51 protein-coding genes (2 of these 51 only partly in view) are annotated in these 57,671 nt (G+C 44.1%); 16 read left to right on the top strand and 35 right to left on the bottom strand.

Going from position 1 to position 57,671, the window contains the following annotated elements; translation table 11 throughout:
• The 4 genes from FK220_RS06085 to FK220_RS06070 all read right to left on the bottom strand — a co-directional run.
• On the bottom strand, positions 1–555 hold the 5' end (the start) of the coding sequence (locus FK220_RS06085) for a PD-(D/E)XK nuclease family protein (protein WP_152573363.1). It extends 2,193 nt beyond the left edge of the window; the window shows 555 of its 2,748 coding nt (coding positions 1–555); the start codon lies at positions 553–555; its stop codon lies off the left edge, out of view.
• 67 nt (positions 556–622) lie between these two features.
• A complete protein-coding gene (locus FK220_RS06080; RefSeq protein ID WP_152573362.1) occupies positions 623–1,963 on the bottom strand; it encodes an OmpA family protein in 1,341 nt (446 codons plus the stop codon).
• A gap of 113 nt (positions 1,964–2,076) precedes the next feature.
• Positions 2,077–3,270, bottom strand: coding sequence for a glycine C-acetyltransferase (gene kbl / locus FK220_RS06075; RefSeq protein ID WP_152573361.1), 1,194 nt, complete (start codon positions 3,268–3,270; stop codon positions 2,077–2,079).
• Positions 3,271–3,279: 9 nt separating this feature from the next.
• Entirely contained in the window at positions 3,280–6,420 is a 3,141-nt protein-coding gene (locus FK220_RS06070) for a UvrD-helicase domain-containing protein (RefSeq protein WP_152573360.1), read from the bottom strand.
• A 277-nt stretch (positions 6,421–6,697) separates the two neighbouring features.
• Here FK220_RS06070 and FK220_RS06065 point away from each other — a divergent pair, with 277 nt between their 5' ends.
• Complete coding sequence (locus FK220_RS06065) at positions 6,698–7,306, top strand: superoxide dismutase (protein ID WP_152573359.1); 609 nt, start codon at positions 6,698–6,700, stop codon at positions 7,304–7,306.
• A 1,152-nt stretch (positions 7,307–8,458) separates the two neighbouring features.
• Here the strand turns inward: FK220_RS06065 and FK220_RS06060 are convergent.
• The 4 genes from FK220_RS06060 to purN all read right to left on the bottom strand — a co-directional run bounded on the left by FK220_RS06060 (position 8,459) and on the right by purN (position 12,765).
• Positions 8,459–10,357 (bottom strand): amidophosphoribosyltransferase, encoded by a 1,899-nt coding sequence (locus FK220_RS06060; RefSeq protein WP_152573358.1) that lies wholly within the window; start codon positions 10,355–10,357, stop codon positions 8,459–8,461.
• 141 nt (positions 10,358–10,498) lie between these two features.
• Positions 10,499–11,425, bottom strand: a complete 927-nt coding sequence (locus FK220_RS06055) for a PfkB family carbohydrate kinase (protein ID WP_152573357.1) — start codon at positions 11,423–11,425, stop codon at positions 10,499–10,501.
• 120 nt (positions 11,426–11,545) lie between these two features.
• Entirely contained in the window at positions 11,546–12,181 is a 636-nt protein-coding gene (locus FK220_RS06050) for a ribonuclease H1 domain-containing protein (protein ID WP_152573356.1), read from the bottom strand.
• Entirely contained in the window at positions 12,181–12,765 is a 585-nt protein-coding gene (gene purN / locus FK220_RS06045) for a phosphoribosylglycinamide formyltransferase (protein WP_152573355.1), read from the bottom strand. The genes FK220_RS06050 and purN overlap by 1 nt, the downstream gene beginning before the upstream one ends.
• Before the next feature lie 149 nt (positions 12,766–12,914).
• Between purN and FK220_RS06040 the strand changes: the two genes are divergently transcribed.
• The 5 genes from FK220_RS06040 (at position 12,915) to pyk (ending at position 17,321) form a co-directional block, all read left to right on the top strand.
• Positions 12,915–13,148, top strand: a complete 234-nt coding sequence (locus FK220_RS06040) for an acyl carrier protein (RefSeq protein WP_008269813.1) — start codon at positions 12,915–12,917, stop codon at positions 13,146–13,148.
• A gap of 146 nt (positions 13,149–13,294) precedes the next feature.
• A complete protein-coding gene (fabF, locus tag FK220_RS06035; protein ID WP_152573354.1) occupies positions 13,295–14,545 on the top strand; it encodes a beta-ketoacyl-ACP synthase II in 1,251 nt (416 codons plus the stop codon).
• An 8-nt stretch (positions 14,546–14,553) separates the two neighbouring features.
• Positions 14,554–15,291 (top strand): ribonuclease III, encoded by a 738-nt coding sequence (gene rnc, locus FK220_RS06030; RefSeq protein ID WP_152573353.1) that lies wholly within the window; start codon positions 14,554–14,556, stop codon positions 15,289–15,291.
• 120 nt (positions 15,292–15,411) lie between these two features.
• The gene (locus tag FK220_RS06025; RefSeq protein WP_152573352.1) at positions 15,412–15,879 is read left to right on the top strand and encodes an IPExxxVDY family protein; all 468 of its coding nucleotides are present in this window, start codon (positions 15,412–15,414) and stop codon (positions 15,877–15,879) included.
• The gene (pyk, locus tag FK220_RS06020) at positions 15,879–17,321 is read left to right on the top strand and encodes a pyruvate kinase (protein ID WP_152573351.1); all 1,443 of its coding nucleotides are present in this window, start codon (positions 15,879–15,881) and stop codon (positions 17,319–17,321) included. Before FK220_RS06025 ends, pyk begins: the two co-directional genes overlap by 1 nt.
• Positions 17,322–17,395: 74 nt before the next feature.
• Here pyk and FK220_RS06015 read toward each other — a convergent pair whose 3' ends face one another.
• The gene (locus FK220_RS06015; RefSeq protein WP_152573350.1) at positions 17,396–17,917 is read right to left on the bottom strand and encodes a PAS domain-containing protein; all 522 of its coding nucleotides are present in this window, start codon (positions 17,915–17,917) and stop codon (positions 17,396–17,398) included.
• A gap of 820 nt (positions 17,918–18,737) precedes the next feature.
• Between FK220_RS06015 and FK220_RS06010 the strand changes: the two genes are divergently transcribed.
• The gene (locus tag FK220_RS06010) at positions 18,738–19,301 is read left to right on the top strand and encodes a carboxymuconolactone decarboxylase family protein (protein WP_152573349.1); all 564 of its coding nucleotides are present in this window, start codon (positions 18,738–18,740) and stop codon (positions 19,299–19,301) included.
• Positions 19,302–19,422: 121 nt separating this feature from the next.
• The gene (locus tag FK220_RS06005) at positions 19,423–19,815 is read left to right on the top strand and encodes a cupredoxin domain-containing protein (RefSeq protein WP_152573348.1); all 393 of its coding nucleotides are present in this window, start codon (positions 19,423–19,425) and stop codon (positions 19,813–19,815) included.
• Between the two features lie 91 nt (positions 19,816–19,906).
• Here the strand turns inward: FK220_RS06005 and FK220_RS06000 are convergent, their stop codons facing one another.
• Both FK220_RS06000 and dinB read right to left on the bottom strand, forming a co-directional pair.
• Positions 19,907–20,059: a hypothetical protein gene (locus FK220_RS06000; RefSeq protein WP_166204787.1), complete on the bottom strand. Its 153-nt coding sequence runs from the start codon at positions 20,057–20,059 to the stop codon at positions 19,907–19,909.
• A gap of 306 nt (positions 20,060–20,365) precedes the next feature.
• A complete protein-coding gene (gene dinB, locus FK220_RS05995; RefSeq protein ID WP_152573347.1) occupies positions 20,366–21,466 on the bottom strand; it encodes a DNA polymerase IV in 1,101 nt (366 codons plus the stop codon).
• A gap of 35 nt (positions 21,467–21,501) precedes the next feature.
• On the opposite strand from dinB, the gene FK220_RS05990 reads away from it, so the two are divergent.
• Together FK220_RS05990 and FK220_RS05985 are read left to right on the top strand one after the other, a co-directional pair.
• Complete coding sequence (locus FK220_RS05990; RefSeq protein WP_152573346.1) at positions 21,502–21,972, top strand: CYTH domain-containing protein; 471 nt, start codon at positions 21,502–21,504, stop codon at positions 21,970–21,972.
• The gene (locus FK220_RS05985; RefSeq protein WP_152573345.1) at positions 21,972–22,466 is read left to right on the top strand and encodes a YciI family protein; all 495 of its coding nucleotides are present in this window, start codon (positions 21,972–21,974) and stop codon (positions 22,464–22,466) included. The genes FK220_RS05990 and FK220_RS05985 overlap by 1 nt, the downstream gene beginning before the upstream one ends.
• Here FK220_RS05985 and FK220_RS05980 read toward each other — a convergent pair.
• The 17 genes from FK220_RS05980 to FK220_RS05900 all read right to left on the bottom strand — a co-directional run bounded on the left by FK220_RS05980 (position 22,417) and on the right by FK220_RS05900 (position 42,126).
• On the bottom strand, positions 22,417–23,586 hold the full coding sequence (locus FK220_RS05980; RefSeq protein ID WP_152573344.1) for an AEC family transporter: 1,170 nt from the start codon (positions 23,584–23,586) through the stop codon (positions 22,417–22,419). The genes FK220_RS05985 and FK220_RS05980 overlap by 50 nt on opposite strands.
• 3 nt (positions 23,587–23,589) lie before the next feature.
• The gene (locus FK220_RS05975) at positions 23,590–24,783 is read right to left on the bottom strand and encodes a pyridoxal phosphate-dependent aminotransferase (RefSeq protein ID WP_152573343.1); all 1,194 of its coding nucleotides are present in this window, start codon (positions 24,781–24,783) and stop codon (positions 23,590–23,592) included.
• Between the two features lie 172 nt (positions 24,784–24,955).
• The gene (locus FK220_RS05970; protein ID WP_152573342.1) at positions 24,956–26,605 is read right to left on the bottom strand and encodes a SulP family inorganic anion transporter; all 1,650 of its coding nucleotides are present in this window, start codon (positions 26,603–26,605) and stop codon (positions 24,956–24,958) included.
• Positions 26,606–26,904: 299 nt separating this feature from the next.
• Positions 26,905–27,300 carry a hypothetical protein gene (locus FK220_RS05965; protein WP_152573341.1) on the bottom strand — a complete coding sequence of 132 codons (396 nt, stop codon included), beginning with the start codon at positions 27,298–27,300 and terminating at the stop codon, positions 26,905–26,907.
• Positions 27,301–27,309: 9 nt separating this feature from the next.
• A complete protein-coding gene (pheS, locus tag FK220_RS05960; protein ID WP_152573340.1) occupies positions 27,310–28,329 on the bottom strand; it encodes a phenylalanine--tRNA ligase subunit alpha in 1,020 nt (339 codons plus the stop codon).
• Positions 28,330–28,389: 60 nt separating this feature from the next.
• A complete protein-coding gene (locus FK220_RS05955) occupies positions 28,390–30,285 on the bottom strand; it encodes a SulP family inorganic anion transporter (RefSeq protein ID WP_152573339.1) in 1,896 nt (631 codons plus the stop codon).
• Positions 30,286–30,379: 94 nt separating this feature from the next.
• Positions 30,380–31,006, bottom strand: coding sequence for a carbonic anhydrase family protein (locus tag FK220_RS05950; protein ID WP_152573338.1), 627 nt, complete (start codon positions 31,004–31,006; stop codon positions 30,380–30,382).
• 16 nt (positions 31,007–31,022) lie between these two features.
• Positions 31,023–32,603 carry a SulP family inorganic anion transporter gene (locus tag FK220_RS05945; protein ID WP_152573337.1) on the bottom strand — a complete coding sequence of 527 codons (1,581 nt, stop codon included), beginning with the start codon at positions 32,601–32,603 and terminating at the stop codon, positions 31,023–31,025.
• Between the two features lie 66 nt (positions 32,604–32,669).
• Positions 32,670–32,969: a hypothetical protein gene (locus FK220_RS05940; RefSeq protein ID WP_152573336.1), complete on the bottom strand. Its 300-nt coding sequence runs from the start codon at positions 32,967–32,969 to the stop codon at positions 32,670–32,672.
• Positions 32,970–33,031: 62 nt separating this feature from the next.
• Positions 33,032–33,790 (bottom strand): SH3 domain-containing protein, encoded by a 759-nt coding sequence (locus FK220_RS05935; RefSeq protein WP_152573335.1) that lies wholly within the window; start codon positions 33,788–33,790, stop codon positions 33,032–33,034.
• A 42-nt stretch (positions 33,791–33,832) separates the two neighbouring features.
• Entirely contained in the window at positions 33,833–35,602 is a 1,770-nt protein-coding gene (locus FK220_RS05930; protein ID WP_152573334.1) for a BatD family protein, read from the bottom strand.
• Between the two features lie 5 nt (positions 35,603–35,607).
• Entirely contained in the window at positions 35,608–36,444 is an 837-nt protein-coding gene (locus FK220_RS05925) for a tetratricopeptide repeat protein (RefSeq protein WP_238718911.1), read from the bottom strand.
• 23 nt (positions 36,445–36,467) lie between these two features.
• Positions 36,468–37,514, bottom strand: a complete 1,047-nt coding sequence (locus FK220_RS05920) for a VWA domain-containing protein (RefSeq protein WP_152573332.1) — start codon at positions 37,512–37,514, stop codon at positions 36,468–36,470.
• Positions 37,511–38,509, bottom strand: a complete 999-nt coding sequence (locus FK220_RS05915) for a vWA domain-containing protein (RefSeq protein ID WP_152573331.1) — start codon at positions 38,507–38,509, stop codon at positions 37,511–37,513. Before FK220_RS05915 ends, FK220_RS05920 begins: the two co-directional genes overlap by 4 nt.
• Positions 38,510–40,150, bottom strand: coding sequence for a hypothetical protein (locus FK220_RS05910; protein ID WP_152573330.1), 1,641 nt, complete (start codon positions 40,148–40,150; stop codon positions 38,510–38,512).
• A gap of 23 nt (positions 40,151–40,173) precedes the next feature.
• Positions 40,174–41,040: a DUF58 domain-containing protein gene (locus FK220_RS05905; protein WP_152573329.1), complete on the bottom strand. Its 867-nt coding sequence runs from the start codon at positions 41,038–41,040 to the stop codon at positions 40,174–40,176.
• An 84-nt stretch (positions 41,041–41,124) separates the two neighbouring features.
• The gene (locus FK220_RS05900; RefSeq protein WP_152573328.1) at positions 41,125–42,126 is read right to left on the bottom strand and encodes an AAA family ATPase; all 1,002 of its coding nucleotides are present in this window, start codon (positions 42,124–42,126) and stop codon (positions 41,125–41,127) included.
• A 159-nt stretch (positions 42,127–42,285) separates the two neighbouring features.
• Between FK220_RS05900 and FK220_RS05895 the strand changes: the two genes are divergently transcribed.
• From FK220_RS05895 to FK220_RS05880, 4 genes are read left to right on the top strand one after another with little or no spacing between them, the layout of a single operon-like run.
• Positions 42,286–43,161, top strand: a complete 876-nt coding sequence (locus FK220_RS05895) for an aldo/keto reductase (RefSeq protein WP_152573327.1) — start codon at positions 42,286–42,288, stop codon at positions 43,159–43,161.
• Between the two features lie 50 nt (positions 43,162–43,211).
• Positions 43,212–43,733, top strand: a complete 522-nt coding sequence (locus FK220_RS05890) for a GNAT family N-acetyltransferase (protein WP_152573326.1) — start codon at positions 43,212–43,214, stop codon at positions 43,731–43,733.
• 50 nt (positions 43,734–43,783) lie between these two features.
• Positions 43,784–44,539, top strand: coding sequence for an SDR family NAD(P)-dependent oxidoreductase (locus FK220_RS05885; protein WP_152573664.1), 756 nt, complete (start codon positions 43,784–43,786; stop codon positions 44,537–44,539).
• A 57-nt stretch (positions 44,540–44,596) separates the two neighbouring features.
• On the top strand, positions 44,597–45,733 hold the full coding sequence (locus tag FK220_RS05880; protein WP_152573325.1) for an ATP-binding protein: 1,137 nt from the start codon (positions 44,597–44,599) through the stop codon (positions 45,731–45,733).
• Positions 45,734–45,749: 16 nt separating this feature from the next.
• Here FK220_RS05880 and FK220_RS05875 read toward each other — a convergent pair whose 3' ends face one another.
• The 4 genes from FK220_RS05875 to FK220_RS05860 all read right to left on the bottom strand — a co-directional run bounded on the left by FK220_RS05875 (position 45,750) and on the right by FK220_RS05860 (position 53,050).
• Positions 45,750–47,684 (bottom strand): amylosucrase, encoded by a 1,935-nt coding sequence (locus FK220_RS05875; protein WP_152573324.1) that lies wholly within the window; start codon positions 47,682–47,684, stop codon positions 45,750–45,752.
• Entirely contained in the window at positions 47,681–48,631 is a 951-nt protein-coding gene (locus tag FK220_RS05870; RefSeq protein WP_152573323.1) for a carbohydrate kinase family protein, read from the bottom strand. Before FK220_RS05870 ends, FK220_RS05875 begins: the two co-directional genes overlap by 4 nt.
• Positions 48,632–48,674: 43 nt before the next feature.
• On the bottom strand, positions 48,675–49,118 hold the full coding sequence (locus FK220_RS05865; protein ID WP_152573322.1) for a hypothetical protein: 444 nt from the start codon (positions 49,116–49,118) through the stop codon (positions 48,675–48,677).
• Positions 49,119–49,372: 254 nt separating this feature from the next.
• On the bottom strand, positions 49,373–53,050 hold the full coding sequence (locus FK220_RS05860; RefSeq protein ID WP_152573321.1) for a T9SS type A sorting domain-containing protein: 3,678 nt from the start codon (positions 53,048–53,050) through the stop codon (positions 49,373–49,375).
• A gap of 201 nt (positions 53,051–53,251) precedes the next feature.
• Between FK220_RS05860 and FK220_RS05855 the strand changes: the two genes are divergently transcribed.
• Together FK220_RS05855 and FK220_RS05850 are read left to right on the top strand one after the other, a co-directional pair.
• Complete coding sequence (locus FK220_RS05855) at positions 53,252–53,977, top strand: metallophosphoesterase (protein ID WP_152573320.1); 726 nt, start codon at positions 53,252–53,254, stop codon at positions 53,975–53,977.
• A 61-nt stretch (positions 53,978–54,038) separates the two neighbouring features.
• Entirely contained in the window at positions 54,039–55,034 is a 996-nt protein-coding gene (locus FK220_RS05850; RefSeq protein ID WP_152573319.1) for an acyl-ACP desaturase, read from the top strand.
• A gap of 77 nt (positions 55,035–55,111) precedes the next feature.
• Here the strand turns inward: FK220_RS05850 and FK220_RS05845 are convergent, their stop codons facing one another.
• The 3 genes from FK220_RS05845 to amaB form a co-directional block, all read right to left on the bottom strand.
• Entirely contained in the window at positions 55,112–55,633 is a 522-nt protein-coding gene (locus FK220_RS05845) for a hypothetical protein (RefSeq protein WP_152573318.1), read from the bottom strand.
• 25 nt (positions 55,634–55,658) lie between these two features.
• The gene (locus FK220_RS05840; protein WP_152573317.1) at positions 55,659–56,570 is read right to left on the bottom strand and encodes an OmpA family protein; all 912 of its coding nucleotides are present in this window, start codon (positions 56,568–56,570) and stop codon (positions 55,659–55,661) included.
• An 831-nt stretch (positions 56,571–57,401) separates the two neighbouring features.
• Positions 57,402–57,671: the final stretch of an L-piperidine-6-carboxylate dehydrogenase gene (gene amaB / locus FK220_RS05835; protein WP_152573316.1), read on the bottom strand. 1,284 nt of this gene lie beyond the right edge of the window; only the last 270 of its 1,554 coding nucleotides appear in the window; its start codon lies beyond the right edge, outside the window; its stop codon occupies positions 57,402–57,404.

Genomic DNA, 57,671 nt, shown 5'->3' with positions numbered 1-57,671 from the left:
ATAGGCACTCAATTTTTGGCAGGCAGTGCGATATACCAGTCCTTGATGACCTATTCCCTTAGCGAGCAAGGTTTTGTTGAAATGGTGGTAGAGCTTATCGAGCTTGTTCCAGAATGACAGATACTCTTCCATCATTTGGGTCTTTTTGGCTTCTGGTGACCAGATACTTATTTCCTGTATTGCCGAAAGGTTGGAAAATAGTTGGTCGGCGTCAATAAGATAGCGATCGATTTCATTAAAATCCTGTAAGAGGGTCTGGCCCCATTTGGAGAAGGCAAAAAAAGTATCTTTCTCTCCTTTTTGCAGGGAATCGTAAACTTTATAAAGCTCAAAGAGTTGTTCGGTATTCGTAGCATAATCGATTTCTGAAACATGCGCCACAAAGGTCTCGATACTATAGATTTCCGGTGCGAAAACTGTTTTTTGGATGTGTTTTAGAATACTGTTTCTGGTAAATGTGCCTGCACGTTTGCTGGGAAGAATAAAGATGAGGTCTTCGAAGTGAGTATACTTTCGGGATACTTCCGCTACGACCTCTTCCAAAAAACTTTGCATGATCAAAAATAAAAAAAGCCCTGACGATTACGTCAGGGCTTTTCATTTATTTAAAAATTCTAGAAACTTACTTGATCAAGTTGATTTCCGTTCTTCTGTTTTCTTTTCTACCAGCTCTGGTCTTGTTATCGGCGATAGGCCTGTCTTCACCATATCCGATAGCGGTCAAACGATCGGCGGCAATACCTTCGGCAATCAAGAAATCCCTAACGGCATTTGCTCGTTCCTCAGATAGCCTTTGGTTCAATTTGGCACTACCTACGCTGTCTGTGTGACCTTCTACAGAGAACTTTGCGTTTGGATATTCGTTCAATATTCTGATGATATCAACGAAGACAGAAGTGGCGGAAGGATTCAAGGAAGACTTGCCAGTATCGAATAAGATAGTTTTAGCATAGTCGTTCAATTGCTTCTGAACTTCTTCGGTTACTTCAGGACATCCGTTGTTGGCTACAGTACCGGCAACATCTGGACACTGATCGTCTTTATCCAATACACCGTCACCATCTTTATCTGGCCATGGGCATCCTTTATTTTCGGCAGGTCCTGCTTCGTTTGGACACTCATCGTCCTTGTCGGCTACACCGTCACCGTCGGCATCTGGACAACCCGCAAGATTGGCCAAACCAGCTTCGCTTGGACAGGCGTCATCCTTGTCGGCTACACCGTCACCATCAGCATCTGGGCAACCGTTCATTTCAGCGGAACCAGCTTCGTTAGGACAGCTATCCTTGCTATCTTCAATTCCGTCACCGTCGGAATCCGGACATCCGTTGAAGGCTTCTAGACCGGCAACTTCCGGACAAGCATCATCTTTGTCATAAATTCCGTCACCATCGGTATCGGTACCACCAAATTTCACGGCGATACCGGCCAAGTGTTGCCAGTGCTTTACTCCATAATCTTCGAAGGCATGCTTATAGGTCATCTGCAAAGTAAGGCCTAGGTTTTCGGTGAACCAGAAATTCACCCCGGCGGCGCCGTTAACGGTACCGGCTCCGATTTCATCTACCCACGTGTAACCACCACCTACTTCGAGGAATGGGTCTACTACGGTGTTCTTTAAGAAGGTATATTTAATGGTACCATCTATAGCGTAATGTGAGAGGTCATCGACACGGGTGTCGCCCAACTTGTTGATTCTATTCAAGGAACCTCTAGCACCTACCGAAAAGTTATTACCAACAGCTTTGGAGACAGCGATATAGGAAATGGAGGGAAGGATGTTCCAGTGATCGTTCACATTGAATAACTCGTTTCCAAAAGAACTTCCATCACCCGTAGGATATGTGTCTATGGCATTGGCCCCAAAACTAACCTGCCAAGGGTTATTCATGTCTTGAGCTTGTATGCTGTTAAAACCTACAAAAAGCAGGGCAGCAATCAATAATTTGCTAAGATGTTTCATGTTCAAATTTTTAAGTTTAAGTGTTTATTAGCAGCAAATGTAAGTTGTTAATTATTATTAACAAAATCAATTGTTTATTTTTTTTAGTGCATTTCAGGTGTTAAATAGTGCATTTAAACGATATTCAGAGCTTTCCCCACTTCGGTAAATGCATCGATTGCCTTGTCTAAATGCTCCTTTTTATGGGCAGCCGATAATTGCACTCTTATTCTCGCTTTTCCTTTTGGGACTACCGGGTAGAAGAACCCGATAACATATATACCACGCTCCAAAAGCATGTTCGCCATTTCTTGTGAAAGCTTGGCATCATGCAGCATTACGGGAACAATGGCAGAGTCCCCGTCGATAATATCGAATCCGGCGGCCTTGATTCCCTTTTTAAAGTAATCGGTATTTTCTTGAAGTGTATCCTTTAGGGTAGTATCGTTTTCCAACATCTCAAAAACCTTTATGGATGCCCCTACAATGGCCGGGGCCAGGGAATTTGAAAATAAATAAGGTCTGGAGCGCTGTCTTAGTATCTCGATGATTTCTTTTTTACCCGTAGTATAACCGCCCATTGCTCCACCCAAGGCCTTGCCTAAAGTTCCTGTGATGATATCGATACGTCCCATTACCCCTTTTTCTTCCAAGGTCCCCCTGCCGGTCTCGCCAATAAATCCTGTGGCGTGGCACTCATCGATCATCACCATGGCATCATATTCCTCCGCAAGGTCGCAGATCGTATCCAAGGGCGCCAATAGGCCGTCCATAGAAAAAACCCCATCGGTGACAATAATCTTAAAGCGGGCTCCGTCCGAGTTGGCTTGCTTCAGTTGTTTTTCAAGATCGGCCATATCACTATTGGCGTACCGGTACCGTTTTGCCTTGCAAAGTCGCACACCGTCGATAATCGAGGCATGGTTCAAGGAGTCGGAGATAATAGCATCCTCAGCGGTTAGTAGTGGTTCAAAAACCCCGCCGTTCGCATCAAAGGCCGCAGCATACAATATGGTATCTTCGGTTCCGTAGAAATCGGCTATTTTTTTTTCGAGCTCTTTGTGAATGTCCTGGGTACCACAGATAAATCGAACCGAGGACATTCCAAAGCCATGGGAATCCAACGTATCTTTCGCTGCTTGCACAACCGTAGGGTGCGACGATAGCCCTAAATAGTTATTGGCGCAGAAGTTTATGACTTCCTCTCCCGTTGAAATCGTAATGACCGCATCTTGTGGAGAAGTGATGATGCGTTCTTCTTTATAAAGACCGTCTTCCTTGATCTGGTTCAGTTCTTTTTGTAGATGTTCTTTTATTCTTCCGTACATGTTCTAGATTTATATGAATTCAGGTGTAATTGTTTCGTTAATATAGACAATGATCTTGTTTTCCACAACATAGCCCATTTGCCTTAATGTATGGGCATAGCCATTCAACTGTCGTTGATAGGAAGCATTTCTTTTGCCGGTTTTGTAATCGATTATCGAGACGTTCTTTCCGTCGAAAACCAGTCGATCAGGGCGTATGATATGTCCGTCAGCGGTCATGATATCCTTTTCGTTCCTTACCTCATATCCTTTTTGATAATAGACGGCCAATTCGGGGTGGTGAACCAGTTGCCCCATGGTCTCTTTGACAAGTGTTAACTCCTCCCCTTGTACCTCCCCTCTTCGGGACAAGGCCATTAATACATCATCAATATCCTCCACCGTTTCCAAAATGCCCATGGCTTCATGTATTAGGTTTCCTTTTGAAAGGGCCGCTTCCCTTTCGGTATCCCAAAGATTGCCGGTGCTTGTTAGAATCCTAAAACCCGGTCTTTCTTTGTGGGTATATTGGTAAGGGATGTATGCTACGATAGCATCGGTCTCTTTTTTAATCGGGTCGAGTTTCCCGAAACTAAAAGTGTCCTTGGAAGGGTCCCATAATCCCTTTTCCCTTAAAAAATGAATGAAAAGGCCGGAGTAGTAATCGGTGTTGTGGCCTCCGGTCTTATCGAGTTGTTTTCTTGTAACGATGAACAGTGCTTTCTCGGCACGGGTCAGGGCCACGTATAAAACGTTGAAGGCATCCAATTCCATCTTTTGTTCTTCCTCCTCGTATAGCTGTTTCGCGATTGCCCCATATCGTAGTACTTCCTTCTTTTCGTTAACGAGCAGCTCTTCAAATTCGCAGTAGTCGTTTTGATCGACGGGCAGCCATAACTTTTTGTCCATTCTCTTGTAGAGGTACTCATTCGCGTATGGAAAAATGACGATAGGGAATTCCAACCCTTTTGCTTTGTGAACCGTCATCACCTGCACCGCGTTCAGGTGATCGGGCGCGCTAAGACCCAAGCTATCTTTTTTCTTTTCCCAATACGCTAGGAAGGATCGTATTCCCGTACCCTCTTTTTGCTCTACCTCGAGTACGGTATCCATCAAAAATAGAATATAGGCATCGGACTCATTGGCTAAATTGAATTGTCTGATGGCCAATTCCAAAATATCGTAGACCGATTTTTGCTTCATCAACTCCAGATCAAATCCGAATTCATCCTTTAAAACGGCTTCCAAATCCCCTAAATGCCGTGCTATGAACTCGTGACGGCTCTCTTTTCCCTTTGATAGGAAGAAGAGTACGTTGTAACTTATGGCCAAATCCCCAAATTGATTTTGGTAGTGCAGTAGGTCTATTAAGAACCGAACCTTTTCACTGCTTAACAGCAATAAGCTTTCAGAGGAAATTACCGGAATATGTTGTTTTGTCAGAAAATCGGCCAGTGCGACACCCTCCTTGTTACTTCTTACCAAAATACAGATATCACTATATGTATGCCCCTTTTGCAACACCTTTTCAATAGTCTGGAGGGTAGCCATACCATATAAGAGATCCTTGTCTTCCTCCACCGTCTCTTCGACAAAGGTCAATTGCACATAACCACCCTTCTTGGTGTTGGGAAGTTGTTGGTTTCCTTCCAGAAACAACTGCTGGTATAATTGGTTGTTCAAAAAAGGGGCCGAGATGGTAAAAAAGTTGTTGTTGAACGCAATAATTTCTTCATGACTCCGGTAGTTCGTAGGAAGAGGATACACCTTTGGTGCAATGACGAACGGATTGGCCCGATTAAGGATAAGGTCGAGAAATTGCTCGGCCCGACCTCCACGCCAACGATAGATAGCTTGCTTGGCATCCCCGACAAGAAATAAAGAACCCGTCTTTCCTTGCGCATCTTGGCTTTCTAGTGCATTGGCGATCAAAGGCACCAAATTCTCCCATTGCATTCTCGAAGTATCTTGAAATTCGTCGATAAAATAATGCCGGTACTTTTCTCCCAGACGTTCATAGATGAAGGGGGCTGGTTGATTTTTGATTTCCTTTGAAATGATGGTGTTGAATTCGGAAATAGATAACTGATCCCGTTCTTTTTGCAATTGTTTGACTTCCTGTTGTAAACCGTTCAATACGGTCAAGGGTACGATATTGTTATAGGCGTTTTTCAGAAGCGCCATCTCGTAGTAGTGTCGCTTTATGGCAGAGAACGATTCAATGAATTCGGGAAGCAAGGCATCGATTCGGGCTTTCGTATGGTCTGGGCAAGTTTTGTTGTATAGGGGCTTCGAACCAAAATCTACCCGCCAAGAACGGTCGAAATCAAGGTTGGTATCCCCCTCAGCGATTTTTTGGATATACTTGGGGAAATAACCACCGGTGAAGTCCGCAAACTCAAGACCATTGCTTTCGATATACTCCAATATTTTTGTCGCTTGGAGGACCATGTGGCCTTGGGCGGATTTTATTTTTTGTTGGAAAAGCTTTCTCAATTCCAAAAAGTCCTCGATGCCCTTGTCATGAAACTTTTCCAGGTGTACCGCATGATTTTCGCTGAAGAGTAGTTTGCCAATTTTATTCAGGTCGTGGGCCACGTCCCAACTTTTGTCGTCATCTATTTTTTCAAAGGCAAACTCGATAAGGATTTGGGTCAACAAAGAATCGCTCCCCGCCTTTAAAATCAATCGTGAGACCGCCTCGCTCAATAATAAATCGTTATCCAGTATCACCTCAAAATTCTGCGGTAATTTGAGGTCTTTGGCAAAGGTGCGAATGAGTCTATGGGTGAATTTGTCGATAGTCGAGATATCGAAAAAAGCGTAATTGTGCAAAATTTCCTTTAGAGCATCCCTTGATCTAATTCGAAGGGTTTCCGAGTCGAGCCCTATTTCTTTTTGGACATCAAGGAATAACGGCTTTGCCTTTTTGATATCGAAGGTGTTGGCAAAATCATGTAGGCTACCTAGAATACGGTGTTTCATTTCTTCGACTGCCTTATTGGTAAAGGTAAGGGCCAATATTCGGGAATAACCTTTCGGGGAAGAGAGCACGATTTTGAGATATTCCCTTGTGAGGGTGTGTGTTTTACCCGAACCTGCGGATGCGTTAAAGATTTTAAAGGGATGGTCCTTCTTCGGTGTTTCCTGAACGTCAAACAATGTAGCCATCGAACCCATTTCCTTTTGATTACAAATATCACATTTTAGGTGGTCTTGACTAAATTTTTATTACAGGAATAAATGTGGGTGGCACAAAAGTGGCTTCACTGAGCTATAAGCTCATGCCAGGTATAAAGAGTTTGTCAATGAAGAAACTGGTACAAGCTAAAATTTATGGTAATTGAGTGCAAGGTGCACATCTTCTTAACAAATTATTAAAGAAATATGTTTGTTAAAAAACGTAGTTTTGATAAACACAATATTTTAACTTAAAAACATACATATTATGGCTTTTGAACTACCTAATTTACCCTATGCCTACGATGCATTGGAACCACATATCGATGCCCGTACCATGGAAATCCATCATACGAAACACCACAATGGATATACGACCAAACTAAATGGTGCCATTGAGGGAACCAGCCTCGCTTCCAAGTCGATAGAGGATATACTCGCCAACTTGGACATGGGCAATGCCGCCGTTCGTAATAACGGAGGTGGATTCTACAATCATTCGCTCTTCTGGGAAATCATGTCGCCTAACGGGGGAGGGCAACCTTCGGGAGCTTTGGCAGATGCCATTAACGATGCCTATGGTTCTTTTGATGAATTTAAAGAGAAGTTTAGTTCGGCCGCAGGCTCTAGATTTGGCTCAGGCTGGGCATGGTTGTGTGTTCATAAAGGCGGAAAAGTAGAGGTTTGCTCAACACCGAATCAAGACAATCCGTTGATGCCCAATACCGGATGCGGGGGTTTCCCGATTTTAGGATTGGATGTTTGGGAGCATGCTTACTATCTGAACTACCAGAACAGAAGACCGGATTACGTGAACGCTTTTTTCAATATCATTCATTGGGATAAGGTAGCCGAGTTGTACGAGGCAAATAAATAACACAGTTGTATATTATTGATTTAGAGCCATTTTACCTTAAAGGGTAGAATGGCTTTTTTTTGGTAGGCGCCACCAAAAAAATAGAAAAGGGCGGAGAAGCCTCCACCCTTTTCGTCCCAAATCTTACCATAAACTTAACCTACTTATGCTATGGCAATACTAAATTACTGGTATTGTGGGAAATAAAAAAGAAATTTTAAGAAATTTTAAGTGTTTTTGGTTAAAAAAATTGTAAGTAGAATTGGTTAAAAGTGAGGGTAACCTTGTTAATTGCTAGGGTTCCGGCAATAAAAAAGGCGGAGCAAAGCTCCACCTTTTTCCCCAAATCTTACCATGAACTTAACCTACTTATGCTATGGTTCCTCAAAAATAGACCTAAATGCCCCAGAGGAAAAAGGTTTTAGACGAACGCCCAACTATGGCGTTGAAATACCTTAGACGGCATAATGTCCTATACAAGTGAAAGAAAAGGAATACAGAATGTTTCCATCAACTCTTGGTTGTAACTCGCCGGCTTTCCCAAACTATACGGTTTGAGGTACTTCGCTATCATAAACCTTATTTATATTTCCGATGGAACGAACCCAAATAAACAATGCAAGTTTCCCAAAAAATGTGTTGACTTCTGGCATGTTGATTGAAGAAGTAGATAATCGGATTACCAGAAATGGCGATAAAAATGGCTGATCAATAAAAAAGGCGGAGCAAAGCTCCACCTTTTTTCCCCAAATCTTACCATGAACTTAACCTACTTATGCTATGGTTCTCCAAATGTATTGGAAAACAGATTTGAGAAAAAAAATCATGGTTGAAATTCCTTTAAATGGGTTGAAATGTAGTTATGAAAATTTATTTGGAAGAAGAAATGGGAAATTCGGGCATTCTCGACCGGAGAAAACCCTAACGCTCTTGTCGTGGTCTGGTTGGTAGGTATGTCATGGCGGGATGTCTTGACCAAAACTGACCATGACCAAATAAAAAAGGTGGAGAAGTCTCCACCTTTTTTGCCCCAAATCTTACCATGAACTTAACCTACTTATGCTATGGCAAATCTAAAATAGGCGGGCCACTTACCTTTGAAGCCAAAAAGACGATGAAAACAAATAATTATCGATGAAATGCATAAAATGGAGTATTTCATCGATAAAATCCCTAATAGGCCCGTTGGTTTTTTCCTTCGTAAAAATTGATAAAAGCCCGATTGACAACTCGATTTCCACCTGGAGTCGGGTAGTTGCCCGTAAAGTACCAATCCCCTAGGTTTTTCGGACATGCCCGATGCAGGTTTTCGATAGTTTGGTAAATAATCTCTACCTCGGCCTTGATATCTTTAGGACTGAGTAAGTCACCTATTTTTGCCGAAATTTCATCTGCGGTGAACGGGGCGTAGAATTCCTTCACGTAGTTGATGACCTGTTGATCTTTGGTGTTCACCTGCTCCAGACATTTTTGATAGATATCGTCGATAGTCTGCATCGTATTTCGTTCCCTATGCAACTCTAAAGCGGCTCTAAAAGCGATAAAATCCTCTAATTTTGCCATGTCGATTCCATAGCAATCGGGATACCGAATTTGTGGGGCAGATGATACTACGATAATTTTTTTTGGCGATAACCGGTCAAGAATGCCTAGAATGCTGTTCTTCAAAGTGGTGCCGCGTACGATACTGTCGTCTATGATGACCAGATTATCCCCTTTGTCAACCGAACCATAGGAAATGTCATAGACATGGGCAACCAGGTCATTTCTGCTGCTATCTTGCGTGATAAAGGTACGTAGTTTTGCATCTTTAATGGCTACTTTTTCGATGCGTGGTCGAACCTCCAGTATTTCGTGAAGCTGTTCGCTGGTAATACCGGCCCCAAGCTGCAATATTTGTTCCTCCTTCTTTTTATTGAGATAATTCTGCGCCTCTTTGACCATACCGAAAAAAGAAGTTTCAGCGGTGTTTGGAATATAGGAGAACACCGTTTTTTTGATATCGCCGTTGATGGCCGAGAGTATTTTTGGAAATATCAGCTTACCCAACTCTTTACGTTCCTGATAGATTTCCTTATCGCTTCCCCTTGAAAAATAAATGCGCTCAAAAGAACAAGCTTTTCGTTCTACGGGTTCCAAGACCTTTTTGATGGCGGTTTCCCCACTTTTCTTAATAATAAATGCATGACCGGGATCCAATTCTTGGACGGCTTCGTAGGGTACATTAAAAACCGTTTGGATAGCTGGCCGTTCGGAAGCCACTACTACAATCTCCTCATCTTGATAATAGTAGGCAGGCCGAATCCCTGCTTGATCACGCAACACGAAGGCATCCCCATGACCGAGCAAACCTGCCATGGCAAAACCACCGTCGAAGTTTTTGGTTGCCCGCTTCAAAATCTTGTGCACTTTCAACCGTTTGGCGATCAGTGGCGATGCTTCCATTTTATTATACCCTTCTTTCTTGATCTGTTTATAGAGCTTGGCAACCTCATCGTCCAGGAAATGTCCTATTTTTTCCATCACCGTAACCGTGTCGGCCATCTCCTTCGGATGTTGCCCCAGCTGAACGAGGTTGTCGAAAAGCTCATGTACGTTGGTCATATTAAAGTTGCCCGCAACGATAAGATTTCGGTGCATCCAATTGTTCTGACGTAAGAAAGGGTGTACGTTCTCTATGCTATTTTTACCAAAGGTGCCATAACGAACATGGCCCAACAACAGCTCTCCTATGTAAGGAATGTGACTTTTTTGAAGGGCGACATCATCGGCATATTCCGGATGTTCTTTTAGAGCCGTATTGATGCGGTCGTTGATTTGGGCGAAAATATCCTGTATGGGCTGTTGAGCGGCAGAGCGTACACGACTCATATAGCGTTCGCCTGGTTTCATGTCGATTTTAATGCTCGCAAAACCCGCTCCGTCCTGTCCTCGGTTGTGCTGCTTTTCCATCATGAGGTACATCTTGTTCACCCCATAAAAAGCCGTTCCGTACTTCTCCTTGTAATACTCTAAAGGTTTAAGTAATCGGATGACCGAAATGCCGCATTCATGTTTAATCGCATCACTCATTCTAACTGTACTTTTTATTTCCTTAACCTTGTTCGAGAGGTGCCCAAGACCAGGTTGCTTTTCTTGCTCCTTTGGCGGCTGACGTCTGCCTGATTTCTATTGCGGACAAGGCTAAAAAAAGCCCCAAAAAGGGGCGTGTTTTCATTGCAATTCTATATCAAATTGTGTCAAGGCCTTGAATTGATGCAGCCTCTGGTTTATCTCCTCTTTTTTTAGGTTCTTCATTCGTTCGGTTCCGAAACGCTCCACGCAGAAAGAAGCAAGGTTCGAGCCGTGGATAATAGCGCGTTTCATATTATTGAAGGAGAGATTTTCGGTCGCTGTCAAATACCCTACAAATCCCCCGGCAAAGGTGTCGCCCGCACCGGTTGGATCAAAGACTTCTTCCAACGGAAGTGCAGGAGCAAAGAATACGTTTTCATTGTTAAACAACAGCGCACCGTGTTCCCCCTTTTTAATGACCACATATTTTGGACCCATTTCCTGTATTTTGGAAGCGGCAGTTATTAAGGCGTATTCTCCCGTCAATTGGCGAGCCTCTTCATCGTTAATGGTAATAACATCAATGTGTCTGATGACTTCCTTCAATTCTGGCAATGCATTATCCATCCAAAAATTCATGGTATCCAAGACAATCAACTTGGGCCGTTTCGTCATTTGGTCGATAACGCTCATCTGAACACTTGGGTGCAGGTTGCCCAGCATAACCACCTCGGCATCGGTATAACTTTCCGGGACAACAGGATTAAAATCGGCCAGGGTATTTAGTTCGGTCACAAGGGTATCCCTAGAGTTCAGGTCGTTGTGGTACTTTCCCTTCCAATAAAAGGTTTTTCCACCTTTGACGACTTGGAGTCCATCGAGGTTCATGCCGTGGTTCGAAAGCAAATCCAAATAGTCGTTTGGCAGGTCATCGCCAACGATGGAGATAATGGCCGAGTCCACATCGAATTGAGCGGCCGCGAGGCCAATAAAGGTAGCGGCACCGCCCAAAATCTTGTCAGTTTTGCCAAAAGGCGATTCAATTTCGTCAAAAGCTACGGTGCCTACAATTACGAGTTTCCCCATCTGTTTTGAAAATTTGCTGCAAATATACAGTTTTGGGATACCAATTGCGCAACGTATTTATATCAAATTATAAAATTTGATGAAGGTCTTGGTATTATCCTTGAACAAAGACCGGTAAAGTCATTTTCTCCCAAAATCCGCAGGGATCTCTCCCCATGCCTTGGTCTCCCATTTGACGATCGGAGTGTTGTAGGAATTGTTTTTTAACCAAGTGATGGCCCGCCGAATCAAGTCGAACAACGGCTTGTTCCTAGGGTTCTCTTCCAATTTGGTATTGCAACTCTTTTTACGCACCCAGCTCATGGCCGTACGGGAGTCGGTATAGATGATACGGTCGCTCTTGCGTTCTTTCAAATAGGCAAGCCCGTGCACAATGGCAAGGAACTCACCAATATTGTTGGTACCCTCCGCGAAGGGGCCTTGTTTGAACAATTTCTTACCTGTTCTGGTATCGACCCCCTGATATTCCATCACCCCGGGATTACCACTGGAGGCAGCGTCTACCGCTATCGAGTGGTAATTAGGGCTACCTATCTTTAGCAATTGCTCTTGCGTTAGCGATGGTTCCCCTTTCTTCTTGCCCTTGTACTCATCGTAATTGCCGTTGTAGGCTTTCTGGGCCAACTCAAAGGTAGGGAACGACTTGTATTGGGCTCCCCTGAACCCGGTAATCGCGGCCTTGCAATCGTCCCAGGTAGTATAAATGCCGGGGCGTTTACCTTTCCAGACCGTGTAGAACTTTTCTTTTTTGGCCATCAGTCTCCTTCTAACAATCGTTCGATTACTCTGGGAAAATGCTCGTATTCCAGTGCATGTACTTTTTGGGCAATGGTTTCGACCGTATCCTCTTCGGATAGGGCTGTTTTGGCTTGATAGATAATAGCCCCCTCGTCGTAATCCTTGTTTACGTAGTGTATGGTGATACCTGTTTCTTTTTCCCCTTGTTCCTTTACTGCCCGATGCACATGTTTTCCATACATGCCTTTTCCTCCGTATTTGGGCAACAAGGCTGGGTGAATATTAATGATCTTATTAGGAAAATAATCGATGAGGTTTTGTGGGATTTTCAAAAGGAAACCGGCAAGGACAATCAAATCCGGTTTTAGGCCCTTTAAGATATCGAGTACACCATCACTTTTGGAGAATGCCGCACGGTTAAAGTATAAAGCGCTAATATTCAAAGTATTACATCTTTCTAAAACCTTGGCATCACTTTTGTTGGTGAGTACCATGGCTATCGTAATGTCGGGCCTATCACGAAAGTAACGCACTATGTTTTCAACATTTGAACCTGAACCTGAAGCAAAGAGAACGATACGTTTTGTGGGCAGTTCGACCATCACCGAAGAATCATAAATTTCTCCGACGAAAATACTACTCCTGTCCTTAATTTTCTTAAATTACAGTACATTTTAACGACAAATAGTGTATTTAGTCCAAAGTTTTTTATTTTTGCCATCAATTTTAAATTTTTAAAACCAAAATAATTATGTCAGACATTGCATCAAGAGTAAAAGCTATCATCGTTGATAAATTGGGTGTAGATGAGAATGAAGTAGTAACCGAGGCTAGCTTTACTAACGACCTAGGGGCAGATTCATTGGATACTGTTGAGTTGATAATGGAGTTTGAAAAGGAATTCGATATTCAAATCCCTGATGATCAAGCTGAAAACATAGCGACCGTTGGCCAAGCCATTAGTTATATAGAAGAAGCGAAGTAATTTTATGTTTTCTTGAACAAGTTTCAAAATTATCCATGTGGTACTCACGCCGCATGGATAATTTTTTTTAATTTCACTTGACTTTCAACGTCATTTTGTTTACACTTTTTGGGAGGTATTTCACTAGCAAAATAAAATAAGGTTCAATGCAATTAAAACGAGTTGTGGTTACCGGTCTGGGAGCCTTGACCCCCATAGGAAATAATATCGGAGAATACTGGAACGGTCTTAAGAACGGGAAAAGTGGCTCTGCGCCCGTTACGTACTACGACACTGAAAAATTCAAAGTAAAATTTGCGTGTGAACTAAAGGGGTACGATGCGCAAGACTTTTTCGACCGAAAAGAAGCTCGAAAATTGGATCGGTTCGCCCAATATGCCTTGATATCTTCCGACGAGGCCATCGAAGATGCCGCATTGGACCTGGACAAATTGGATAAATTTCGCGTTGGTGTTATTTGGGGTGCCGGTATCGGCGGACTGGAGACTTTTCAGAACGAAGTGATAAACTTCGCCCAGGGCGATGGCACACCGCGGTTCAATCCATTCTTCATCCCCAAAATGATTGCCGACATCGCTCCGGGTCACATCTCCATCAAACATGGGTTCATGGGTCCCAATTATACGACTGTTTCGGCCTGTGCCTCCTCTGCCAATGCCTTGATCGATGCCATGAACTACATTCGATTGGGCTATTGCGATGTTGTGGTTTCGGGAGGTAGTGAAGCAGCGGTGACGATTGCAGGGATGGGTGGTTTTGGCGCAATGCATGCATTGAGTACCAGAAACGAGAGTCCCGAGACCGCCTCCAGACCCTTTGATGCCACCCGTGACGGATTTGTTCTAGGCGAAGGTGCGGGTGCCTTGATCTTGGAGGAATATGAGCATGCCAAAGCAAGGGGGGCCAAAATATATGCTGAAGTTGCCGGTGGCGGACTTTCCAGTGATGCGTATCATATGACTGCTCCGCATCCGGAGGGTATCGGGGTGGTGCAGGTAATGAAGAACTGTTTAAAGGACGCCGGTCTAAATCCGACCGATGTAGATCATATCAACACCCACGGCACATCGACACCGCTGGGCGATGTGGCCGAATTAAAGGCCATTACCGAGGTGTTTGGAGATCATGCCCCGAATATCAATATCAACTCCACGAAATCGATGACCGGGCATTTGTTGGGAGCCGCGGGCGCTATCGAGGCAATTGCCTCCATTTTGGCCATGCAGCACAATTTGGTACCTCCCACTATTAATCATACGACGGTTGATGAAAATATCGATTCTCGATTGAATCTCACATTAAACAAGGCACAATCTAGAGATGTCAATATTGCGATGAGCAACACCTTTGGATTTGGAGGTCACAATGCCTGTGTAGTATTCAAGAAAATCAGTTAAACCAACACATGGTGTTCCCAAAAAATATATTCAATTCCCATCCCAAGGAGGATGGGGATTTTTTTTTAGGGATACAACATATCCTGGGATTCAAACCAAAAAAGCTCAAAATCTACAAGAAGGCTTTTTTACACCGTTCGGCCAATAAACGGGATAATGAGGGCAATCCCATGAATTATGAACGTCTGGAGTTTTTGGGCGATGCCATGCTAGGGACAATTATTTCCCATTACCTGTATAAACAAGTTCCCGGTGGAGACGAAGGGTATCTTACCAAGATGCGGTCCAAGATCGTAAGCAGGGAACACCTGAACGAGCTGGGGAAAGACCTTAACTTGATCCAGTTCGTTGAGAGCCGTATTCCAAAATCACATTTTGGCGACAACATACACGGGAACGTATTTGAAGCCTTGGTTGGAGCAATATATCTCGATCGCGGATATAAATATTGTGAAAAATTCATCCAATCACGCGTCATCGAACCTTATGTGGACATCGAACAGTTGGAAGGCAAGGTCATCAGTTACAAAAGCTTGGTCATCGAGTGGTGCCAAAAGCAAAAAAAGAGCTTCAACTTTGATGTGTATGAAGATACCGGCAAAGACTTGCTAAAGCATTTTGCCGTGAAACTTTCCATAGAGGAGCATGTGATTGCCAAGGCTCGGGCCACCTCTAAAAAGAAGGCTGAGGAACGAGCTTCGAAAAGAGCCTATTTTGCATTACAAAATAAAATAGATAAGGCCTGATTTCTTGAAAACAAATTACGAAAACGTTCTAGTTGGGTTAAATATCGCTTTCTATTTCCTCACTATAGGCAGGTTAGCCTAATAAACGTATCTTTACAGCTTACATAATTTTGTTCTGATATGGCCGCAGTGCATAAAATTATGGATGATTTTTATGAAGACCCGTTTTATCTGGTGGCCCTTCATAGTAGCCTGGAAGATTATGAGCTGGTTTATTTCATCAACCTGCACTTGAAAACCAAGTTCGTGCGATGTAAGGAAGATCTTCAGCTAACATCACATCTTTCGTTTCCTATTTTTGAATGGAAGGATGAAACAAAGGATAGTTATTGGTCACTGATCAGGAACAATAGCGCCCAGGAAGAAAGTTCGCAAAGAATCGACCTTTTTGAGGGAGAACCCTCTTTTACGATTCATCATCTGATACCGGAGCATAAAGAAGTAGATTATTTTCTAAAAGTGGAGCAAGACGATTTTGATGTTGAGGCAACCGTGTTGAAACCCTTGTTGAAAGTACCCAAAATAATCACAGCATATACCATAGATGCCAACAAGCTTAAATCTAAGAACAATCTAATATTTTTATAATGCCAAGCAGAAAAAAGACAAAAATTGTTGCTACCCTTGGACCCGCTACGAGCAAAAAGGAAACATTGAAAAAAATGATCGAGGCCGGGGTAAATGTCTTTAGGATCAATTTTTCCCATGCCGATTATGATGACGTATCCCGGCGGATTGAAATGATTCGGGAGCTTAACGAAGAAATGAGCACCTATACCTCCATATTGGCCGATTTGCAGGGCCCCAAACTAAGAGTTGGGGTAATGGCAGGTGAGGTAGTCGTTTCCCCTGGTGACGAGTTGGATTTTGTTACCGGAAAACCTTTTGAAGGTACTTCTGAAAGGGTATATATGAATTATGGTTCGTTCCCTCAGGATGTAAAACCCGGGGAACGTATTCTGTTGGACGATGGGAAATTAATGTTCGAAGTACTTTCGACCAATGGCAAAGACAAGGTAAGGGCCAAAGTAATACAGGGAGGTCCGTTGAAGTCGAAAAAAGGGGTCAACCTGCCAAACACCAACATATCCTTGCCTGCCTTGACCGAGAAAGACGTAAAAGATGCCATATTCGCCATTTCCAAAAACGTAGACTGGATTGCTTTGTCATTCGTTCGCTTTAGTCAAGATTTGATTGATTTGCAAAACTTGATCAAGGAACACTCGGAGGAAAAGATTCCTATCATTGCAAAAATCGAGAAACCAGAGGCAGTGGAGAATATCGATAAAATCGTGTCGTATTGTGACGGACTCATGGTTGCCAGGGGAGACTTGGGAGTAGAAGTACCCGCCCAGGAAGTACCATTGATTCAAAAACAGTTGGTGCTAAGGGCTAAAAAAGCCCGTATCCCTGTTATTATCGCTACCCAGATGATGGAAACAATGATAACAAGCCTAACCCCGACCAGGGCGGAAGTAAACGACGTGGCCAATTCGGTGATGGACGGAGCCGATGCCGTAATGCTTTCCGGGGAAACCTCGGTGGGGAACTATCCCGTTCAGGTCATAGAAAAAATGACCAGTATCCTTAAAAGCGTCGAAGGCTCCGAGTTAATCAAGGTACCGCACGACCCGCCCCATATTCGTACCAAAAGATATATCACCAAATCGGTGTGTTACCACGCGGCTACCATGGCCAATGAAATAAAGGCCAAAGCCATTTCTACCTTGACCAATAGTGGTTATACGGCATTTCAAATATCGGCTTGGAGGCCATCTGCCCATATTTTGACATTTACCTCGAACAAAAGAATCCTAGGCCAATTAAGTTTGCTTTGGGGGGTGCATGCCTTTTACTACGACCGTTTTGTTTCTACGGATGAGACCATTGAGGATGTCAACAGGATTGCATGCCAAAAAGGCTTTTTGGAAGTTGGTGATATGCTAATCAGTTTGGCGGCCATGCCCATAAAGGATAAAGGTATGGTGAATACCTTAAGGGTTACCGAAATAGAAACCTGCAGTTTTTAGGATTAGCTGACGAACTAAATAAAAAAGCCCCGAAACGCTATTGGAATCGGGGCTTTTTCGTTGTAAACAAACACTTAAGCTACTTCTTTTTCATAGGCAATAAAATGGACCACTCTGCCGGACTCATTAAACAAAGGTTCTCCTTTTATCCAACATCTATAGGGTGTTCCGTCTTTTCTATAATTCAGTACCACCGCTTCGAACGAATCCCGATTCTTAATGGCTTTCGATATATAGTTCGAAGTCTTTTTACAAGTATCCTTACCTTGGAACATTTTTGGGGATTCACCGATTAGATCCTCGGCCTTATACCCGTTCATTTCGACAATGTTGTGGGTCGCATGTACGATTCGCAATCGATCATCGGTAACGACAATGACATGCTCTTTTTCCACAAGCTCTTCATTTAAATTCAAATTGGCTCTCCAACCGTAATTTTTAGCAAGCCGATTCAAAAAGGCAATATCCCTACCGGCTTTCGACAGTTTGTCGAAGTACAGTGCATAGGAATCCCACGAAGCGATGGGTAGGCCTTTTATGAATTGAGACCCATAAAATTCTTGGGCAGCCTTATCATAATGTTTCAATTCGTTCATCGTTATTTTACTTAGAAATCGATAAATAGAGATTCCAGATTATTCTGGATAGACGCAAATTGAAGTTGACAGTATCTAGTCAATTTCACAGCAATTTTTAAACAATACTAGTAAAAGTTCGGATCGCCCTGAAATTTCTAGGAATGATTAACAGTTTTGTTTAATAATTAAGGGGAATTGAAATTATCTGGCTGTGGAAGTCTGAACAAAAAAAGGAGGTAAAAGCCTTAAAATCTTGCGGTTTCAAGCCTTTTACCACATAAAATCCATGTAATTCAACATAAAATCGGATGGTAAAAAAGGGGTATTCAGAGCAGGTCGCCCTACCGTCATATTTCTTGATTTTCTACAACCCTTTCTCCCGCAAGCAAAGATCAAGTGGTAATGGGTGTAAGGCAATTTTTTATATCCCTCGGGGTATAGGGGTGCTTTTTACTGCCTTTCATTGTAATAGGAGTCTCTGAACCAGCGGTTTTTTGAACCAGAGGGAAGTATATACAAATTTTCGGATAAAACGTACTGTCACCTACCCCTTTTTGAGCCGCATCTTTGCCCTGTATTTCAAAAGCAGCCATACAATGATAGCGCAATTTTTCATTTTTAATCTTACTGGGATTTTTGTACAAACCAAAAGGGTAGTGGTTCAATCCATAGACATCAATACCCCTTGGGAACCAAAATACCATCACGATTATTACTGTGGGATAAAGCAATCGACAAAGCTATCGTAGCGAAAAACATTTATTCACCGTCAATAAAGCGAAGAGTCGAATCAAACGAATATCCAGCTTCGTGGAACGACAAAACATTTAAATTTATTATGAGCTCATTTAAAGTACCAACAAGAGACGAAGTAAGTGACGATAATCAAGTGATTTTCGACAACTTGGAAAAAGCAGTCGGCTTTGTACCTAATTTATATGCCACCTACGCCCATTCGAAACATGCGCTAGCGAATTATCTAAGCTTGCAGAACGCAAAGACTTCCCTTAAAGCTAAGGAGAAAGAAGTGGTCAACTTGGCGGTCAGCGAAGCCAACAATTGTGTGTATTGCCTTTGTGTGTATTGTCTTTCGGCCCGTACGGCCATTGGCAAAATGAACGGCTTCACAGACGAACAAATTTTAGAACTGCGTGCAGGATATGCAAACTTTGGTGGAAGATTGGACGCACTGGCACGTTTGGCAAAGAATATGACGGAATATCGGGGCACTACGGATGAGGCAGTCCTTGAAAATTTCTTCAGTGCCGGGTGGACCAAAGAAAACCTAATCGATACCACTGTACTTGTCGGGGATAAAACAATATCGAACTATTTGCACAGGACTACGCAAGTTCCGGTGGATTTTCCAATAGCGCAATCGCTATACACGGTAGGCGTTTAATTCCAAATAGGCCTGTACGAATTTGGGAATCGTATGGTATTGACCAAAGAGAATATTGAACCCATATAAATTTTATGAATCGAATATTCCCTTCAAGAAGGGAATGATAAAGAAAGTAATCATGAAAAAAGCAATCACAGTAGTAGTAACCGTATTTTTTGTTGCCGTATTTTCATCGAATGCCCAGGATAAAATGACGAAAGAAATCACTAAGATTATCAATTTGGAGCAAACCCCCGGGGAATTTACCCAAAAAAGCCTCTCAGTACCGGCCGGCACCTACATTTTTGAAATTGCCAATAATGGAGTAGGGCATGATGTAGGTTTTGTATTAGTGAAAAAAAGTAAAGACATTAGCAACCCAGAGAACCATGTCCAGACCGCTTATGTAACCGAGGTGGTAAAAACAGGAACCACCCAAATCTCGAACCCGACAGTACTGGAAAAAGGGGAGTACGCATATTTCTGCCCTATGAACCCAACGGCCACCGATAATACTCTTACGGTGGAGTAAAGGTCATTGTTCAAGAATGGATAAACGCAAAAAGGAACCTACATCGGAAGGCTCCTTTTTTGATAAATTGGGTGTATTGAAGGGATATTTTTTACTCCTCAACAATCAGTTCGGTTTTTGCCTCTTGCTCATTAAATTCTTTTTCAAGTTCTTCCGCGGCATCTTCCAAGGTAGATTTTACACAGGAAAAAGCGGTCATGGATACAAAGAGAACTAGGAAGAGTTTGGTAAATACAGATTTCATGGTTTAAAGGTTTAGGTTGTTAAAATTTTGTTAGCATATAACAGGAAAAAACCGCAAATAGTATATGACTCCGGGATTAATCGACCAAGCGCATTAAAAAATTGCCTCGAACCGATGGTGCTATTCCTAAATAAGTTCTTTAGACCGATTCTTAAAAAGCGATATTACGGGTATGGGCCGCCTGGCGATTCGATATAGAGGAGAGGACGGTCAGCATCACTTCATATATTGTTTTTAATGTCGCCAGGCGGATGAGCGAATAACCTATCAAGGCGTCCGGAGGGATGTTTTTATAGTCTCTCCCGACTAAAAATCAAATTTCAGCTGCACGGAGACCGAATCTTCCTTTGTGTCGGTCTTTTGTTTTTCGGTATTTAAATTGGAGAGTGATATTCCCAAAAGACGAACGGAGTTTTCCAGTTTTTCTTGATACAGCAATTCTTTGGCTGTTTCCAAAATCAAGGCTTTGTCGGCCACAAAATACGGAAGTGTCTTACTTCGGGTTTGGAGTGTAAAGTCGCTATATTTTATTTTCAGGGTGACGGTCTTTCCTGCGATTTTCGATTTTTGTAGTCTTCGACGTAACTCCTCTGCAATGTGCTCCAAACGTTCCAACATAAAGATTTCGCTGCTGAGGTTTTCGCTAAAGGTCCGTTCGGCCCCCACCGATTTAGGAATGCGGTGTGGTTTTACTTCGCTCCTATGAATACCCCGAACTACGTGATAGTAGTGGGCGCCGCTTTTCCCAAATGTTGACTCCAAAAATGCCAAGGACTTTTCCTTGAGGTCTTTACCTGTAAATATCCCCAGCTTGTACATCTTTTCGGCGGTAACCTTTCCCACCCCATAAAACCTACGAATTTCCAGGGTTTCCAAAAAGGGAATCACTTCTTCCGGATTTACGGTTTTTTGTCCGTTCGGTTTGTTGATATCGCTGGCGACCTTGGCGATAAACTTGTTGATTGAAATACCGGCCGATGCGGTAATACCGACCTCATCAAAGATTCGTTGGCGTATTTCCCGGGCAATCAAGGTAGCGGAGGGATTCCCTTTTTTATTCACGGTAACATCCAAATAGGCTTCATCCAGTGAAAGGGGCTCAACCAAATCGGTGTAGTCGAAAAAAATAGATCTGATTTTTTGGGAGATTTCCTTGTAGCGCGCAAATCGTGGTTTTACGAAGACAATCCGCGGACAGTTTTTTTTGGCCAGATAACCGCTCATCGCACTACGCACCCCATATTTGCGTGCCTCGTAATTGGCGGCTGAGACGACTCCCCTTTTTTCGCTTCCGCCAACGGCCAATGGTTTGCCTTTTAATGATGGATTGTCGAGTTCCTCTACCGAGGCGTAGAAGGCATCCATATCTACGTGAATGATTTTTCGTAAGGGCAATTCGTTGGGCATACACAAATTTAAGGCTTATATTAGAGTTGTTTTTTATGATTGAAATAGAACGAAAATATCTGGTAACATCCGATGCGTATCGAGGAAAGGCAATTTCAAAAGAACGAATCATACAAGGTTTTCTCAATACCCATCCCGAACGAACGGTTCGGGTGCGTATAAAAGGAGACAAGGCTTATTTGACCATCAAAGGCAAGTCGAACGAGTCCGGCACCTCGCGTTATGAGTGGGAGCAAGAGATGGCTATTACCGATGCCGAAAAGTTACTGGAAATCTGTGAGGAAGGCCGTATCGATAAAATACGGTATTCGGTTCCTTTTGACAATCAAATTTTTGAGGTAGATGAATTCTTGGGCGCCAACGACGGACTTGTCATTGCAGAGGTGGAGCTAAACAATGAAACGGAATATTTTGACAAACCGGATTGGCTGGGGAAGGAGGTCACAGGAGATATCAAGTATTACAACTCCCAACTGGGCAAGCAACCTTTTAAAACCTGGAAATAATGAAATGGCATATACTTATGGGGGCAATGGTTCTTCTGTTTTCCTGCAAACAGGAACCAAAGCCTGAAAACACGGTTACCCAAGAATCGCAAGTTGAAACCGAAAAGACGGTAAAGCAGCTTAGGGAAGAGCTGATATCAAAAGGGTTTCAGATTTTCGACTATGTCGATGAGGCCACCAAAGACACGGTAATCATGCAACAGTATTATATCGCTTTTTTGAAAAGTGGCCCCAATCGATCCCAGTCCAAAGAAGAGGCGGATAGCCTGCAAGCATTACACCTCGCACATTTGGGTCGCATGTATGAATTGGGATATGCCGATATCTCAGGCCCCTTTGGTGACGATGGCGACATTCGCGGGATAACTATTTATAACACCCCCACCCTTGAGGTGGCCGACAGTTTAGCCAATATGGACCCTATGGTGAAAGCAGGTCGGCTCGTTATTGAGATGCATCCTTGGTGGGCCGCCAAAGGTTTTCCGTTGCGCTGAGTCGGTATCGGATCCACTCGTTTTTTTCTTGGGCCGAACGTCTTCTCAAAGCTTTAACTTTTGAGTAAATTACAGGAACATATCCTAGAAAGAGCAAGAGGCCGGACAATGAAAAGATGGCCCCAAGATGGGCGAAGGCCTCCCCGCTGGTTAAAATACTTAAAACCAACAAGGTCGATAGGGGAAAGGATAAGGCTAATACGTTAATAGCGAAGGTACCATCGAAGGTTTTTTTCTTTTTAGCGGTTGTATGTTCAAGTACACCGACCGCCGAGATATGTGCAAAAGGCCAAAAACTACAGGCACTGAAGCCAAACGAAAGTAGCAGAAGGATGTCGTTGGTAGTGGTTATTCCAGAGAACATCAGGAAAACACCACTAAGGAAGGCTACCAATCCCGCCCTAACCAATAGCAAGGATAGTATCGTGGTCAATTGCTTTCTTTTTATGTTCACCGCGAGGCCAATAAAAAGAAGTACCAAAGGGGTCATGATACCACTAAGTCTATTTAGTGCGTCGTTGACAAAAATTGGCAATGAATCCATTGAAATTCCCGAAAACACCAAAATCAAGGCAATGATAATGAAGATATTCACGGGTTCGGATATCATTGCCAATGCCAATGATTTTAATTTTGAGGCTCCTTTTTTTTTTAAATGCGTATGTCTACGGTAATGCCAGTTCATGGCTACGACATAAAGAAAGAGCAAGACAAATGTTTTGTTCCCGAGATCGGCCATGGCTGCTTTTGCCAGATAGGAATCCCCAAGAAATTCCATTACGAAGGGAAAGCAAGATAGTCCAGGTGCCAAGGACGGCAACAACAGTCTAGCCGTTCGATATTTTGTGGAGTCTTGCGAAATGCCCAGAACGGGCAACAAGAAAGGGAAGCTCAGAAACAATAGGATATTGAGCGAAAACGCAAATAAGGGTAACAACAGTAGGCCCGAATCGATTTCGATGCTTAATAGGGCCAGAAAAATAGTGGCCGGAAGGGCCAAATTCAATATTATTTTCTTCAGCCCTGCTACTTCCTCCTTCTTCCCAAACTTTGGCTTTAACAGTAGTCCAATAAGAATAAAGAGGATAAAAACGATGGTTTTTTGTAGGGTGGGATCCATAGATTATGTCAAAACTTGCCCTAATGCAGCGGTGAACAATTTCATTTCATCCATTGTTCCCATACTTACGCGACACCAATTCCTGTTCATAAAATTGAAGGCACGAACCCCGACTTTCAAGTCGGTCATTTTTTTAAGAAAATCTTTACCCTCCATTTCAATAGGAAAAATTAAAAAACTGGTGTGGGAAGGGACATATTCAAGGCCCATTTGGGTCAACGATTCATACACGTATTCACGGCAGGCCATATTCTGACGTCTAGAACTTTCAAGAAATTCAGTATCATCCATGGCACCCATGGCGGCGAACACCGAAGGATAGGAGATACCCATCCCGGCCCTGGTAATCTTTTGAATTTTATCCAAGGTAGTTTCTTGGGCAATGGCATACCCCACACGAAGCCCCGCCATTCCATGAATTTTGGAGAAGGTCCGTGCTATGATCACGTCTTTGCCTTCATTGATCAATGACACCATACTTTGTTCGGTCCCGTCCTCTAAAAACCACAGATAGGCCTCATCGACAAAAACGGGGACCCTTTCCGATATGCGCGAACAGAAATCCAATAATTCTGCGGCATCCGTTGTAGTGCCTGTAGGATTATTGGGGTTGCATATGTACACCAACTTGGTTTCGGAATCGATGGCTTCCTCCATGGCTTTGAGATCATGGGACCAATCATTTTTTAAAGGAACGGGTTTCCAAGTTCCACCAGCAGCTTCGGCTACTCGGATTAACGACATATAGGCAGGATCGGCAGAAACGACATTCCCACCGTTCATAAAAAGTACCATTGCCGTTTTTTCCAATAAATCCGACGAACCGGGCCCCATCATGATATTTTTTGGTGCCACTCCTTCAAACTCGGCAATTTTATCAACCAGTTGAAATAACTCTTTCCAAGCATATCGATTACCCCCGGCCGCAGATTTTTTCAGGGCTTCCAAAGCCATGGGAGACGGACCGTAGGGGTTCTCATTAGCGTTCAGTTTTGCTTCAAGGATAGGAAACTCCCTAAGATTCTCGGGAAGATATTCCTTGAAGAAAGGACTGTAGACCGCGTCGCCGTTTACATCTAATTGAACTGGTACTTTTGCTGTTTCGGCAAAAGTTACATAAGGAAAGAGGGTTACGCCACCAGCGGTCAGGAACCCTCTTTTGATCCAATCCCTTCTGTTGAGGTTTTCATTTTTCATAGGTTTTCTTTATTGAATTAGCCATCACTCCTAAATTAGGGGAGTGAAGAAAAAAAACCTATGGTAATATCATAAAAATCAGACAGTTAAAATGAGCTTCTAAGATTTTGGACTCCTTGAAATTATCAAATTCACACTGCCATTGGCGAAGAAGATATATGATATGCGGTGGTCAAAGGTTGGACTTCAACCAATCAAAACTTTTCCCTATGGTCGTAAAACATTGGTTTTCAGGAACCAAATCAGGAATGATATCGATAGATTTGAGTTTGTCGAGCGGTTGCTCCCGGAGGCCTGTGAAGACGACGGTTACATTCTTGTCATATAATTCCAAAATGGCATCCTCCAAGGCATACAACCCCGATTGGTCGATGTGTGGAACACGGTCCATTCGAATGATCAATGCCTCGATTTGGGGAGGAATGTTCTTGATTTCCTGCTGAAAATGCGAGGTGAACCCAAAAAACAAAGGTCCGTAAAGGTGTTTAATATAGACTTTGTCTTTGTACTTTTCGTAAAATTCGATTTCGTCCTGCCAAGGTTTTTCCCCATCAAAACCGGCTAAAGTACCCACCTGTAAACCTTCTTCTGCAATATCACTTGAACGTTTCATAAATAACAACGAAGCAAGCGTTACCCCGATACCTACGGCTTGGATTAGGCTCCCAAAAGTTGTAAATAGCAATACCACAATCAATACAAAGGCATCTGCCTTGGGTACCACCAACAAGTGTTTGAGCCCTTTGGTGTCGACAATTTTAAATCCGATCGGAATGAGGATGCCGGCTAGTACCGCAAGTGGAATATAGGCCGCCAGCGAACCAAGCCCCAACAAAACGGCCAATAGAAAAAGTCCGTGCACCGTACCTGAGACCCTCGTTTTCCCGCCTGAGTTGATGTTGACGACCGTACCTTTGGTAGCACCTGCCCCGGGAATACCGCCAAAGATGGCTGCCACGGCATTTCCGATACCTTGCCCGATAAGTTCCCGATTGCTATTGTGCTTGGTCTTGGTCATATTGTCAGCGATCACCGAGGTAAGCAAAGAGTCGATAGAGCCTAAAACGGCCAGCACCAGGGCGTATTCGAGTATCAGAAAATAGGTGCCGGAGTCGACCGATAGGATGCCATCTATTTTTAAATCGGGAAGTCCCGAAGGTATTTCCCCGATGATAGGTACTTCCCATTGCAAAAAGTAGCTTACCAAGGAAGCTATAATGAGGGCGACCAAAGCACTAGGAACCGCTTTCGTGATTTTTGGAAACAGGTAATAAATCAGCACCGTAAGCCCTCCCAAAACCAAGGCCTGCCAATTGAATTCAGCAAAAAGCCTGGGTAAATCCTGTATGACCGCAATAGTGGATTTGGGGGATGACAAGCCTGCAAACGGAAACAGTTGCAAGATGACGATAATGAGTCCTACCCCGCTCATAAACCCTGATACTACCGGATAGGGAAAGTATTTGATGTAGCCCGCAATATTGATCAAGCCAAACAGGATTTGGATGATGCCCCCCAAGAGAAACGTCAATACAATGATGCCCATTGCATCTTCCAAGCTTCCGGTCGCCTCAATGGCCGCGGCGACCAAAGCCGCCGATACCACCGTCATAGGGCCGGTAGGGCCGCTTGCCTGGGTTGCCGTACCTCCGAAAATGGCAGCCAATATACCTACTGCAATCGCCCCGTAAAGTCCGGCAATCGCCCCCAGACCCGATTGTACACCGAAAGCCAAAGCCAGCGGCAAGGCAACTACACCAGCGACGAGACCTCCTGTAAGATCACCTTTTAAATTGGCGGTATCATATTTTTTAGAGAACATGGTTTTTCAGATTTAATGGTGGCCTTGGCCAACGGAGGACCAGACCAATTTGAACAAAGTTTAGCGTTGTTTAAAGATAAAAAAGGAACTTTGAACTAGCTAGCTTGCCCTGGTTCTTTTCCAAATAAAGATCCTATGGTAAGAACAAATCGAACGATTTTCTACGAGTTTGTGGTTGTCTTAAACAACGATTAAGTGGTAAATTATGATGATTTGGCGTGCCTTGATTAAAACCCTATTACCAAGAAAGAACGTTTTTGAAATCCAAGATTTTGATCTAGGCCCTTAATATTAGCAATCTATTTTGCCAGGATACCCTCTTTTTCCAAAAGTGGGATAAGGTGTAATTTATTTTCGTTGACACTGTTTTTTTCGAACAAAAACCGCTTTTCGTATAACTTGTCATCGGCGTAATATGTGACGAAGAATTCATTGTTCAGAAGAAGCACCTCTTCTTGTACTAGCTCTATTTTTTCGAAAGATTTTCCTTCGACCACTCCGATACCGTGTCGCATTGTGGATGTTTTTTTATCTCCATCGAACCCCTTGGATACGACTAGTACCATTTCGATCTTCGATTTGCGGTTGTTTAGGATATAGGCGTTCCAGTCCTTGGAGAGAAAGTCCTCGCTCCACTCCGGTATAAGAGCGACATATACATCTTTGGCAATGGGGATTTCGATATCTTTCTTCACCACAATACGCTATAGGGCACTTCGAAACTGTTCCAGGAAACGTACATCGTTCTCGCTCAACAGTCGAATATCGGAGATTTGATGTAATAACAATGCGATACGATCAATACCCATGCCGAAGGCAAAGCCTGAATATTCCTTCGGGTCAATACCGCAATTGTCCAATACGTTGGGGTCTACCATACCGCAACCCATGATTTCCAGCCATCCGGTGCCTTTGGTCATGCGATAGTCGGTCTCGGTTTCCAGCCCCCAGTATACATCAACCTCGGCACTGGGCTCGGTAAAAGGAAAATAGGAAGGACGCAATCGAATCTTTGATTTTCCGAACAGTTCGGTAGTAAAGAACTGGAGGGTCTGTTTCAAATCGGCAAAAGAAACAGCTTTATCGATGTACAGGCCTTCCACCTGATGAAAGAAGCAGTGTGAACGTGCCGATATGGCCTCATTGCGGTATACCCTACCGGGAGAAATCGTACGTATTGGAGGCTTATTGTTTTCCATGTAACGCACCTGCACCGACGAGGTATGGGTACGCAACAAAATATCCGGGTCTGTTTGAATAAAAAAGGTGTCTTGCATATCACGGGCCGGGTGATATTCTGGAAGGTTCAGGGCGGTAAAATTATGCCAATCATCCTCGATTTCAGGTCCCTCGGATACATTAAATCCTATCCGGGAGAAGATTTCGATAATTTGGTTTTTTACGATAGAGATCGGGTGCCGTGCCCCCAAGCCGATAGGTTCGCCCGGTCTTGTCAAATCGCCATGAATGCCTTTTTCGTCCCCTTTATTTTCTAGGCTATTCCTTAAAGAATTCACTTTTTCAGTAGCGGCTTTTTGGAGCGCGTTGATGGTTTGTCCAAATTCTTTTTTTTGGTCGTTCGGAATGTTTTTAAATTCGGCGAAGAATTCCTTTATTAATCCTTTCTTGCCCAAATATTTAATTCGGAAGGCTTCCAGGGCTTCTTTCGAGTCGGCAGCAAACTGCTCTACTTCAAGGATGTGTTCCTTAATCTTTGTAATCATGACGCAGTGGTAATATGGGCAAAGTTAAAGTTTTTGGGCAGCACTTTCGTAATTTGAGGGTTAATTCGGATTATTTACCAGTGTGGTCGAGTCATAAACGTCCACGACATTCTCTTTGACCCAAACAAGGCAGTCTTCGAAGGTTGCAAAAATATGTTCGGTAGGAATTAGATCTGGAACGATATCAACGCGTTCCATCATATAACGGGGTTGAGGTGGCACGTCGACAAAAAGAACATTGATTCCTGATTTGCGCAAATCTATTAAAACATCTTCAAGTGCATAGAGGCCCGATTGATCCATATAGTGCATTAGGTCCATGCGTATTATTACTGTCGAAGCGGTAGTGGGTATCTGTTCCGCCAATACCTGAAAATCACTTGTGGAGCCAAAAAATAAAGGACCTTTTAGATGTTTGATAAATACTTCCTCACGAAGATTTTTTGGGAAGTCCGACTCGTCCTCCCAGGCTTTTTCCTTTTCTAAGGACTTGACATCGGACCGCTCGGCCGTGAGGTCTCCCATTTTTTTCATAAACATCAATGACGCAAATACCAGACCGATACCGACCGCATAGATAAGGTCCCAAAAGGTAGATAGCATCATCACCACGAGCATAATAATGACTTCGGAACTCAGCTTCAACGGGCCCAATGTAATATCCTTGGGCAAGCTGGGAATGGCCTTTAATCCTTTATAGTCCATAACATTGATGCCGACCGTGATAAGAATTCCCGCCAGTACTGCGGCAGGTATTTGGGAAGCTACCGGGCCCAGGGTCAACAAAATAAGTAATAACAATACCCCGGCAATCATTCCCGACAGCTTTGTTTTACCCCCGGCATTGATATTTACAACTGTACGTATCGTGGCACCGGCACCAGGAAGCCCTGCAAAAATGGCGGCGATACTGTTACCGATTCCCTGTCCTACCAATTCTTTATTGGGCCGGTGTTTTGTCTTGGTCATGTTGTCGGCAACGACTGAGGTCAATAGTGAATCAATAGCACCCAAGAGGGCTAGGGCCAGTGCCGTAAAAATATAGGGAGTAATCGACTGTAGCTTAAATTCCGTAAAGATTTCCAGTCTGGGAATCGGGAGTCCCTCGGGGATTTGGGAAATAGTACGATAATCGAGATTGAAACCGTAGGCCACCCCGGAGACCACGATAAGTCCGACCAGGGTACTGGGAATGACCGTAGTGATTTTTTTGAATCCGAATATGATTACAATGGTCATCGCGGCCAATGCCAATTCGAGCCATTTGATATTCCTAAAAGCCCTTGGCAATACACGAACCGTACCTATAACGCCCGATGAAGCCGCTGCCGCAAGGGTCTGGGCCTCCTCTAAAATGGCCGGTTCGTTTACCTCGTGGCTGCGTTTAATCGTTTCTTCGAAATCTTCCAAGACCAAAATACCTTCACCAGCTTCTTCCCTTAAGATATTCTCTAGTATAAGTTCTTCCGCAAAGGGTTTGTACTCGTCCACAAAATCGCTATCCTCTTTGGGATAATAGCCGAGCGAGGGTAATATCTGCGTAATGATAATGATAAGCCCGATAGCGGTCATGAAACCGGAAACCACGGGATAGGGTATGTATCGAATGTACTTCCCAAGACCTATTAGTCCCAAACCAATCTGAATGAGGCCTGTAAGAAGAAAGACCGTTAGGATGGAAGGCAATGCCTTTTCAACACTCCCGTCGTGGCTGGCGATAATACCCGCAATGATGACCATACTCACAGCGGTCATGGGTGCCGTGGGGCCTGATATCTGGGTGTTGGTACCCCCAAATAAAGCGGCAAAAAAGCTGATGAAGATCGCTCCATAAAGCCCTGCGCTGGGCCCTAGGCCAGAACTCACCCCAAACGCAAGTGCTAAGGGCAGGGCTACGATTCCTGCCGTAATACCACCAAAAAAATCTCCCTTAAGGTTAGAGAAAAGGTTATTCATCGACCACTGCCTAATATACTCGTTAAGATAGTCTTTTTACCCAAAGAAACGGCCAATACCGCAGTATTGGCCATCTAATATGATTTGCTTTATGCTAAACGAACGTTACCTTTCCATTCTGTATATCATACATTGCGCCGACAATCTTGATTTCCCCATTTTCTTCCATTTCTTTCAAAACGGGGCTCATTCGTCGCATGTTGTCGATGGTCATATGAACGTTTTTTAGAGCTACCTCATTAACAAAGTCGATGTTCTTGGAATTTCTAAGGCTCCTATCGGTGGGCTCGGTCACCGCTTCGACGGCAGGTTTGATCTTATCGAGTAATACAGTGAGGTTGCCCAGGCGCGCATCGTCACAAGCCCCTTTCACCGCACCGCAGGCGGTGTGTCCCAAGACCACCACTACCTTGGTACCTGCAAGCTTACAAGCGAATTCAATGCTGCCAAGTAAATCTTCATTTACGACATTGCCAGCAACCCTAGCGCTAAAAATATCTCCCACACCCTGGTCAAATATCAGTTCGGCCGACACCCTGGAATCGATGCAACTAAGAATGGTCGCAAACGGATATTGCCCGCTTGCCGTATCGTTTACCTGTTCCAATAAATCCCTATCGGCTTTTTGGCTGTTTACGAATCGTTGATTGCCTTCCTTTAAAATCCGTATTGCCGAATCGGGCGTGATCGCTGCCTGTGTTTCCTTCGTATGTGCTTTCATAGTGTGTGTTTATGACTCAAGCCAATTTCGGCTCTAATTTAAAAAATTCAATATAGCTCGGAGGGTTTATGACTTCCCCGCGTTCCGATACCAGCTTTATGGTGATGTTTCGGTTCCTTGCCTTCTCCGCAAAATCATCTAGAATTTCAATGATATCATTATCCAGATAACGGGTTTTCCGAACGTCCAACTCAAGAAAGGAATCTTCTGGCAGATTGTCCAATTCTTTTAGTATGGCACCTTTGTTGAAAAAGGTCACCTCTTCCGCCAAGGTCATTTTTATCCTTCCATCATCCACGTCTTCGCCTTCCATATGCAAAAAGTGCGAATTTTGGTAGCTTTTTATGAGGATGACCGCAATCCCTACTGCCAAACCCATACCGATACCTACCAACAAATCGGTAAATACGATACCTAGGACGGTTACCGTAAAAGGAACAAATTGTTTCCATCCTAAATCATACATTTTTCTAAAAAGTGCGGGTTTGGCGAGTTTGTAACCTACAATGAATAAGATCGCCGCCAATACCGAAAGCGGAATCATATTCAAAAGTCTCGGAATTAGGATAACCGAGGTCAATAAAAAGAAGCCATGAATAATGGCCGACATTTTAGATCGCCCCCCCGACTGAATATTGGCCGAACTTCGCACGATGACCTGGGTGATCGGTAGCCCTCCGATCATTCCAGAAATAATGTTTCCGGTTCCCTGTGCAAGAAGTTCCCTGTTGGTAGGGGTAACCCGTTTTTCTGGATCTAGTTTGTCGGTTGCCTCTACACAGAGCAACGTCTCCAAACTGGCGACCAATGCGATGGTAAAGGCGGTAATCCAAATTTCCGGATTGGTGATTTCCCCAAAATTGGGGAAACTGAATTGTCCGAGGAACGAAGCCGCATCTTCCGGTATAGGTACTCTGACCAAGTGATCGGAGGAAATGCCCCAAACATCACTATTTTGGGTAAGGCTATAAAAAACAATTCCGACTAGAACCGCTACCAACGGACCCTGAACTAGTTGAAATATTTTCGCCTTCTTTGAAAGAACCCGATCCCATAGCAAAAGAATCGCCAACCCTATCACGGCAACAAGGGTCGCGCCCGGACTTATGTTGTTCAAGGCATTGAATATTTCGGAAAAAGTATTCTCCCCATCAACCTGAAAAAAAGCGAAGTCGCCCTCTGGATCTGGGTCGTAACCAAAAAAGTGTGGAATTTGTTTTAGAATGATAATGATTCCTATGCCTGTAAGCATACCTTTAATGACCGATGACGGGAAATAGTAACCGATGATTCCGGCCTTTAGGATTCCGAAAATCAACTGGATGATACCCCCTAAAACCACAGCCAATAAGAAATTCTCATATCCGCCCAACGCACCTATGGCCGTGAGCACAATAGCGGCTAGACCGGCCGCTGGGCCACTGACCCCAATTTGGGAGCCGCTGAGTGCGCCGACAACGATACCGCCTACGATTCCGGCTATCAATCCCGAAAATAAAGGCGCACCACTTGCAAGGGCGATACCGAGACATAGGGGCAGCGCCACAAAAAATACAACAATACTTGCGGGCAAGTCGTTTTTCAAGGTTTTGAACATAAACAGAATATTTGGTCTTCATCTACTAAACGAAGACAGGTTAGGTAAAAAAAGACAAGTATCGTACTACGCCAAGAATTTTGGAGGAGGAAGAAAAACATCCACAGAATGGGAATAATCCACTTCGAGATAATAACTTGATGAATTGGGTTTTTGCCAATGCCTGGATGAAACCGCTATAAAATTTAGATGAAAGAACAAGTCTTTTTCAGAGATTTCCTTTTTCTCTCCCTGCTTATTCTCTTCTTCACTAAAATCCATCACCAGGGGGGTATCATTATCGGCCCCGATCAAAGTAGTTATTGACGGGGTTAGGATGGCCGTCACCAATAGAAAAGAGACTAAGAGAAGAAAAAAGGCTTTCATGGAAACTTCCAACAGTTTAAACAAATATAATAGTAATGCTATGGTAGATTGTTAAGGAAACCTTAAAAGTCTTTCAATAGCTTCACACTCTCTTTGGGCAACCATCCGGTCTTGCCATCCGCGATGCGGATTTTGTGGTACTCGTTGAAGTCTTCCAACACTTCTACCTTTGTTCCCTCATGAAGTCTGAACACCTCCTGCCCTTGGGTGTTGGGGTCCGATTGTATTCGTACCTCATCCGCAAATACAATGGCGGGCATGTCATCCTTGAAATCGTTGTATTGAATAAATGCAAAAACTACCGAAGTGATAGAAAACATTAAACACACCAAGCTCAGAATAAATGCGATGCGCTTGCGGGTGGAATATCTAAAATAATAAAAAGCAATGTAGAGCAGCACGAATAAAATCATAAAGATTACAGCGGCGTAGGCCCATTGGTCGAAAGATAAAAAATGGGTTATCTGTTTATAGAACCTGGAAAGCCCCATTTCAGGTAGTGCGTCGATAGCGTCCAAAGTCATGTTTTGGGCGTAGCTCAAATTATTTTTTATTTCAGGGTCATCGGGTCGAAGCAGTAGGGCTTTCTCATAATAGTAAATACTTGGGGCGATCTGGTTAAGTTTATAGTAGGAATTACCCAGATTAAAGTAGAGTTCGGCCGAATGCTGGCCTTCGTCGAGAATCGCCAAATAATCTTCAATGGCCATTTCGTACTTACCGTCGTTATACGCATCATTGGCGCGGTCAAAGAGGGCCTCGTTCTGGGCCCATGTCTGAAGACCGGTTAGTAGCAATATGATGGCTAGAATCCTTTTCACGTTTTGTCTTTCAATCGTTACTCTTTTTTATCATGACTTTTTTCAAAGCTGTTTGTCCATTGTCGAAATCACCTCACTCGCCGTATCGTAGTCTTGCTGCATCTGTACATTGGAAAAGGGGCTATAACGGGCCATTTCGCAATTTTTCAAAAGGCTAATGAACCTGTTCCTGGTATCTTCGTCCACTTTCCTTTCCCGTAAAAGCGAGGCTATCTTATCTTTACTAAATTCGGAGGTTTCGATTTTTAGCTTTGCTTTTAAATAGTTATGCAACGCCTTCTCCAAGGCGATGTAAAAAGCCTCTTTATCCCCTAACGCCTTTTTCGCGGTAGATAAATATTTTCTAGCCAGTCGGTTCGCTTTTTTAATTCGGTTTCCTACAACATCTCCCGCCATTGCTTCTCTTTTCTTGCTTAGATAAATGGCGACGGGAATTAGTAGAAGCGGTAGCAGCCACCACAGGTAAAAGCCCGGCGAGCCAAAAAAGTAATTGCTGCCTATTGCGGTAAGGTTGGGTTGTAATTTGATGAAATTGAACTGGTTTCCGGTAGTCACGACTTCCTGTTTGCTCCTTGAAACAACATCGGAGGCACCACTCGTAGGACCTGACAACACATTGATGATGATTTCATCGGAACTGAGGGTTCTGTACTTTTCGGTCTTTGGGTCGAAATAGCTAAAAGAAACGGGGGGAATGGGATACTTCCCCTTAAAGGACGGTACGATGGTGTAGTTATTGCTAACCTTCCCTTGTGATCCGGAGAGTGTCGTACGTACATTTTCCTCAAATTCCGGTTCGTATACTTCTAGGGAGCCTGGGAGACTGGGTTCTGGTAGCTGAAATAGTTTAAGGTTTCCTTTACCGCGTACCTCTACCTTGGCCTGTAGCGATTCCGACGCGTTGAGATCGGTCTTGCTGGTAGTGACCTCAAAATCAAAATCGCCCACGGCACCACTAAAATCGGCAGGCTTGCCTTGTTCTGGCAGTTGTCTTACGTTCAACGTACGTCTTCCGGCAGAAACCGTTTTGTTGGTCGAGGCGTACACGGCGCGTCCAAAAAAATCGCGACGAGCTGTAGGTACGTCAACGGTGACCTCCAATGAGAGTGGCTCAATCTCCAACTTACCGGCCCGTTGTGGATAGAGCACTACTCTTTTTAACACCACATAACGGAAGGGTTTTCCTTGATAGGTCCCATTTTGGGCATTGAGCCGGGTGACCGGAATGTCTTGACTCCAAAAGTTGTTGTACTTGGGATTATCTAATGGCCGGTAGTTCGAAACACTGATCGTTGGACTCACATATAGTTTGTAGACCACGCTCACCGCTTCATTTAAAAAGGGAGTTATTTTGGAAACCTCCGCCACCAGGTGGAGGCTTTCGTCGGCTACGTCGTCGACCGTCATTTCATCGTTGGGCTTATCCACAGCGGCGGTAACTTCGACCTGTTTCGGACTTGATTTATAGGTTTTCCCCTTGATGACGATAGAGGCCTGTCCGATAGAGAATTTACCTCTTGCCGTGGGTGCCAGGGTATAGGAGTAGGTTTTGGAATAACTACGCACACCATTGATCCAAGAGGAGCTAATTGCTTGGGAAGGCCCCATTAAAACCTTAAAACCCTGAAAATCCGGGGCAATAAAATCATCGCCGTCCTGGTTCATGGTAAAGTCTACGCGCAAGCGCTCGTTGATGCCCAGCTTACTTTTGCTCAGCTTTACCTCAAAAGTAACCTCATCGGCACTTTGCGCCTTAAGAAAAAAGGCAAAGGCCAATAGTGGTAATAAAATGATATATCTTTTAATACCCATGGGCATTACCAGTCTTTCTCGTTCTTTACTTTAACACCTTTTATTTTTTTGGCATCTATCTTCTCCTGTACTTTCTTCTCTTCTTGCTGCATGGCTTCCAAGAGGTTCTGTATCTGTTGCTTACTCAACTGATTGGGGCGTCGTGGTTGCTCTTCTTTCTTATCACCTTCTTCCGGTTGTTTCTTCTGCTCCTCCTTTTTGTCCCCGTCACCCTCCTTGTTATCCTCTTTATTTTCATCTTGTTGATCTCCTTCTTCACCTTCTTTATCCTGATCTTTCTGTTCTTGTTTGTCGTCGTTTTCTTTTTGGTCTTCGTTTTTGTCTTTTTGGTCGTTCTTATCTTTCTGATTCTCGTCCTCTTTGTTTTGGTCGTTCTTGTCCTGCTCTTTTTTCAACATTTCTTTGGCGAGCGCTAAATTGTAACGGGTTTCCTCGTCTTTTGGATTGTTCCGCAAAGCTTCCTTATAGGCCTCTACCGCTTTCTGATATTCCTTTCGTTTCATGAAGACATTTCCCATATTGTGATAAGCCTTGTGCTTATCGGGCTTTTCACTCGCCAGTTCCCCCGCTTGCTTGAAACGTCCGAAGGCTTCACTGTAAGTAGCATTATTGTAGTAGGCATTACCCAAATTGAAAGGTGCCGCGGGGTTTTTGTCACTCTTGGCAATAGCCTTTCTATAATCTACCTCTGCTTCTATGAACCTATTTTCCGAAAGGTCTTTGTTGCCTTCCCAGGTAAGGTTTTTTGATTCTTTGAGGGCATTTAATTGCTCTTTGTCGTCTTCTTGGGCAAAAGAGACAGCGTTACTCAACCCCAGAACGAATATAACTATCAATTTCAATTTCCTGTGTTTGTACATTTTCCTTATTCCTCCAATTTTTCATTAAACAAGTTTAATTGACGAAGCCACTTGGTCTTTTTGTCCAAAACGAAGATGTCTAAAAATAAGAATAATAGTCCTGCCCCCAGAAACCATTGAAACTGGTCTTTGAATTCGGCAAACTGTTTCGCCTCGAACTCCTTTTTATCCATTTGCAATAATTGTTCCTTAATATATGCTACGGCCTCATCGGTATTGGTACCGTCAATGTACTCCCCGTTGCCCTCCTCGGCAATATCGATGAGCACTTCCTCGTTCAATTTGGTAATGACCACTTCGCCTTGGGAATCTTTCTTCAGGCTTTCAACCACACCGTTTCGTTTTAGGGGTATGGGCGCACCTTTACTCTTGCCTACTCCGATGGTGTAGATTCTTATGCCTTCCTCCACAGCCTTTTCGACCGTATTCAGGGTGGCGTCTGCCGAATGGTCTTCCCCGTCGGAAATAATGAACAACACCCGGTTGGTCTGTTCCTCGTCGTCGTAGTAGGTAGTAGCCAGTTCCAATGCTTGGTCAATGGCGGTGCCCTGGGAGGTAAGCATGTCGGTGTTCATGCCCTGCAAAAACATTTTTGCCGCTCCGTAGTCGGTGGTAATCGGTAACTGTGGATAGGCCTGCCCCGCATAGGCAATTATTCCGATACGGTCACTCGCCAATTGGTTAATAATTTCAGAGACCAGGCGTTTTGCCTTTTCCAATCGGTTAGGGGCAATATCCTCGGCCAACATACTCTTGGAGACATCAACGGCAAATACAATATCGACCCCTTCGCGTTTGACCGTTTCCAATTTGGTACCCATTTTCGGGTTCACGAGCCCCAGTGTTAAAAAGGTGAGTCCGGCCAAGAAGAACAACAACTTCAAGGTTGCCTTAAAATTTGATTTATCCGGGGTCAATCTTCTGAACAATTTTGCATCTGCAAATTGTTTTTGGGTGCGCCTTTTCCAAATTTGCAACAACAGAAAGAGCACTACCAGTGCCGGGATGATCCCTAACAGATAAAAGTATATTTTCTCGTCGAGCTGAATCATATAAAACTTTTAAAAAAAGTATTTCTAACAACCCATTCGATCAACAGCAAAGCCCCTGCCAACAATACCCAAGGTCTAAACTTCTCTTCGTATTTGTAGTATTTGAATTCTTCAATTTCGGTCTTTTCCAGTTTGTTGATCTCGTCGTAAATCTCTTCCAATTTTTCATTGTTGGTAGCCCTAAAATATCTACCTCCGGTAGATTTGGCGATGTCTTTGAGCAATTCCTCATCAATCTCTACTTGCCGCATGCCATATCTGAAAGACCCATCGGCATTGTAAGCGATCGGGGATAAGGCATTTCCGTTGGTGCCCAAACCAATGGTATAGGTCTTTATATCGAACTCCACGGCTAGGTCGGCCGCTGTCTGAGGTTCTATGAATCCTGAGTTGTTGACCCCGTCGGTCAGTAGAATAATGATCTTACTGATCGCTTTGCTTTCCTTTAAACGGTTGACCGAGGTGGCCAAACCCATACCGATCGCGGTACCATCGTTCAATTGTCCGTAGGTAATTTCCCTTAGGGCATTCAACACAATCGATTTATCGCTTGTAATCGGGGTTTTGGTATAGCCTTCCCCTGCGTAGGCTACCAGTCCTATACGATCATTAGGCCGTTTTTTAATAAAGTCCGCCGCTACCTTTTTGAGAGCGGCCAATCGGTTCGGCTTTAAATCCCGGGCCAACATACTCGACGACACATCGATGGCCATCACAATATCGATTCCTTTTGTGGTTTTGGTCCGAGTGGAAATATCTTCGGTCTGGGGTCGGGCCATGGCAACTATTATCGCTGCCAATGCGAGCAATCGAAAGACAAATAATACAGGCTTCAATCTGGGAAGAATCCCTTCCTTGGCGAAACCTTGGATACTGGAAATCCGCAGTGAGGCGTTCTGCTCATGACGTTTAAAAAAATACCATAGAACGGCCACAGGAAGCAACAACAGCAACCAAAAAAATTCAGGGTTTGCAAATTCGATATTTTCGAACATTTAGACTTCTGTTTTTACTTCTATGGTTTTAAGGATGCGATCCACGATTTCTTGTGCATAAGGGTCTTCTTTAAGCCATGTTAGTGCCACCTGTTGTTGAAATTGTTCTCCTCCGAAACTCAAGATCAGATAATTGCCATTGACCAGGTCTTCTTCCCCGGGAACAACGAATTTACCGCTTCCATAGGTCTTTATTCCCTGAATGCCACTGACGGTGGTAAATTCCTCCTGTTTAGTGATGATGTTCTTTGTACCTCTGCTTTCCAAGCCCTTTAGGTAGTTTTCAATGGCCAAGTCAAGTTTGAATTCAGCTCCTTTCGTCAAAATTAGCGATGATGCCTCGATTGAAAACAAACCTGCCAAACTTTGATAGTTAAAGGTGCTTATCTCCGAGATAGCCTCCTTTTCCTCGGCGGACAAGGATACCTGCTCCCTTTTGAGCACTTTGGGGGTTTCCAATAATATGGGGGGATATCCATAAGAGCTTGCCACCCATTCCCCATCGAGCAATTCTTTTGTAGGGTGCCCAAGAACGGTGTCCTTCAGATACGAGAATCCATAACGGGCGATGGCAATGGCAGAAATTGTAAAAAGTAGTGCAAGCACTGCGGCGGAACCGATGATGATTTTGCGTCGTTGTTTTTTGCGGTTGTATTCCTCCAGGAATTCTGCCTGCTGCATCAATTCTTCCTCGGTGGGTTCGGGAAGGGCCTCATGGGTTTTTATCACGATTTGTTCAATCGATTTGCGGTCTTGCTCTGCTACGGTTGTGGGCGGTTTTGATTTCGCAAATTTTACCAAATCGGCGGTCTGCAGGATTTTCTTGAATTGATCTAGCGTATCGTCATCCAATTCGAGCTCTCCCGCATCCTTTAGCATTTCAAGCTTATCGATTAACTCGTCGGTAGTGCTTTCCAAGGCTGAAACGTGTACATCTTCTTCGAGATAGGAGCGAACGATGTCCGTTAATTCGGAATAGTATTGTTTGTATTCATCTTGAATGAGATACTTTGAGTTCTCTAGTTTTTTCAACTCAAGTAATGCCCGATCGTAGGGGGGCAACAGCGCTTCTTTCTCCTCCTCGGTCAGCGGTTTTTTCCGAATCACAAACCAATAGAACAATACACCGAGTACAAATAATCCGAGCACGATGCCAAGCATAATTTTCCACAATTTGGCATTGCTTTTTTCTACTTCCATCAAAGGTTTGATATCAAACATTTTCTGGGTAGTGGTGTCTACAGGCACCGTAGCAACGTTCACCATCAACGAATCGGTGAAATATCCCCTGCCATCGATCTCGATACGCTGGGCGGGGAGCTTATACACGCCGGAATCGAACTGGGTAAGTGCATATGTCTTTTGAAGTGCCATCCGATCTTTTTTCCTGGTCGTATCGGTCTTGAAGGCTTCAACCGTTTCCAAGGGAGAAAAGGTTTGTCCCTCAGGAAAGATAACCTGTGCGGTAGTATCGGTTTCTACCAGTACCTTCCACATAATCTGATCGCCTATCTTGATAAAGGTAGTGTCTACTTCGGAGGATATCCTGGGTGGGGTTTGAGAAAACAGCTGAAGCGATACCGTAAAGAAGCACAGGAGACAACATCGTTTTAAAAACGATGACACTACGGTGTTTGACATGTTTAGGTTTCTACTCTTCATAGTTACGCCCTTCGCTTAAAATAACCCAATAGTTTTTTTACATAGCTCTCGTCTACCCGACAATTAAGGGTGCCACAACCCGATTTGGTAAAGGTGTTGACGAAATAATCTTCCCTTTCCCTATGGTATTTCCCGTAAGCAAGCCGTACCTTTTTCGATTGAGTATTTATCAAACGTACCGTGCCGGTTTCGGCGTCGCGCATTTGCACCATACCTATATTGGGAATACTTTCTTCCCGTTGGTCGTATACCCTAATCCCTGTCACATCGTGTTTATTGCCTGCGATTTTAAGCGTTTTTTCATAGTCGTCGGTGATAAAATCGGAAAGAATGAACACGATAGCCTTCTTCTTCATGACACTACTGAGGAACCTTAAGGCTTCCGAAAGGTCGGTCTTGTTACTTTTAGGTTTGAATTCAAGCAACTCCCTGATAATGCGCAATACGTGACTTTTTCCTTTTTTGGGAGGAATGTAAAGCTCTACGGTATCCGAAAATAGCATGAGGCCCGCTTTATCATTGTTTTGTAAGGAAGAAAACGCCAAGGTTGCCGATATCTCCGTGATAATTTCTTTTTTGAACCTGTTGGTAGTCCCAAAAAGCTCGGAACCACTTACATCGACCATCAACATCATGGTCAACTCACGCTCTTCCTCGAATACTTTGACGAACGGTTCGTTGTAACGGGCGGTAACGTTCCAATCGATACTTCGAACATCATCCCCGAACTGATACTGCCTTACTTCGCTAAAGGTCATACCCCGCCCCTTGAAGGTAGAATGGTATTCCCCACCAAAGATATGATCGGACAGACGGCGCGTCTTGATTTCGATCTTTCGTACTTTTTTAAGTAGTTCCTTGGTATCCATCTTATCAGTGGGCAGTTTTCAGTAATAACAGGAAGTTGGTTCAATTGTATTTTGAGCTACTACCACAGTGACTGCCGACTTTTCTTAGGGCACTTCAATCTCGTTTACAATCTTGTTGATGATTTCTTCGGAAGTGATATTCTCGGCCTCGGCCTCGTAAGTGATGCCAATTCGATGTCTTAAAACATCGTGCACTATGGCGCGTACATCCTCTGGCACTACGTAGCCCCGTCTTTTGATAAAAGCATAACACTTGGCAGCATTCCCCATATTGATGCTTCCCCTCGGGGATGCTCCGAAACTAATCAAGGGTTTTAGGTCGGCCAAATTATATTTTTCGGGATACCGTGTGGCAAAAACGATATCCAGGATATATTTTTCGATTTTTTCATCCATGTATACCTCCCGTACCGCCTGTTGCGCACTCAAAATCTGTTTTAAGGTCACCACGGACTTGACCTCTTCGTAGTTGCCTAGAAGATTCTGGCGCATAACCAGTTGCTCTTCGTTCATTTTGGGATAGTCGATAATGGTTTTCAACATAAAACGATCTACCTGGGCTTCTGGCAGGGGGTACGTACCTTCTTGCTCTACCGGGTTTTGGGTAGCCATGACCAGGAAAGGTTTATCAAGAATAAAGGTTTCATCGCCAATGGTGACCTGTTTTTCCTGCATGGCTTCCAGCAAGGCGGACTGTACTTTCGCGGGAGCCCTGTTGATTTCATCCGCAAGGACAAAATTAGCGAAAATGGGCCCTTTTTTAATCGAGAAATCGTTGACCTTCATATTGTAGATCATCGTTCCTATGACATCCGCCGGCAAAAGGTCGGGAGTAAACTGAATTCTGCTAAAACTTCCTTTAACGGCTTTTGCCAAGGTATTGATCGCCAAGGTTTTTGCAAGTCCTGGAACTCCCTCCAGCAAAATATGCCCTTGTCCCAGTAGACCGATCAATAACCGTTCGACCATATGTTTCTGGCCTACGATTACCTTGTTCATTTCCAACATCAGCAGGTCTATAAAAGCACTTTCCTGGGCAATTTTCTCGTTCACAGCGCTAACGTCTACTGCAGTATTTTCTTCCATATAACTTTATAAGATTTTGGTTTTGATTGGTCCGGTATCAAACAGAGGTGCAAATTGAAAATTAAATCCTTGTTTTGCTGTTAACGATTGGTTAAAAAATAGCTGAAGCCCCGATATTTATGAAGTTTTTAAGGGATTTATTTTTAATTTCACTGGCTTATGAAGAACAAGATCAAGTATTCGAAAATTATTGCCGGCACGATGACATGGGGTCGTTGGGGAAAGCGGTTTCCTTTGGCCCAAATGGTCAAAATGATCCATGGTTGTGTCGACCTTGGAATTACCACTTTCGACCATGCGGATATCTACGGCGATTATACTACCGAGGCGGAATTTGGCAAAGCGTTTTCAAGCAGTAAGACAAAGCGCGATAAAATTCAGCTGATTACCAAATGTGGTATTCAATTCGATACCAAGGAACGTCCGAACAAGGTCAAGCATTATAATTATTCGAAAGATTACATCCTTTGGTCGGTCGACCGATCGCTGCAAAATCTTCAAACCGACTATATCGACCTTTTATTGTTGCATCGCCCCAGTCCGTTGCTGTCCCCGGCGGAAATTGGCGAGGCTGTCGACAGTTTGAAGAATACCGGAAAAATAAGGGACTTCGGCGTATCGAACTTTACACCTTCCCAGATAGCCCTTCTGGAGACGGTGCTTCCGGTCTCGGGGAACCAGATGGAGTATTCACTCACCGCCAATGAGGTTCAGTACAATGGCATCTTGGATGACTGTATTGTGGGAAAAAGAATAGCGATGTCGTGGAGTCCGCTGGGGTCTTACTTTAAGGAAAATACCCCAAAGACCCAACGGATACAAAGGGTGTTGGAACCCCTAACCGAAAAGTATGATGCTACCGAAGATCAGTTGTTGCTGGCTTGGATTCTGAGGCACCCCGCAAACATTCATCCCGTTGTGGGAACCGCTAATGAATCCCGTTTAAAAAAGTCGGTCGACGCCCTAAAGATTCAAATGGAATTGGAGGATTGGTTTCTACTATTGGAGGCGAGCAAGGGTTCAGAAGTGCCTTAGGTCTTTCTTGAAATAACGGATTTTGTCCGCCAAAGAATACTTTTCTGATTATGGAAACAAAGATCATTCGAATTCGGCAATTAGAACTGAGCGATACCTCGCAATTGGCCGCGCTTGCAAACAACAAAAACATATGGGACAACTTGAGGGATTATTTTCCACATCCCTACACCCAAAACGATGCCAAATTCTTTATTGAGCTTTCGGGAAAACAAAAGCCAACACATAATTTTGCGGTTGAATTCAACGGTGAACTCTGTGGGGTGGTTGGCCTAGTGGCTCAAAAAGACGTTTACAAAAAAACGGCGGAAATAGGCTATTGGATCGGAGAAGGCTTTTGGGGAAAGGGGATTGCCAGTGAAGCAGTACGACTTTTGACAGCGTATGGTTTTAGTGTCTTGGGTTTCGTTCGGATATTTTCAGGGGTCTTTGAATACAATATAGCTTCGATGAAAGTTCTTGAAAAAAGCGGTTTTAAAAAAGAAGCTATCTTTAAAGATGCAATCTATAAGAACGGAAAGATTTACAACGAACACAGATATTACCTTCTTAATCGGGAACACGCAGTTTGATTGTCCCATAATTAGTAATAGTCAATAGACGTATGCAAAACGAAGAACATATTAAAAAGAATGCCCTTATTACAGGTGCGACCAGCGGTATTGGGCTGGCCACCGCGAGTCTTTTTGCAAAAAAGGGAATTAATCTTATCCTATGTGGCAGAAGACAGGAACGTTTGGACGCCCTGGCAGCGGAATTGGGAGAAAGGGTGCGGGTGCACACCTTGAATTTTGATGTGCGAAATCGGGAATCGGTTTCGAAAGCCATCATATCGCTTCCGGAGGAATTTTCCAAAATTGATATCTTGATCAACAATGCCGGCAATGCCCATGGCCTCGACCCCATCGATGAAGGAAGCCTCGAGGATTGGGATGCCATGATAGACATCAATGTAAAAGGGCTCTTGTACGTTTCCAAGGCCATTTTGCCTCAAATGGTTGGGCGAAAGACAGGGCATATCATCAATATTGGTTCTACTGCCGGGAAAGAAGTTTATCCCAAAGGCAACGTCTATTGTGCAAGTAAGCACGCCGTCGATGCCATCAATCAAGGAATGCGTATCGACCTGAATCCCTACGGAATACGGGTAGGTGCGGTAAATCCAGGCCTGGTCGAAACAGAATTTAGCAAGGTTCGCTTCAAGGGGGATGAAGCGCGCGCGGAAACCGTGTATCAGGGCTTCCAGCCGTTACGGCCCGAAGATATTGCAGATATCGTCTATTTCGTGGTCAGCCGCCCGTACCATGTAAACATCGCCGATTTGGTGGTAATGCCAACGGCCCAGGCCTCTTCGACCATCGTAAACAGGAATGCATAGCCTGTCGACATCTGAATGTGCCTAACCGTCAGACCGACCTGAAATACGCAACGCGACGTGATCAATAAACGCCTTCTCGTAAAAAACCTACTCGCCCATAACGACGAGAATAGTTTTTATGACAAGAAACGCTTTCTCGATATCGGCCAACGGGAGGGCAAAGCAAAATTCTTAAAACACGTCTGTGCCTTGGCCAATAGTAATCCCGAAAACAATTCCTTTATTGTGGTCGGTGTGGAGGATGAAGACAATAAAATTGTGGGGGTCGATTTCTTTGATGACAGCAAGATCCAGAATCTTGTAAATGCCTATTTGGACAATCCGCCCTTGATTTCCTATGAGAACATTCCCTTTCCGCACTTGCCGGAAGGAAAAGTAGTCGGATTAGTCACCATACGTTCGAATGGCAAGGTGTGTTCATTGCGGAAAAACATCTGGAAGTATTACGGGGGTGCAGTTTTCTTTAGGGAAGGAAGCATCAGTATGCCCAAAGCATATGGTATTGAACTAAAAAGTATCAACATGGATGCCGTTGCCACTATTGAGCAACATGCCAAGAACAATATTGAACTTACCTTGGATAGTGTCATTGATTTCATCAATCATCGCCACCCCGATATGGAAAGCAACTATAAGGTCTTTAAAGAACAGTTTGTGGTTTGCTGGGCAGGCAATCAAAAAAAAGTCAAGGGCAAGACCTACTTTTCCCGGGTCGACATCGAATTGATCAACGAACAGGTAAAACTGTTTTATTCTACCTTGGATGAGGTGACTATCTCCTACGATGAGGATTCTTTCGCAACCATTGAATATGTTCAGCTAGGACTTGGTGCCAAACAGCGATACTATCCGTTGGAAAAGGTGGTGATTACCTTTGAGGAGAACGGTACGTATCAAATTCAGTCCGAGCTGATTTTTGATCCACCCCAGTACGATAGGAAGACGTTACACCATATTTTCAACGCGAATAATTCCCTGTTGGCAAAGCTCGGGAAGAACATTGCCTTAAAGCCTTCCGAAGAAGAAGATTTACAACATTTGCCAGACACTTATTTGATTTGCTACCTCAATGGATTCGAGAACGCCAAGGATAGGCTAGATGCTGCACGTTCCCTACTCAAGGGCCGCAATCCGGAATTATACCTAAGCCTTAAGGAATCGTTGCGAATTTTGCGCAAGGTGAAGTATAACTAGGAGTCCTGAACAGGTACTATGTCTTTACCAGCCACAACAATTGATACGGTTTCAGTTTCAGGGTATCATTGACAAACCTTACGCTTCTTCCTGAAATCAAATCCTTGGGCTTGGCTTGTTTACCAAAGGAACCCAATCTGATGTGATCGATGATTTGGGGTGAATTATCGAAATTGCTCACCACCAGAAGCCCGATATCCTTTTCCGAAGTCCTTTCAAAAATCAGGACATGGGGATTATGGCCATCATACAATGCGAAATTATTATGGTCTGCAAATACGGGCAGCTGTTTGCGTAAACGAATCAATTTTTGGAGTGAAAAGAATATCTTGGAATGATAGGTTTCTTTTGTGTCGAGATTGTCAATGACCTTCCAGTCCTGATAGGGTCGATTCACCCACCGGTTGTCTTCTTTCTTGTCCTTGTCCTTCAGATAGGAGTAATCGTTTAATGTACCTATTTCGTCTCCGGCGTATATGAGCGGGATACCGCCATAGGACAGAATGATGCCGTGCAACATCACTATTTTGTGGATTGCTTCTTCTATTTTTACCTTATTATCCTGTTCAAGTGCCTTTTCCAATCCGAGCAGAGAGGAACAACTTCCTGTAATCCTTCCATCACCATTCTTTGGGTTATACATAAATAGGTATCCTTTAGCGGGAGACCATTCGATTTTTTGGCAATAGTAATCCAACAGGAATTTGCGATGCGTTTTCGCATCCCAGCCCACCTCATGAATATACTCATCCTTAAACCCTAGGCCTATATCATCATGACAGCGCACATAATTTATCCAAGTAGCTTCATCGGGTTTTTTCGGAAGGTGCCCGATGTTTTTGTAAAGCAGTATTGTTTTTTTGGTGGCGATGGCATCCCACAATAAGGCCATCAACGTAGCGTTGTACGCAATTTCACATTCGTTCCCCTTGGTGGGACCAGATCCAAAATATTTAACGATTTCGTCGGGTGCGACGATTGCCTCGGCCAAAAAAACGACCCCTGGGGCGACTACCTGTAGACATAACCGGAAAAGGGATATAAGGGCGTGTGCTTCCGGTAAGTTTTGGGATTGGGTACCCAGTTTTTTCCACATAAAGGCCAAGGCATCCAAACGAACCACGTCGACACCGAGATTTGCCAATTTTAGCAAATTGTCGAGCATGGCTATGAATACCTCCGGATTCGAATAGTTCAAGTCCCATTGGTACTGGTTAAAGACCGTCATCACCCATTTTTGCATCTCGGCATTATAGCTAAAATTACCGGGAGCGGTTCTTGGGAAAATCTCGGGAAGCTTTTGCTCAAAGGCATCAGGGATACTTCTATCGTTATAGATATGGTAGAACCGCTGGTATTTGCTATCGCCTTTCATGGCTTTTTTGGCCCACGGGAATTCGTTCGAAGTATGGTTGGCGACAAAATCCAACATCAAAAGCATGTTCTTATCACGCATTTTTTGGGTAAGCCTCAAAAGGTCTTCTTTCGTACCGAACCGTTCATCGACCTCGTGGTAGCTATTCACGGCATATCCCCCGTCGTTTTCGCCATTGGGTCTTGGCGTAATCGGCATAAGGTGTAAAAAGTTCACGCCTAATTTCTCAAAATATCCTAGCTTATTTTCCAACCCTCGAAGGTCACCGTTAAAGTGATCCACGTACAACTGCATGCCCACGAGCTGTTCGGATTGGTACCAATTGCCCTGTTTTAGACGGTTAAGGTCCTGAAGCTGAAGCGAACGGGGCCGTTCCTTAAAAAGCTCGGGTAAAACCGATACTAATTCTTTGAAGGATTCTGTATGGTTTTTTTCTGGATAGAGCGAAAAAAACAAGTCTTTGATCAACGTAAGGTTCGTAGACAGCCTCAGTTTAAAAAGGCCATCCAAATCGTTGGTACCGGTCGAATCGGGATATGCCGAAGCGATTAGTCGATGAAGGGAAGCTTGGTTCATTCTATGGCAAGCAGTTGTGATTTGGTGGGCAGTGACGGAATCGCCCCGTAGTTGGTTGTGGTAATGGCTCCGGCTTTATTGGCATTCTTGACCATTTCGGCCAGCATGTCGATATTCCCGAAAACTTCCTCGGCCTCCTTAAGGGCTGCGATTTGTTGGAGCAGGCATCCTATGAACGCATCACCGGCCCCAGTGGTGTCTACTGGTGTAACGGATACGCTTGGGATAGTCTTCTTGATTTCCGGGGTGCTGAGCAAGGTGCCCTTGTTCCCTAAGGTGATTGTGATGATTTTAGTGCCAATTTCGTGCAGCACATCGCAGCATTCGTTCAAATCGTTTTTGCCCGTGAGCAATTGGGCCTCCTCCAAGCTAAACTTTCCAAGATCTGCCTTTTCGATAAATGGTTGGCATTTTTTGATAAATATATGTTCCTCCTCTTTCCAAAGATCTCCTCTAAAATTAGGGTCGAAACTTATAAAGGCACCTTGTGTCAAGGCATCGAAAAAGTAACGGCCGTACGCTTTTTCCAAGTCTCCACCGAGCAAAGCGGTAGCAGCGCCCAAATGAAGCAAGTTGTCCTTGATGCTTTTTTTCAGGCTGGAGTCGTATTTTAATTCCTTATCTGCCCCACGACTGAAAACAAAATCGCGTTCGCCTTCTTCTGAAAGCGATACAAAGGCCAGCGTAGTAAAGGTCTTAGCGCGCTGTGCGAAGGAGATATCGACATGATTGTCCTTTAGGACGTTTAGTAGATAGGTACCGAAGGGGTCTTTTCCAACACAGCCGATAAACTTACTATTTCCGCCTAACTTCGCTATGGCGCAGGCAACATTGGCAGGAGCACCACCAGCCTTTTTGGTAAACAAATCTGCTTTGGAAAGATCGCTACCTTGTTTTTCGGCAACAAAATCAATCAATAGTTCTCCGATACAAAATACGTGTTTCATTCGTATTGTACTTGATATCGGAAAGGTAAACACAAAACGGGCCTTATTCCAAAATTTTATAGGAAATAATGGTGAAGTAACTTTTTGAGGTATCAAGGCATAGCGATTCCCGCGCTTTTGCTTCAACGACGGAGTCAGCTGTCAACTCTTTGGGCTCCAAAACAAAATTAACCAACATGCGATCTTTTGTCCGGGGCATATGGGTAATACCCATACCTCTTTCCACGATTTCCATGATTTCGGTCAAAAACACGTGTTCCCTGGAAACATCGCATATATCCTTCCCGGAATCGTAACCTTCGATTATTTCAAGTTTAAAGGTTACCTCACCGGGATTCGAAGATGGGATTTCGGGAACATCTTGTTCCGACACTTCCTCCGTATCAATGTTTGATGAGGGCATCACCTCTTCTTCAACAGTAGTTGGGTCAAGTGAATTGCAGGCCAGGTAGGGAAGCATAACCAGTATTACCAATAAGCTTTTCATAGAATTATGTGATTTAGGGTACTTAAAATTAAGGGATATACCGATCTATTGTTAATTTTTAACATACTATCCGATGAACTACGTTGTCATCTCAAAATTGTCTTTAATCTAAATAATTCCACGACGGGTCTGCCTTTAGGATTGTCAGCATCGCGAAATTTTTTCTTCGAATGGGTTTTATGGGATAGAAGAAAATAGAAAAGGGCACGGAGAGATCGCCCCGTGCCCTTTTCGGAAGAAATTGGAACGAACTATTATTTCTTCACAATATTGAAACTCTTGTTGGTATTCTTGCCTGTAATCTTTACGATGTAGAGTCCGGTTGGCGCCGCTGACGCATCCCATGAGAACGTCTGTTTCGCATCGATATCGGCTTTCTCATAAACGAGCTGCCCCAACATATTATAAACTCTAGTGGTTACTCGTGCATCGGCATTGTCCTTGAGCGAAAAGAAGAACTCCGAAGTTGAAGGGTTCGGCCAAACCGTAGTGACCACGTTGCCTTCTACCTCGACCAGGCTTTGGCTTTCCAAGCCGTCTTCCGCAACCCTCGAAGCTGGGTCGGCTTCTGCCGCAGCGGCTTCCTGTACCATTCCAAAAATTTGGAATACTTGGTCTTCCGGTGGCGCGGTGAAAGCTACCGACTGCGGTGTCCAATCGATGGCTCCAAGTCCAAATAGATTGGCTGCATCTTTAAATGCCGCCTCGTTCCCGATTACTTGGGCCTGTGTAAACCAGAACCATTGATTACCGCCGTCAAAAGCTAGGTTAGTATACACCGATAGCCAGTAGGCTCCGCCGGTCAACTCTACCTCTTCGGGTAGTGGTAAGTTCAAATTGTAATCGGTAGGCTCCGAATCCGGAACAATCGACCCACTGTTGTAAATCTCCTGTCCGGGAAGACCATTGTTGTCGGTGTATATCACCACGGTAGCGTCGGTTATGGCAGGCGCCCCGTTGACCGCTCCATTCGCAATAATATTGCGAATTTTCCAAGTGCTTCCCTCCGGGATTACAAAATCATCCGCTGATTGGGCAATGGCGCCGCCGAAATCAAGAAAGTTTTGGGACGGACTGCTGCTGGAAACCGGTCCGGTTTGTTCGTAAATAGCTGGTTCTATCACATTTATGGTGAAGCCTTCCGAGACTTGTTCCCGACCCTGTTTGGCGGTCAGTTCCACAACACTAGATCCCTCCACCCCAGGCTTGATCTCGATAATGAGCTTGTTGCTTCGAATACTAAAGGATTCGACCACATCGGGGTTGATGACACGGAAGGTGACCTTGGGTTTTTTACCCTTTGAACTAACAAAAAGGTCTTTGATATCCACTTCGATGGGATCACTATCGATGGGAACCGTCAAATCTGGCAGTAGCCGCGCTACACTTAAGGTAGGCTCAGGTCTCGGGCGTACGTAGAAATTGGCGCTGTAGACCCCGTTACCGTGCACACCTGCAGCAACAAAGCCATCAGCACGTGTCTTCACTTGAACTACCACGCCGTTGCCTATACGAATCGGTTCCCTGAACCACTGCGTGTTTTTACCTTGTAATCTGTAGGTGAAGTATAGTCCGGTGCTGGTACCCACAAAATAGCCATCGTTGTTACCGTTCATGGCAAACCATCGTACAGACGGACCGTTACCCGAACCGTCTCGATTCTCTTCAAGGTTGCCACTGATATCCCTCCATGATTCCCCTGCATCGCGTGAAACGAATACACTGGGAATACCGTAGTTGGAAAACACGATGAAAACGCGATCGGAGTTTTTTGGATCGACATATACGCTGTTGACATTTCCTTCGGGAAGACCTTTCCCTGTTGAGATATCTACGGCTTTCTGGCCATCGACATTCGAATTGTCCATCCTGAACACCTTCCCGGAGTCGGTTCCGTAGTACAATCTACTGGCTACCGGAAATTTGGAAACATCCATAGCCGTGATAAATGACCCGTCGGGGGTAATCGTTTCCTTAAGTTCTACCCAATTGACACTGGCCGGGGCATTGGAAAACAAGGGCACCTCGTCCAGATTGTTGTTCCTCCACATGCGATCCCCAGCTGGCATATACATGATATTGTCGTTGATGGGATCAAGCAGAAAGGGTGCAACGAAGTCGAAGTTGCTTGCGCCTGCAGGAGTAATTCGTGTAAAGCTTTCGAATTCACCCGCTTCATCAAAGTTTAATCGATATACATTTCCAAACTGGGAAGACACATACCGGGTACGACCTCCGTCTGCAATGGCATTGTAAGATCCATCACCCCCGAAATCGTCTATCCAGGGATCGTTAATGTTTTTGGAATCGGTAAACCAAGTACCGTTGTCCTGAAAACCGGCCAACAAATCATCACTATTGCCCTCAGGGTCAAAAGAAATGGCATAGGGTTGGGTCGTGATGTATTTATTGTTTAGGGAGGTCCAGGCTACAAAGTTCTCCGTATCGGTAATGTCCTCCGTAAGCTGAACTCCCCCATCATTGGCCGAAATAGCCCTATCGGGGTTGGAAGGTAAAAATACCAAATTGTGCTGGTCGGGATGATGGTTGGGGTAGAGGGCAAAACTATCGCTGAGATTGGTGTAGCCCCCAATCCATCCTTCGAAACCGGTAGGTGTTGTAAACCCTGTGGTAGAGCGATACAGGTTGGTGCCTCCCAAAAACACCAAATCAGGTTTGGTAGGGTGTACCTTGATAATCATGTTATAGGCCCCTTGAAGGTTGAGATTACCTGCCCTTCCACCTATGGCAACGGGCAAGTTGGCACTTAAATCGACCCACTCTTCCTCAGGTGTCTCCGCATCGGCTTGGTACCTCCATAGGAAGGCTTCTGAAAAATCGGCCAAATTGAATGAGAAGAAGTAGATACGATTTTCATCGGAAGGGTCGTATGCCATAACGGTTCTACCGTAGGCCGGAATAATTCCTTCCGGGGTAATGGGTGTCCACTCATCCCCATTATCGGAGACGAAGAAACCGGCGTCGGGTCCGCTAAAAATATCGACCGTGGCATAAATCTTCCCTTCAGGGGTAATCATTACTTCGGTCTGGCTGTCCCTTGCGCTCGGTAATACCAGGTTAAAATTCTGCCCACCGTCTTGGGAACGAAAAAGCCCTTCGAAGGTCGCAGCATATACGTCGCCGTTTTTAGGGTCGATGGCAATGCTATTGATAATGTCCAATGATGTAATGGAGGTGAGGTCGTTATCGTTTGAATTTGTTAGTCGAAACCAAGTTCGACCGTTGTTCACCGATTTGTAAACGCCTGTTCCGGTGTAAAAGGCCCCTGGTGCAAAGGCCGAGTTTCCGAAACGCTCACCGGAGGCATAGTACCAAACATTTCTGTGGCCTTGTCTCGGATCTTGTACAATGGAGGTAATACTCGGTGACTGAAAAGGAAGGGTTACTTTCCTCCAGCTTTGGCCCAAATTGGTAGAACGCCAAAGTCCGCCGGAAACACCTCCGGCAAACACAATGTTCTCATTCCGCATATCCAACGCCAAGGCACGGGTTCGGCCACCGACATTTCCGGGTCCCCTATTCTTCCAATATTGGAACTTGCTTTTGGCAAAAGTTTCGGAAGATTTATTGGTGGCTTCCGATTCCAAACTACGCTCCTTGATATTATCGGAGAATTTTGCCTCCAATTGCTTGATGTCTTTCGGAATCGTCTTGGTGTACGGATTGCGCAATTGCTTTTGCTCAAACTTCCAACGATCAATGGCGCGATCGCCCACTGCCTTGGGTTTCTCACCGGTGGGTCCGGTTTTACTGTCATAGATTTTGGATTGTTTGTAAAGCGCATGACCCTTTTGGGGGGCATCTTCGTGCGTGGTTTTTAACTCTTGGGCATTTGTGTTGAAGGCCAAAAGGCACATCAAGCCGAATGCAAGAAAGAGATTAAAAATTTTTCGGGGTAATAGTGTTTCCATACAGTGATTTTTTAAATTATTTAGTCATCTTGGAAAGTATAAAAAAAAGTTAATTTTGTAGTCCTTTTTGTAAGAAGATCGACGAAATACACTCCAAAGGTTTAGCACTTTGGCAAATAGTGGATAAGAGTATGTTCTACAGGTTGATCAAATGGTCTTTTTGGGATATCTTTGAAACTTGTCAAAGCTCGATTTTGTGGTATGAGAACATTGGTAATAGGGGATATTCACGGGGGTCTCAGGGCTCTGGAGCAAGTATTGGAAAGAGCAGATGTTTCTCCGGAAGACCAGCTGATTTTTTTAGGTGATTATGTCGACGGATGGAGCCATGCCGTGGAGACTGTTGATTTTTTGCTTCGACTGGGAACCACCCATCAATGCATTTTTATCAAAGGCAACCACGACGAACTGTGCCATGATTGGTTAATACATAGAAAAGACAATCCGTTGTGGCGACAACATGGTGGCGAGGCTACGATGAAATCATATAGTGCTGCCAGTTCTACTACCATAGAGCGACACAAGACCTTCTATGAAGGTTTGGAGAACTATTATCTCGATGATGAAACAAGATTATTCCTACACGCTGGATTCACCAACTTGAAAGGAGTGGAATTCGAGTATTTTTCAAAAACGTTCTATTGGGATCGAACGTTATGGGAACTGTCACTTTCACTAAATCCAGATCTATCGAAAGACAACTCCTGGTACCCGAAAAGATTGACCCATTATCGTGAGATTTATATTGGCCATACGCCGGTAACACGAATTGGAAAAACGACTCCCCAAAACGCCGCCAACGTTTGGAACGTGGATACTGGTGCCGCATTCAAGGGCCCGCTCTCGATTATCGATTCCGACACAAAAAAGATATGGCAGAGCGATCCCGTACATTTGTTGTATCCAGGTGAAACTGGGAGAAACTGAAAAAAAACCCAATTCCTATCGGGTTACGCTTTTATTGTCGAACTTTACAAAAAAAGTTTACATGTCGACCAAAAACATTAGACTCGAGGTGATGCAGGCCATAGAACCCCAGGTAGCGGGTTTCATGGAAGATTTTTTGATTCCTATCGAGGACATCTGGCAACCGTCCGATTTCCTTCCCGATTCCCAAAATGACCGTTTTTTGGAGGATGTTGAGGAATTACGTGGTGAATCGAAGGAACTTGGCTATGATTTTTGGGTTACCATGGTCGCCGATACCATTACCGAGGAAGCGTTGCCTACCTATGAATCATGGTTGATGGATGTCGAGGGGGTCGACCAGCATTCCGGAAAAGATAATGGATGGTCGAAATGGGTCAGGGCATGGACGGCGGAGGAAAACAGACATGGTGATGTGCTCAACAAATACCTCTACCTTTCCGGAAGGGTGAATATGCGCGAAGTGGAAATTACCACGCAGCATCTTATATCGGATGGGTTTGATATCGGCACCGATAGGGACCCTTACAAAAATTTTGTCTACACTACTTTTCAAGAATTGGCTACCAACATCTCCCATAAGCGGGTAGGGCAGATGGCTAAGAAAAAGGGAAATGCACTCTTGGGAAAAATGTGTACGATTATCGCGGGAGACGAAATGCGGCACCACTTGGCCTATCGGGAATTCGTAAAGACCATTTTTGGGGAGGATCCCAGCGGAATGATGCTGGCTTTTGCCGATATGATGAAGAAAAAAATCGTAATGCCCGCACACTTTTTAAGGGAATCTGGAGGAACCATCGGAACGGCCTTCGAGAACTTTTCCAACTGTGCACAGCGTTTGGGTGTTTATACGGCAATGGATTATATCGAAATACTTAAAAAATTAAATGCATATTGGAAACTGGAAACCGTACGATCCCTGAACGAGGAAGCCGAAAAAGCCAGGGACTATCTCTTAAAACTCCCGGCCCGTTTGGAACGGATTGCCACAAGGATGAAATTTCCAGAGGATCAATATCGTTTTAAATGGGTCGAAGCCAATGGAATGGTGTAGGTTATTGTTCCAGTGAAAATTAAAAAAATCCGATGTATTCCAATACATCGGATTTTTTTAATGGGGGAAGCTGTGGATTATAGTTTTCCGTGATCGTGCTCATCTTGCCATTTTGCAAGATCGGCCCATTTTCCTTCATAACACATTTTTGCCTGCATTGGCCACGATGCCGGATCGTGTACCTTGTAGCGCTCACCGCCTCCATCAAGAACCTCCTGACATTTGGCAACCGCGGTTTCCGAAAGTGCCTTCCAGGTTTTAATACCGGCGTCATGGAACATTTGCTCGATTTTTGGGCCGATACCTTCGACCACCTTTAAGTCATCTTGTTTAATGGTCTTTCCCATGGCTTTTTTGGCGGCATCCGCATCAAAGGGAATCACTGCTACTGCGGGATTTGCCGACGCTGACACTTTTTTGTTACAAGCATCCAAATCGGCCTGTAGCTTGGCATTCTTGTCCTGCAATAATTTAAGGTCTGCGGAGTTGTCGATGGTCGTGCTTCCACCCTTACCGATAAGATATCCTAATATTCCCGAGATGATTCCAACGAGGGCGGGGAGTAACCAGCACCAAATGTTCATATTTTCAAAATCCATATTATTCTATTTTTAGGTTTATTATTTATTTCATTAGTGTTACGACCGTTCTTCTGTTTTTAGCCCTTCCTTCTTCAGTGGCATTACTCTCCACCGGGGAATCGGGACCTTCAGAGGTAGCAACTATCTTAGTATCGGCAATACCGTTTTGGATAAGATACGCCTTTGCAAAATCTGCACGGCCCTGTCCAAGCCTCATATTCGTGACCCTTCTTCCTTCGTTATCGGTATGGCCGACCACCTTAGCCTTCGCATTGGGAACCTTGTCAAGGTATCTGGAGATATCGGCTACCTTTTGCCGCTGCTCCGCAGTAAGGTTGATCGACGCCTCACCGGTATCAAAATAAAGAACCAACGGATTGGCGACTATCTTGTCATATAAAGCATTTAATTCATCCTCGGAATCGGCGGCCCTATCGGCCAAGCTATATTCCACCGGACCAAGATACATATTGTCCTTAGGCACCATCTCTTCCATAAGTTGGCCCATCGTATTGATCTGGGTAGAAGAGATTCCGTTTTCGACCATGTGATTCTTTACCGCATTGGCCCGTGCCAGACCAAGATTGGGAAAAGCGGAATCATTCGATTCGCTTGCTTTGTAATATCCTGTGACGTTGATAACCTTACCGGCATTTTCGGTCAAAAAGGTCTTTAAGCTAGCAATACCATCGATGACTTTTTGGGATAATGGCATTAAGATCGAAGAGGACGACACATTAAAATTATAATTGTCGTTTTCATTGTACGCATAGTCGCCATCGCTAAAAGCAAAGGGATATGAAGTGGCTGAAGGTTCTGCCGGCATTACCGTCTCTTTCACAGGTTCTTCCTTCGCTACTGTTGTGCCGCAGGAACTGCACAGCTGCACGTAGAGAAAGGTACCCCCTATGATTGTAATGAGAATCCCGAGCAGATTCGTTGTTGTTTTTGTCATTGTTAATAATTGTTTAGTGTTCTACCTAGCAATGTATTAAAAAAAACCTTAAAATGTTAAAAAAAAGTATTTATGTTGTTGGTCAAATCCGGTAGATGATCGCCCAAACTCCTACTCAAAACGAGGAATACAACCAATTTTACCGACCAATTATACAATTTTCATTACCAGTTGTACAACGGGAGTTGATAGGCATTGCCAGTCTTCCGATATTGCGACAAAATTTTGCTATAGGCCCTATCGCTCCCGACAACGTTCCGGCATTGCGATAGGGTCTTGATATTTTCGCCGAGCAGCCGAAAGCTTGCAAAAGTGCAGATCAAAATCTCTGGCAGGCTGTCGGTGCAACTGTTTATACGATCAGCGTGTTAACCTTTATTATTTAAAAGACACTAAGCCATAAAGCAATGGTTTGGATATGAAATGGAAGAAAACATCCTGCAAGCATTTACCATTTATACATTAATTTAAACCAACCATACAATAGCCATGGGCCGCAGTTGCAGGAATGAATATATTTAACCTATCAAATTAGAACACCTGATGAAAGCCGAAATTTTAAAAGTACTGACCTTTATCTGTATGGTAATATTACTGGGGCTGCAAAATCTACTCCGCGGGAGTTGGCGTGTTCAGGAAGTAAAAAATACAAAAAGCATATCCGGAAGCTAGTCTGGGACTAACGTTCCGCGTAAATTTTGAGTTAGTTTAGTTGGTTAATCCCGCTATTTTTTAAGAACAACCCGATCGGGGGAACGGGGAGGTTCATGAAAAGTAGCGGGTTTTTTTGGTAAGCCAGACAGTGTTGAAACCTGTCCGGCCTTATTTTATCTAAAGATCAAACTTGATCCCTTGGGCAAGGGGCAGTTCGGTCGTATAATTAATGGTGTTGGTCTGTCGACGCATGTAAATCTTCCATGCATCCGAGCCGCTTTCGCGGCCGCCACCCGTTTCTTTTTCACCGCCAAAGGCCCCACCTATCTCGGCCCCGGAAGTCCCGATATTGACATTGGCGATGCCACAATCGCTTCCTGCCACCGATAGAAAGCGTTCGGCCTCTCGAAGGTTGTTGGTCATTATGGCCGAGGAGAGGCCTTGTAC

Origin of the sequence: Pelagihabitans pacificus (assembly GCF_009371985.2) — a bacterium.
Lineage (GTDB): Bacteria > Bacteroidota > Bacteroidia > Flavobacteriales > Flavobacteriaceae > Pelagihabitans > Pelagihabitans pacificus.
Note: the sequence above shows the minus strand (reverse complement) of the source record. Positions and strands in the feature narration are given on the sequence as shown.

What these genes read in the sequence shown, in the direction of transcription:
- FK220_RS05930 (WP_152573334.1), bottom strand. Translation starts at nt 35,602, where the DNA reads ATGGGTATTAAAAGATATATCATTTTATTACCACTATTGGCCTTTGCC.
- FK220_RS05940 (WP_152573336.1), bottom strand. Translation starts at nt 32,969, where the DNA reads ATGAAAGCCTTTTTTCTTCTCTTAGTCTCTTTTCTATTGGTGACGGCC.
- FK220_RS05890 (WP_152573326.1), top strand. Translation starts at nt 43,212, where the DNA reads ATGGAAACAAAGATCATTCGAATTCGGCAATTAGAACTGAGCGATACC.
- FK220_RS05865 (WP_152573322.1), bottom strand. Translation starts at nt 49,118, where the DNA reads ATGAAAAGCTTATTGGTAATACTGGTTATGCTTCCCTACCTGGCCTGC.
- FK220_RS06055 (WP_152573357.1), bottom strand. Translation starts at nt 11,425, where the DNA reads ATGGGGAAACTCGTAATTGTAGGCACCGTAGCTTTTGACGAAATTGAA.
- FK220_RS06040 (WP_008269813.1), top strand. Translation starts at nt 12,915, where the DNA reads ATGTCAGACATTGCATCAAGAGTAAAAGCTATCATCGTTGATAAATTG.
- FK220_RS06050 (WP_152573356.1), bottom strand. Translation starts at nt 12,181, where the DNA reads ATGGCCAAAAAAGAAAAGTTCTACACGGTCTGGAAAGGTAAACGCCCC.
- rnc (WP_152573353.1), top strand. Translation starts at nt 14,554, where the DNA reads ATGGTGTTCCCAAAAAATATATTCAATTCCCATCCCAAGGAGGATGGG.
- FK220_RS06025 (WP_152573352.1), top strand. Translation starts at nt 15,412, where the DNA reads ATGGCCGCAGTGCATAAAATTATGGATGATTTTTATGAAGACCCGTTT.
- FK220_RS06010 (WP_152573349.1), top strand. Translation starts at nt 18,738, where the DNA reads ATGAGCTCATTTAAAGTACCAACAAGAGACGAAGTAAGTGACGATAAT.
- FK220_RS05850 (WP_152573319.1), top strand. Translation starts at nt 54,039, where the DNA reads ATGTCGACCAAAAACATTAGACTCGAGGTGATGCAGGCCATAGAACCC.
- FK220_RS05900 (WP_152573328.1), bottom strand. Translation starts at nt 42,126, where the DNA reads ATGGAAGAAAATACTGCAGTAGACGTTAGCGCTGTGAACGAGAAAATT.
- FK220_RS05945 (WP_152573337.1), bottom strand. Translation starts at nt 32,603, where the DNA reads ATGTTCAAAACCTTGAAAAACGACTTGCCCGCAAGTATTGTTGTATTT.
- FK220_RS06060 (WP_152573358.1), bottom strand. Translation starts at nt 10,357, where the DNA reads ATGAGTGATGCGATTAAACATGAATGCGGCATTTCGGTCATCCGATTA.
- FK220_RS06080 (WP_152573362.1), bottom strand. Translation starts at nt 1,963, where the DNA reads ATGAAACATCTTAGCAAATTATTGATTGCTGCCCTGCTTTTTGTAGGT.
- FK220_RS05970 (WP_152573342.1), bottom strand. Translation starts at nt 26,605, where the DNA reads ATGTTCTCTAAAAAATATGATACCGCCAATTTAAAAGGTGATCTTACA.
- FK220_RS05860 (WP_152573321.1), bottom strand. Translation starts at nt 53,050, where the DNA reads ATGGAAACACTATTACCCCGAAAAATTTTTAATCTCTTTCTTGCATTC.
- fabF (WP_152573354.1), top strand. Translation starts at nt 13,295, where the DNA reads ATGCAATTAAAACGAGTTGTGGTTACCGGTCTGGGAGCCTTGACCCCC.
- FK220_RS05920 (WP_152573332.1), bottom strand. Translation starts at nt 37,514, where the DNA reads ATGATTCAGCTCGACGAGAAAATATACTTTTATCTGTTAGGGATCATC.
- FK220_RS06000 (WP_166204787.1), bottom strand. Translation starts at nt 20,059, where the DNA reads ATGAAATCTGTATTTACCAAACTCTTCCTAGTTCTCTTTGTATCCATG.
- pheS (WP_152573340.1), bottom strand. Translation starts at nt 28,329, where the DNA reads ATGATTACAAAGATTAAGGAACACATCCTTGAAGTAGAGCAGTTTGCT.
- FK220_RS05980 (WP_152573344.1), bottom strand. Translation starts at nt 23,586, where the DNA reads ATGGATCCCACCCTACAAAAAACCATCGTTTTTATCCTCTTTATTCTT.
- FK220_RS05975 (WP_152573343.1), bottom strand. Translation starts at nt 24,783, where the DNA reads ATGAAAAATGAAAACCTCAACAGAAGGGATTGGATCAAAAGAGGGTTC.
- dinB (WP_152573347.1), bottom strand. Translation starts at nt 21,466, where the DNA reads ATGCCCAACGAATTGCCCTTACGAAAAATCATTCACGTAGATATGGAT.
- FK220_RS05985 (WP_152573345.1), top strand. Translation starts at nt 21,972, where the DNA reads ATGAAATGGCATATACTTATGGGGGCAATGGTTCTTCTGTTTTCCTGC.
- kbl (WP_152573361.1), bottom strand. Translation starts at nt 3,270, where the DNA reads ATGTACGGAAGAATAAAAGAACATCTACAAAAAGAACTGAACCAGATC.
- purN (WP_152573355.1), bottom strand. Translation starts at nt 12,765, where the DNA reads ATGGTCGAACTGCCCACAAAACGTATCGTTCTCTTTGCTTCAGGTTCA.
- FK220_RS05915 (WP_152573331.1), bottom strand. Translation starts at nt 38,509, where the DNA reads ATGTTCGAAAATATCGAATTTGCAAACCCTGAATTTTTTTGGTTGCTG.
- FK220_RS06005 (WP_152573348.1), top strand. Translation starts at nt 19,423, where the DNA reads ATGAAAAAAGCAATCACAGTAGTAGTAACCGTATTTTTTGTTGCCGTA.
- FK220_RS05845 (WP_152573318.1), bottom strand. Translation starts at nt 55,633, where the DNA reads ATGGATTTTGAAAATATGAACATTTGGTGCTGGTTACTCCCCGCCCTC.
- FK220_RS05875 (WP_152573324.1), bottom strand. Translation starts at nt 47,684, where the DNA reads ATGAACCAAGCTTCCCTTCATCGACTAATCGCTTCGGCATATCCCGAT.
- FK220_RS05950 (WP_152573338.1), bottom strand. Translation starts at nt 31,006, where the DNA reads ATGAAAGCACATACGAAGGAAACACAGGCAGCGATCACGCCCGATTCG.
- FK220_RS05840 (WP_152573317.1), bottom strand. Translation starts at nt 56,570, where the DNA reads ATGACAAAAACAACAACGAATCTGCTCGGGATTCTCATTACAATCATA.
- FK220_RS05910 (WP_152573330.1), bottom strand. Translation starts at nt 40,150, where the DNA reads ATGTCAAACACCGTAGTGTCATCGTTTTTAAAACGATGTTGTCTCCTG.
- FK220_RS05855 (WP_152573320.1), top strand. Translation starts at nt 53,252, where the DNA reads ATGAGAACATTGGTAATAGGGGATATTCACGGGGGTCTCAGGGCTCTG.
- FK220_RS05870 (WP_152573323.1), bottom strand. Translation starts at nt 48,631, where the DNA reads ATGAAACACGTATTTTGTATCGGAGAACTATTGATTGATTTTGTTGCC.
- FK220_RS05990 (WP_152573346.1), top strand. Translation starts at nt 21,502, where the DNA reads ATGATTGAAATAGAACGAAAATATCTGGTAACATCCGATGCGTATCGA.
- FK220_RS05905 (WP_152573329.1), bottom strand. Translation starts at nt 41,040, where the DNA reads ATGGATACCAAGGAACTACTTAAAAAAGTACGAAAGATCGAAATCAAG.
- FK220_RS05955 (WP_152573339.1), bottom strand. Translation starts at nt 30,285, where the DNA reads ATGAATAACCTTTTCTCTAACCTTAAGGGAGATTTTTTTGGTGGTATT.
- FK220_RS06065 (WP_152573359.1), top strand. Translation starts at nt 6,698, where the DNA reads ATGGCTTTTGAACTACCTAATTTACCCTATGCCTACGATGCATTGGAA.
- FK220_RS06070 (WP_152573360.1), bottom strand. Translation starts at nt 6,420, where the DNA reads ATGGCTACATTGTTTGACGTTCAGGAAACACCGAAGAAGGACCATCCC.
- FK220_RS05895 (WP_152573327.1), top strand. Translation starts at nt 42,286, where the DNA reads ATGAAGAACAAGATCAAGTATTCGAAAATTATTGCCGGCACGATGACA.
- FK220_RS06015 (WP_152573350.1), bottom strand. Translation starts at nt 17,917, where the DNA reads ATGAACGAATTGAAACATTATGATAAGGCTGCCCAAGAATTTTATGGG.
- pyk (WP_152573351.1), top strand. Translation starts at nt 15,879, where the DNA reads ATGCCAAGCAGAAAAAAGACAAAAATTGTTGCTACCCTTGGACCCGCT.